This is a genomic window from Allobaileyella intestinalis (assembly GCF_009695865.1).
Classification (GTDB): domain Bacteria; phylum Bacillota; class Clostridia; order Peptostreptococcales; family Anaerovoracaceae; genus Allobaileyella; species Allobaileyella intestinalis.
This window is the reverse complement of sequence record NZ_VUNB01000007.1, coordinates 57,672-113,837: the sequence shown is the minus strand read 5'-3', so window position 1 is coordinate 113,837 and position 56,166 is coordinate 57,672. Positions and strand designations below refer to the sequence as shown.

The 56,166-nt window shown below is 48.3% G+C and carries 59 protein-coding genes, 1 tRNA gene and 1 riboswitch (2 of these 61 running past the window's edge); of the genes, 15 read left to right on the top strand and 45 right to left on the bottom strand.

Going from position 1 to position 56,166, the window contains the following annotated elements; genetic code table 11:
- From FYJ66_RS08940 to FYJ66_RS08815, 27 genes are all read right to left on the bottom strand, one after another.
- Nucleotides 1-2,462 carry the 5' portion of a VirB4-like conjugal transfer ATPase, CD1110 family gene (locus FYJ66_RS08940; RefSeq protein WP_154573152.1) on the bottom strand. It extends 43 nt beyond the left edge of the window, so 2,462 of the gene's 2,505 nt are visible here — the first part of the coding sequence; its start codon is at nucleotides 2,460-2,462; its stop codon lies beyond the left edge, outside the window.
- A gap of 22 nt (nucleotides 2,463-2,484) precedes the next feature.
- A complete protein-coding gene (locus FYJ66_RS08935) occupies nucleotides 2,485-2,919 on the bottom strand; it encodes a PrgI family protein (RefSeq protein ID WP_154573151.1) in 435 nt (144 codons plus the stop codon).
- The gene (locus tag FYJ66_RS08930) at nucleotides 2,920-3,876 is read right to left on the bottom strand and encodes a DUF5688 family protein (RefSeq protein ID WP_154573150.1); all 957 of its coding nucleotides are present in this window, start codon (nucleotides 3,874-3,876) and stop codon (nucleotides 2,920-2,922) included. It lies immediately after the preceding gene.
- Between the two features lie 63 nt (nucleotides 3,877-3,939).
- The gene (locus FYJ66_RS08925; RefSeq protein WP_321074046.1) at nucleotides 3,940-4,776 is read right to left on the bottom strand and encodes a VirB6/TrbL-like conjugal transfer protein, CD1112 family; all 837 of its coding nucleotides are present in this window, start codon (nucleotides 4,774-4,776) and stop codon (nucleotides 3,940-3,942) included.
- Nucleotides 4,777-4,832: 56 nt separating this feature from the next.
- Nucleotides 4,833-5,159, bottom strand: coding sequence for a glutamyl-tRNA amidotransferase (locus tag FYJ66_RS08920; protein WP_090164474.1), 327 nt, complete (start codon nucleotides 5,157-5,159; stop codon nucleotides 4,833-4,835).
- Nucleotides 5,140-6,960, bottom strand: coding sequence for a VirD4-like conjugal transfer protein, CD1115 family (locus FYJ66_RS08915; protein WP_154573149.1), 1,821 nt, complete (start codon nucleotides 6,958-6,960; stop codon nucleotides 5,140-5,142). The genes FYJ66_RS08920 and FYJ66_RS08915 overlap by 20 nt, the downstream gene beginning before the upstream one ends.
- The gene (locus FYJ66_RS08910) at nucleotides 6,944-7,138 is read right to left on the bottom strand and encodes a hypothetical protein (RefSeq protein ID WP_090164476.1); all 195 of its coding nucleotides are present in this window, start codon (nucleotides 7,136-7,138) and stop codon (nucleotides 6,944-6,946) included. The genes FYJ66_RS08915 and FYJ66_RS08910 overlap by 17 nt, the downstream gene beginning before the upstream one ends.
- 2 nt (nucleotides 7,139-7,140) lie before the next feature.
- Nucleotides 7,141-7,860: an ArdC-like ssDNA-binding domain-containing protein gene (locus FYJ66_RS08905; RefSeq protein WP_154573148.1), complete on the bottom strand. Its 720-nt coding sequence runs from the start codon at nucleotides 7,858-7,860 to the stop codon at nucleotides 7,141-7,143.
- Between the two features lie 3 nt (nucleotides 7,861-7,863).
- Nucleotides 7,864-8,616 (bottom strand): PcfB family protein, encoded by a 753-nt coding sequence (locus FYJ66_RS08900; protein WP_154573147.1) that lies wholly within the window; start codon nucleotides 8,614-8,616, stop codon nucleotides 7,864-7,866.
- Nucleotides 8,613-9,965 (bottom strand): relaxase/mobilization nuclease domain-containing protein, encoded by a 1,353-nt coding sequence (locus FYJ66_RS08895; protein ID WP_206157047.1) that lies wholly within the window; start codon nucleotides 9,963-9,965, stop codon nucleotides 8,613-8,615. The genes FYJ66_RS08900 and FYJ66_RS08895 overlap by 4 nt, the downstream gene beginning before the upstream one ends.
- On the bottom strand, nucleotides 9,956-10,291 hold the full coding sequence (locus tag FYJ66_RS08890) for a hypothetical protein (RefSeq protein WP_154573145.1): 336 nt from the start codon (nucleotides 10,289-10,291) through the stop codon (nucleotides 9,956-9,958). Before FYJ66_RS08890 ends, FYJ66_RS08895 begins: the two co-directional genes overlap by 10 nt.
- A gap of 238 nt (nucleotides 10,292-10,529) precedes the next feature.
- On the bottom strand, nucleotides 10,530-10,982 hold the full coding sequence (locus tag FYJ66_RS08885; protein WP_154573144.1) for a DUF3846 domain-containing protein: 453 nt from the start codon (nucleotides 10,980-10,982) through the stop codon (nucleotides 10,530-10,532).
- A gap of 115 nt (nucleotides 10,983-11,097) precedes the next feature.
- Complete coding sequence (locus FYJ66_RS08880; protein ID WP_154573143.1) at nucleotides 11,098-11,934, bottom strand: nucleotidyl transferase AbiEii/AbiGii toxin family protein; 837 nt, start codon at nucleotides 11,932-11,934, stop codon at nucleotides 11,098-11,100.
- The gene (locus FYJ66_RS08875; RefSeq protein ID WP_154573142.1) at nucleotides 11,931-12,518 is read right to left on the bottom strand and encodes a type IV toxin-antitoxin system AbiEi family antitoxin domain-containing protein; all 588 of its coding nucleotides are present in this window, start codon (nucleotides 12,516-12,518) and stop codon (nucleotides 11,931-11,933) included. Before FYJ66_RS08875 ends, FYJ66_RS08880 begins: the two co-directional genes overlap by 4 nt.
- 151 nt (nucleotides 12,519-12,669) lie before the next feature.
- Nucleotides 12,670-13,575 (bottom strand): ArdC-like ssDNA-binding domain-containing protein, encoded by a 906-nt coding sequence (locus tag FYJ66_RS08870; protein WP_154573141.1) that lies wholly within the window; start codon nucleotides 13,573-13,575, stop codon nucleotides 12,670-12,672.
- Nucleotides 13,568-14,506 (bottom strand): DUF3991 and TOPRIM domain-containing protein, encoded by a 939-nt coding sequence (locus FYJ66_RS08865; RefSeq protein ID WP_154573140.1) that lies wholly within the window; start codon nucleotides 14,504-14,506, stop codon nucleotides 13,568-13,570. Before FYJ66_RS08865 ends, FYJ66_RS08870 begins: the two co-directional genes overlap by 8 nt.
- A gap of 94 nt (nucleotides 14,507-14,600) precedes the next feature.
- Entirely contained in the window at nucleotides 14,601-15,101 is a 501-nt protein-coding gene (locus FYJ66_RS08860; RefSeq protein WP_235897400.1) for a JAB domain-containing protein, read from the bottom strand.
- Nucleotides 15,079-15,231, bottom strand: coding sequence for a hypothetical protein (locus FYJ66_RS08855; RefSeq protein WP_154573139.1), 153 nt, complete (start codon nucleotides 15,229-15,231; stop codon nucleotides 15,079-15,081). Before FYJ66_RS08855 ends, FYJ66_RS08860 begins: the two co-directional genes overlap by 23 nt.
- The gene (locus FYJ66_RS08850) at nucleotides 15,182-15,493 is read right to left on the bottom strand and encodes a hypothetical protein (protein ID WP_154573138.1); all 312 of its coding nucleotides are present in this window, start codon (nucleotides 15,491-15,493) and stop codon (nucleotides 15,182-15,184) included. Before FYJ66_RS08850 ends, FYJ66_RS08855 begins: the two co-directional genes overlap by 50 nt.
- A 117-nt stretch (nucleotides 15,494-15,610) precedes the next feature.
- A complete protein-coding gene (locus FYJ66_RS08845; protein WP_154573137.1) occupies nucleotides 15,611-15,964 on the bottom strand; it encodes a hypothetical protein in 354 nt (117 codons plus the stop codon).
- A 74-nt stretch (nucleotides 15,965-16,038) separates the two neighbouring features.
- A complete protein-coding gene (locus FYJ66_RS08840) occupies nucleotides 16,039-19,281 on the bottom strand; it encodes a VaFE repeat-containing surface-anchored protein (RefSeq protein ID WP_206157046.1) in 3,243 nt (1,080 codons plus the stop codon).
- Between the two features lie 250 nt (nucleotides 19,282-19,531).
- Entirely contained in the window at nucleotides 19,532-20,473 is a 942-nt protein-coding gene (locus tag FYJ66_RS08835; protein ID WP_338071209.1) for a ParB/RepB/Spo0J family partition protein, read from the bottom strand.
- Nucleotides 20,427-21,251, bottom strand: a complete 825-nt coding sequence (locus FYJ66_RS08830) for a ParA family protein (protein ID WP_154573135.1) — start codon at nucleotides 21,249-21,251, stop codon at nucleotides 20,427-20,429. Before FYJ66_RS08830 ends, FYJ66_RS08835 begins: the two co-directional genes overlap by 47 nt.
- A 10-nt stretch (nucleotides 21,252-21,261) precedes the next feature.
- Nucleotides 21,262-21,693: a hypothetical protein gene (locus FYJ66_RS08825; protein WP_154573134.1), complete on the bottom strand. Its 432-nt coding sequence runs from the start codon at nucleotides 21,691-21,693 to the stop codon at nucleotides 21,262-21,264.
- A 91-nt stretch (nucleotides 21,694-21,784) separates the two neighbouring features.
- Entirely contained in the window at nucleotides 21,785-21,928 is a 144-nt protein-coding gene (locus FYJ66_RS09210) for a hypothetical protein (protein WP_168851741.1), read from the bottom strand.
- 127 nt (nucleotides 21,929-22,055) lie between these two features.
- Entirely contained in the window at nucleotides 22,056-23,009 is a 954-nt protein-coding gene (locus tag FYJ66_RS08820; RefSeq protein WP_154573133.1) for a ParB/RepB/Spo0J family partition protein, read from the bottom strand.
- A gap of 361 nt (nucleotides 23,010-23,370) precedes the next feature.
- Nucleotides 23,371-23,458 (bottom strand) — tRNA-Ser (locus tag FYJ66_RS08815).
- Between the two features lie 206 nt (nucleotides 23,459-23,664).
- Here FYJ66_RS08815 and fabG point away from each other — a divergent pair.
- Nucleotides 23,665-24,405 (top strand): 3-oxoacyl-ACP reductase FabG, encoded by a 741-nt coding sequence (gene fabG, locus FYJ66_RS08810; protein ID WP_154573132.1) that lies wholly within the window; start codon nucleotides 23,665-23,667, stop codon nucleotides 24,403-24,405.
- 63 nt (nucleotides 24,406-24,468) lie between these two features.
- Nucleotides 24,469-25,233, top strand: coding sequence for an acyl-[acyl-carrier-protein] thioesterase (locus FYJ66_RS08805; RefSeq protein WP_154573131.1), 765 nt, complete (start codon nucleotides 24,469-24,471; stop codon nucleotides 25,231-25,233).
- 54 nt (nucleotides 25,234-25,287) lie between these two features.
- Here FYJ66_RS08805 and mmuM read toward each other — a convergent pair whose 3' ends face one another.
- From mmuM to FYJ66_RS08780, 5 genes are all read right to left on the bottom strand, one after another.
- Nucleotides 25,288-26,241 carry a homocysteine S-methyltransferase gene (mmuM, locus tag FYJ66_RS08800; RefSeq protein ID WP_154573130.1) on the bottom strand — a complete coding sequence of 318 codons (954 nt, stop codon included), beginning with the start codon at nucleotides 26,239-26,241 and terminating at the stop codon, nucleotides 25,288-25,290.
- A gap of 28 nt (nucleotides 26,242-26,269) precedes the next feature.
- Nucleotides 26,270-27,682, bottom strand: coding sequence for an alanine/glycine:cation symporter family protein (locus FYJ66_RS08795; protein ID WP_154573129.1), 1,413 nt, complete (start codon nucleotides 27,680-27,682; stop codon nucleotides 26,270-26,272).
- Nucleotides 27,683-27,780: 98 nt separating this feature from the next.
- Nucleotides 27,781-28,809, bottom strand: coding sequence for a branched-chain amino acid aminotransferase (locus FYJ66_RS08790; RefSeq protein ID WP_154573128.1), 1,029 nt, complete (start codon nucleotides 28,807-28,809; stop codon nucleotides 27,781-27,783).
- A 186-nt stretch (nucleotides 28,810-28,995) separates the two neighbouring features.
- Nucleotides 28,996-29,910, bottom strand: coding sequence for an arginase (gene rocF, locus FYJ66_RS08785; protein ID WP_154573127.1), 915 nt, complete (start codon nucleotides 29,908-29,910; stop codon nucleotides 28,996-28,998).
- Between the two features lie 246 nt (nucleotides 29,911-30,156).
- Nucleotides 30,157-31,401 carry a Sapep family Mn(2+)-dependent dipeptidase gene (locus FYJ66_RS08780; RefSeq protein WP_154573126.1) on the bottom strand — a complete coding sequence of 415 codons (1,245 nt, stop codon included), beginning with the start codon at nucleotides 31,399-31,401 and terminating at the stop codon, nucleotides 30,157-30,159.
- Nucleotides 31,402-31,908: 507 nt separating this feature from the next.
- On the opposite strand from FYJ66_RS08780, the gene FYJ66_RS08775 reads away from it, so the two are divergent.
- The 3 genes from FYJ66_RS08775 (at nucleotide 31,909) to FYJ66_RS08765 (ending at nucleotide 35,084) form a co-directional block, all read left to right on the top strand.
- Nucleotides 31,909-32,988, top strand: coding sequence for a DUF5692 family protein (locus tag FYJ66_RS08775; RefSeq protein ID WP_154573125.1), 1,080 nt, complete (start codon nucleotides 31,909-31,911; stop codon nucleotides 32,986-32,988).
- Between the two features lie 98 nt (nucleotides 32,989-33,086).
- Nucleotides 33,087-33,806: a FadR/GntR family transcriptional regulator gene (locus FYJ66_RS08770; protein WP_206157045.1), complete on the top strand. Its 720-nt coding sequence runs from the start codon at nucleotides 33,087-33,089 to the stop codon at nucleotides 33,804-33,806.
- A 909-nt stretch (nucleotides 33,807-34,715) separates the two neighbouring features.
- Nucleotides 34,716-35,084 (top strand): hypothetical protein, encoded by a 369-nt coding sequence (locus tag FYJ66_RS08765; RefSeq protein WP_154573123.1) that lies wholly within the window; start codon nucleotides 34,716-34,718, stop codon nucleotides 35,082-35,084.
- Nucleotides 35,085-35,147: 63 nt separating this feature from the next.
- Here the strand turns inward: FYJ66_RS08765 and FYJ66_RS08760 are convergent, their stop codons facing one another.
- From FYJ66_RS08760 to FYJ66_RS09340, 3 genes are read right to left on the bottom strand one after another with little or no spacing between them, the layout of a single operon-like run.
- Nucleotides 35,148-35,558, bottom strand: a complete 411-nt coding sequence (locus tag FYJ66_RS08760; protein ID WP_154573122.1) for a peptide deformylase — start codon at nucleotides 35,556-35,558, stop codon at nucleotides 35,148-35,150.
- Between the two features lie 14 nt (nucleotides 35,559-35,572).
- Nucleotides 35,573-35,944, bottom strand: coding sequence for a fluoride efflux transporter CrcB (gene crcB, locus FYJ66_RS08755; protein WP_154573121.1), 372 nt, complete (start codon nucleotides 35,942-35,944; stop codon nucleotides 35,573-35,575).
- Nucleotides 35,935-36,678 carry a CPBP family glutamic-type intramembrane protease gene (locus FYJ66_RS09340; protein ID WP_206157044.1) on the bottom strand — a complete coding sequence of 248 codons (744 nt, stop codon included), beginning with the start codon at nucleotides 36,676-36,678 and terminating at the stop codon, nucleotides 35,935-35,937. Before FYJ66_RS09340 ends, crcB begins: the two co-directional genes overlap by 10 nt.
- A gap of 263 nt (nucleotides 36,679-36,941) precedes the next feature.
- Nucleotides 36,942-37,106: riboswitch (Lysine riboswitch) on the top strand.
- A 140-nt stretch (nucleotides 37,107-37,246) separates the two neighbouring features.
- Here FYJ66_RS09340 and FYJ66_RS08745 point away from each other — a divergent pair.
- The 5 genes from FYJ66_RS08745 (at nucleotide 37,247) to FYJ66_RS08725 (ending at nucleotide 43,717) form a co-directional block, all read left to right on the top strand.
- Nucleotides 37,247-38,719, top strand: a complete 1,473-nt coding sequence (locus FYJ66_RS08745) for an APC family permease (RefSeq protein ID WP_154573120.1) — start codon at nucleotides 37,247-37,249, stop codon at nucleotides 38,717-38,719.
- Nucleotides 38,712-40,340: an amidohydrolase gene (locus tag FYJ66_RS08740; RefSeq protein ID WP_154573119.1), complete on the top strand. Its 1,629-nt coding sequence runs from the start codon at nucleotides 38,712-38,714 to the stop codon at nucleotides 40,338-40,340. The genes FYJ66_RS08745 and FYJ66_RS08740 overlap by 8 nt, the downstream gene beginning before the upstream one ends.
- 205 nt (nucleotides 40,341-40,545) lie before the next feature.
- A complete protein-coding gene (locus FYJ66_RS08735) occupies nucleotides 40,546-41,649 on the top strand; it encodes a GGDEF domain-containing protein (protein ID WP_154573118.1) in 1,104 nt (367 codons plus the stop codon).
- A 195-nt stretch (nucleotides 41,650-41,844) separates the two neighbouring features.
- The gene (locus FYJ66_RS08730; RefSeq protein WP_154573117.1) at nucleotides 41,845-42,921 is read left to right on the top strand and encodes a M24 family metallopeptidase; all 1,077 of its coding nucleotides are present in this window, start codon (nucleotides 41,845-41,847) and stop codon (nucleotides 42,919-42,921) included.
- Nucleotides 42,922-43,171: 250 nt separating this feature from the next.
- A complete protein-coding gene (locus FYJ66_RS08725; RefSeq protein ID WP_154573116.1) occupies nucleotides 43,172-43,717 on the top strand; it encodes a glutathione peroxidase in 546 nt (181 codons plus the stop codon).
- A gap of 170 nt (nucleotides 43,718-43,887) precedes the next feature.
- On the opposite strand, the gene FYJ66_RS08720 is transcribed toward FYJ66_RS08725, so the two are convergent.
- Nucleotides 43,888-44,664: an HD domain-containing protein gene (locus tag FYJ66_RS08720; protein ID WP_154573115.1), complete on the bottom strand. Its 777-nt coding sequence runs from the start codon at nucleotides 44,662-44,664 to the stop codon at nucleotides 43,888-43,890.
- A 165-nt stretch (nucleotides 44,665-44,829) separates the two neighbouring features.
- On the opposite strand from FYJ66_RS08720, the gene FYJ66_RS08715 reads away from it, so the two are divergent.
- Both FYJ66_RS08715 and FYJ66_RS08710 read left to right on the top strand, forming a co-directional pair.
- Nucleotides 44,830-45,252 carry a hypothetical protein gene (locus FYJ66_RS08715; protein WP_206157043.1) on the top strand — a complete coding sequence of 141 codons (423 nt, stop codon included), beginning with the start codon at nucleotides 44,830-44,832 and terminating at the stop codon, nucleotides 45,250-45,252.
- A 307-nt stretch (nucleotides 45,253-45,559) separates the two neighbouring features.
- Nucleotides 45,560-46,375, top strand: coding sequence for a hypothetical protein (locus tag FYJ66_RS08710; protein ID WP_154573113.1), 816 nt, complete (start codon nucleotides 45,560-45,562; stop codon nucleotides 46,373-46,375).
- A gap of 87 nt (nucleotides 46,376-46,462) precedes the next feature.
- On the opposite strand, the gene FYJ66_RS09440 is transcribed toward FYJ66_RS08710, so the two are convergent.
- Complete coding sequence (locus FYJ66_RS09440) at nucleotides 46,463-46,789, bottom strand: carboxymuconolactone decarboxylase family protein (protein WP_338071205.1); 327 nt, start codon at nucleotides 46,787-46,789, stop codon at nucleotides 46,463-46,465.
- 73 nt (nucleotides 46,790-46,862) lie between these two features.
- Between FYJ66_RS09440 and FYJ66_RS08700 the strand changes: the two genes are divergently transcribed.
- Nucleotides 46,863-47,345, top strand: coding sequence for a TetR/AcrR family transcriptional regulator (locus FYJ66_RS08700; protein WP_154573112.1), 483 nt, complete (start codon nucleotides 46,863-46,865; stop codon nucleotides 47,343-47,345).
- Nucleotides 47,346-47,362: 17 nt separating this feature from the next.
- On the opposite strand, the gene FYJ66_RS08695 is transcribed toward FYJ66_RS08700, so the two are convergent.
- The 8 genes from FYJ66_RS08695 to FYJ66_RS08660 all read right to left on the bottom strand — a co-directional run bounded on the left by FYJ66_RS08695 (nucleotide 47,363) and on the right by FYJ66_RS08660 (nucleotide 55,767).
- Nucleotides 47,363-48,295 (bottom strand): DUF1848 domain-containing protein, encoded by a 933-nt coding sequence (locus FYJ66_RS08695; protein WP_154573111.1) that lies wholly within the window; start codon nucleotides 48,293-48,295, stop codon nucleotides 47,363-47,365.
- Nucleotides 48,296-48,461: 166 nt separating this feature from the next.
- Complete coding sequence (locus FYJ66_RS08690; protein ID WP_154573110.1) at nucleotides 48,462-49,418, bottom strand: electron transfer flavoprotein subunit alpha/FixB family protein; 957 nt, start codon at nucleotides 49,416-49,418, stop codon at nucleotides 48,462-48,464.
- Complete coding sequence (locus tag FYJ66_RS08685; RefSeq protein WP_206157042.1) at nucleotides 49,418-50,197, bottom strand: electron transfer flavoprotein subunit beta/FixA family protein; 780 nt, start codon at nucleotides 50,195-50,197, stop codon at nucleotides 49,418-49,420. Before FYJ66_RS08685 ends, FYJ66_RS08690 begins: the two co-directional genes overlap by 1 nt.
- Before the next feature lie 100 nt (nucleotides 50,198-50,297).
- Nucleotides 50,298-51,458 (bottom strand): NAD(P)/FAD-dependent oxidoreductase, encoded by a 1,161-nt coding sequence (locus tag FYJ66_RS08680; RefSeq protein ID WP_154573108.1) that lies wholly within the window; start codon nucleotides 51,456-51,458, stop codon nucleotides 50,298-50,300.
- A 70-nt stretch (nucleotides 51,459-51,528) separates the two neighbouring features.
- Complete coding sequence (locus FYJ66_RS08675) at nucleotides 51,529-52,788, bottom strand: M20 family metallo-hydrolase (RefSeq protein WP_154573107.1); 1,260 nt, start codon at nucleotides 52,786-52,788, stop codon at nucleotides 51,529-51,531.
- A gap of 304 nt (nucleotides 52,789-53,092) precedes the next feature.
- Complete coding sequence (locus FYJ66_RS08670) at nucleotides 53,093-53,869, bottom strand: alpha/beta hydrolase (RefSeq protein WP_154573106.1); 777 nt, start codon at nucleotides 53,867-53,869, stop codon at nucleotides 53,093-53,095.
- Nucleotides 53,870-54,137: 268 nt separating this feature from the next.
- Nucleotides 54,138-54,629, bottom strand: coding sequence for a class I SAM-dependent DNA methyltransferase (locus FYJ66_RS08665; RefSeq protein WP_338071204.1), 492 nt, complete (start codon nucleotides 54,627-54,629; stop codon nucleotides 54,138-54,140).
- Nucleotides 54,630-54,894: 265 nt separating this feature from the next.
- Nucleotides 54,895-55,767, bottom strand: a complete 873-nt coding sequence (locus FYJ66_RS08660; RefSeq protein ID WP_154573104.1) for a LysR family transcriptional regulator — start codon at nucleotides 55,765-55,767, stop codon at nucleotides 54,895-54,897.
- 122 nt (nucleotides 55,768-55,889) lie between these two features.
- Here FYJ66_RS08660 and FYJ66_RS08655 point away from each other — a divergent pair, with 122 nt between their 5' ends.
- Both FYJ66_RS08655 and FYJ66_RS08650 read left to right on the top strand, forming a co-directional pair.
- Complete coding sequence (locus FYJ66_RS08655) at nucleotides 55,890-56,105, top strand: hypothetical protein (RefSeq protein WP_154573103.1); 216 nt, start codon at nucleotides 55,890-55,892, stop codon at nucleotides 56,103-56,105.
- A 17-nt stretch (nucleotides 56,106-56,122) separates the two neighbouring features.
- Nucleotides 56,123-56,166: the 5' portion of an alpha/beta hydrolase gene (locus FYJ66_RS08650; protein WP_154573102.1), read on the top strand. It continues 940 nt past the right edge of the window; only the first 44 of its 984 coding nucleotides appear in the window; it begins with the start codon at nucleotides 56,123-56,125; the stop codon falls past the right edge of the window.

The following is a 56,166-nucleotide window of genomic DNA, read 5'->3' as shown; positions in this document are numbered from 1 at the left end:
GCATCGAACTCTTCCTGGGATTTTGCCACTTCACGGATTTTCTCCAGAATGCGGAGTTCCTGATCGGTAAGCAGGTCAGATTCAAGAGATGATGCTGCAGAAGGTTTAGAAGGTGCACGTTTTCTCACTTCCTCCAGACCTTCTCCCGGCTTGGTGGTCATCAGCTTATACAGCTTCGTGTTCTTCGGGAATTTGTTCTCGAAAGGAACCAGAGAGGAGCCCACCTTGATCAGGCCGTGTCCTGCATCCACGTTCGTGATATATGAAAGCTGAAGATCGGAGATGTTCAGCAGTCGGGCCAGTTCGATCCGGTCTGTTGCCGCCTGGTTCAGCATGACGATGAACTCGGAGTTTGAAAGCATGGTTCTGGCGGTGTGGGACTGCAGCAGGTCCAGCACGTTTTGAGTGATCCCGGTGCAGTAGGCGCCGTATTTCCGGACACGCTTCCACAGCTTGTACAGGAACTGGGCAGAATACTCGTGCATGAAGAGAATATAGATCTCGTCGATGAATACGAAGGTCTGCTTTCCTTTCTGCCGGTTTTCCGTAATGCGGTTCAGAATGGAATCCAGAATCACCAACATGCCGATGGCACGGAGCTGTTCTCCCAGCTCCAGAATGTCGTAGCAGATCAGTCGGTTTGAGGTATCCACGTTGGTCTGTCTTGCGAAGGTATTGAGGGACCCTCTTGTAAAAAGTTCCAGCTCCAGCGCCAGAGACTGGGCCTCCGGTTCCTTCTGCTTCAGCAGCTCGTCCCGGAAGTCCGCAAGAGTCGGCGGCGTGCCCATATAGTTTCCCTGCTTGTAGTAGCGGTAGACATTTTCCGTGCAGCGGTCGATGATGGACTGCTGTCCTTTGGCAAACCTGTGCCCGGCGATGATCTGCTCGCAGAGAGACTGGAGGAACTGGGATTTCTCGATGATCGGGTCTGTTTCCCCGTAATTGCTGCTCATATCCATGGCGTTGATGTGGTTCGGGGAGGTGGCGGAGATCTCAATGACGGACCCGCCCAGGGCCTTGATGAGAGGCGCATACTCACGCTCCGGATCCACCACGATGATGTCCGCATCGGTGGACAAAATGAGATTGGTGATCTCGTTCTTTGCCGCAAAGGACTTTCCGGACCCGGAGACTCCCAGGATAAAAGAATTGCCGTTCAGCAGCTTTCTCCTGTCTGCAATCATCATGTTCTTGCTGATGACGTTCTGGCCATAGTAGATTCCGTTTTTGTCATAGACCTCCTGAACACGGAACGGCATGAAGACCGCAAGGGACTCTGTGGTCAGAGTACGGAAAGCGTCTATCTTCCGGACACCGAAGGGCAGGGCAGTCTGCAGTCCCGGAAGCTGCTGGAACTTCAGAACAGCCATCTGACAGAGATGCTTTCTGGCAATGGTCATGATCTCCTCAGAATCATTGTCCAGTTGCTTCTTGCTGTCTGCGGTGTGCACCACCGTGATCACCGCAAACATCATGCGCTGGTCTCTGGTGGTCAGGTCATCAAGAAATTCCTTGGATTCCTTTCTCTGCTGCTCCATGTCGTAGGGGACAACGGCAGAAAAGTTGTTGTTCATGTTCTGCTTTCTCTGCCAGTTGGTGATATTCGTCTCCACACCAAGCAGCCTTTGTTCCACTTCCTTCACCGCCTCGTCTGTCGGCACCGGGATCACGTCGATGCTCAGCATCATGCTGCGGTTGATGTCTGTGATCTCCGCCACCATGCTGTCCTTGATATATGAAGCGTAGTCCCGGAGCAGGATCACACGGCCGAAGCGGTCACCGACCTTGAAATAGTCGGAGTGGTTCTCGTAATCGTCCGGACAGATATAGTCCTTGAAGCTGTGGCCTTTTCTCATATGGTCCTTTATGTCGAACTGAAAGCTCGTTTCCTCGCCGGTTCGCATAAAGTCGTGAATGATACGGAGACGTTCCACAGCATCCATTTCCGTGCAGACGGATCCCAGGCGGCTGAAGTGGGCGATGAGATCTGCACCAACCCGGGCAAAATATACCCGGGCGTCCTCAATGCATTTTTTGTTCACGGATATCGTGACGTACTTGTCCTGAACGATGGCATTGGAGCCGGTGGCCTTTTCCATGAGCATCTCGTTGTACTCCTCCCGGTATTCATTGAGTCCGTCATCTTTCATGTCGATCAGGATCTGCTTCTCGAAGTCCGTCCGGTTCAGCCTTCGGTTGTTGATGGTGATTTTGGTGGTGCTTCCGCTGTCCAGTGCATTCAGAAGCTCCGAGTATTCCAGGAACATGGCTTCTTTGTCCTCCCGTGAAGCCACCGCATAGTTGATGTCCTCGAACTTGTAGGTCATGGAATACTTGTTTTTCCCGGAAAGAAAAATCCCGTCAGGCCACATGGTGCTGACGGGAATGATGTCCTGGACTTTCTTCGGGACCTGAAAGCGTTCTTTGTCCTGCTTCAGGATATTGGTCAGTGTTTTGATCATATACGTTTCTCCTTGTCATTATTCAGCGGCCGGATTTTGTCTTCCTTCCGCGTTTTCTGCTGTCCCGTCTTTCTCTTGCGGCTCTTCCGCCACGCCGTCTGAGAGGGAACTTCTTTTTCCGGCTTTCCTCCGCAGACTCACGGAACATGTTGTAATAAAGATTTGTGTTGCCAAAGCAGAGATGCTCCGGCAGCAGGATTTCCGACCGGATCCATGCGGCAATGAATTTCTCTGCGGTCATCCCGTTGTACTTCAAAAATCCGATGGCAGCGAATGGTGCGGATGCGACGATGCAGATCCAGCTTACTGTCTCCAGTCCCAGAACCGGCTTAAAAGTGAAATAGATCAGAACGGCGATGGCGCAGGCCAGAACGGAGAAGATAAACTGCCGCAGCGTGAGCCCGAAAAACATGGACTCTGTATATTCACGGATTTCCCGGTTGATGCGTACTTCCATTTAGCGCGCCTCCTTTCCCCGTTCGAGCTGGATGGTGGACAGTTTCCCCTGAAAGTTGTCGAAGTGGTAGATGTTGTCGGAAAGAATGTCCTTGGGTTCTACCTGACTCCGGTTGGTTTCCTTCACCATATTCTGAAGGTCTCTTACCGGGATCTGGCTGGAATCCGGTACCAGCAGGACTTCGTGCAGACTGCTTGGAAGAACGGTGTATCCTTCGCCCAGAATGTCTGCTGCCTGTTCCTTTACGCCGGGATAGAAGAATGCTGCAGCGCCGAACTGTCTGCTCCTGCTGCTGATGAGGTAGATCGGCTCAATGCTTCCGGCATTATCCTTAAGCGGTGCATCGGTACCGGACAGAAGATTTCTTCCGTCTTTATCGCCAAAGACAACGTCCTGAAGATCCTTCATCTCGGGAGGATCTATCTTTACGGCGCTGCGGATGGCTTCCTGGAAAAGCTCATTTTTGTCGTAGCCGTTTGCTTCGGCAATTCCGTTATTTACTACCGTGCGCCAGCATTCGCTCATGTTTCTGCTGAGCTGAAGATCGCATATCAGCGCCAGACCGTTTCCCACGTCCAGATGAGGCTTGTCCAGGAGATACTCCCGGTTCCTCTTTGTCTCCACCAGACGGAGAGAAAGCTTGTCCCGGATGTTGTCAAATGAAAGATCCGGCTCTGCCGGGTCCAGCCCTCGGTCTATGCTCTCCAGGTAGGCCCTGGTCACATCTCCCATGAGGCGCTCCAGAGATGCGCCATGACGGAAAAGGTCATATGCCTGATCCAGATACAAGGTTGGGGACGCCTTGCTTCCATTCTTCTGAAAGCAGAACCCGTGGTTCTTCTGATCGTTGATCTTCACCACTTTCACTTCCTTCAGACTGAGCCCGGCTCTGACATCTTCCGGTAGCTGCCGCAGGATCTCCTGCTTCGCCATTTCCATAAATTCTTTTTCTCTCATACGAATTCCTCCTTGATTTTGGCAAAACAAAACGACAGCCGGAATTGGCTGCCGTAAATCTGATTACAGTCCCATCATTTCCCTGACGATGGCATCGCTCATCTTGACTGATCCCACCAGCACCAGCATGTTGAACACCAGCTCTCCCACGTACTTCCATACCATAGCTGCCGGAGCCGCATCTGCATCAACCACCGGCGGGGTGGATGCAAACTTGGTGAAGATGATACAGGCCAGAACGATGATCGCTCCTTCCAGACACACCGCCGCATATCCCTTCAGGAAACTGATCCCCACATTCTGAGTGGGCTGCCCGGCAAAAGTCGAGAGCGGAATCGGTGCGATGGCCGTATACATATACAGCTTGAAGAACCTGCCATAGACGGTAAGGATGATGATGAATGACAGTACTGTTATGACCAGACTGCCGATCAGCGTCACCGCCCAAAGCGGAATGCTTTCGAAGAACCCACAGTCTTCAATGGCTTTCACCATCTCTTTCGGAAGTGTCGTCTTTCCGGCAGCTGCGATTCCGGAGGACCGCATAATGGTACTTACGACTCCCTGAATAATGGTGAATATCGCCATCATCAGCTCCAGCCCGTAGGTGACAACGCCTTTTGCAATGGCAAAACGGATAAAGAGTTTCAGCGCATGCTCCGGCCGTTTCACTTCATCCAGGCTTGCGCTGGTCCTCGCCATTCCCACCAGAAAAAACAAAACGAGCAGAGCAAGCCCTATGGCCTGTACTGCTCCGTTGATGTTCAGGATCACCTTCCAGATCCCGCCGCCCTTGAAGGTCTCAGGCGATGTGGTGAGAAGCTGCCAGACTTCCGCCAGCTTTTCGTTCCACGTGTTCAGTGCATTCTGGAGGTTCTGTACTACCCAGTTGTCACTCACCGGCCATCACCTCCTGGAGTATTGATTTTTCTTGAATTTTCCATTGCCGCCTCCCACTATATGATCATGTTCAGAATTTCTTTTGTAAACGTGATGATGATCCCGCCGGCCAGCGTCAGAAATCCGTTGGCACGGGCACTGGGGTCGTGAGACTTCATCGACAATCCCACCTGCATGATGCCAAGCCCCAGCAGGATCAGCCCGATGGCTCGGATCAGGCTGAAGATAAACGTGGACAGATTGTTCACCGTGGAAATCGGATCCCCTGCCGCAAAGCAGGTGGCTGCACCCACCGTGCAGGTTAGCACCATCGCCGCATATCCGGTGATGATGCTCCGTCTCCTTATCTCATTAGTTTTGAGTTCATTCTTTTTCCTGGTCATTAAACGATTCTCCTTCCTCGAATTCACGCTGCAGATCTTCTTCTGACAAAAGCTCATATCCCGTGGGCTCTGCCGGCTGATTGTCCTCATGGTCCAGAAACGCCGATGTCAGCTGGATGCTGAAGTCCGCCTTATCCGCTATGCCGTGCAGGAACGGTGCAGCTCCGCCGTCCTCTGTCAGTGCAATATTGGGATGCCTCAGAATGTCATATTTGAGATCCTTCACCGGCCGTTCACCCCGGACAAAAAGAAGGGAATACCGGTTATCCAGCATCCGCACTTCATCCGGCGTCATCAGTTCTCTTCCTGTGTTCTGGTAATTTGTTGAATAGTTGCCGCTCCTTCCGGTGGACCGTCCGTAGGTGTTGGTATCGATGGTCTCCTTGCCCAGAAGCTCACTGACGTACTTATGGGTCTGCTGCTCGTTGCCGCCCAGATAGACGAACTCGTCGCAGTTTCCCATGATGGATTCCCAGTCTTTCTCATACAGCGCCTTGAGCTGCGCCAGATTCTGCAAAATGATACTGACCGATACGTTCCGGGAACGCATGACAGACAGGATCTTCTGAAAGTCCGAAGGCATGGACAGGTTGGCAAACTCGTCCAGCACGAAATGCACGTGAACCGGAAGACTGCCGCCGTGTTTCTTGTCTGCGCAATGGAAAAGCTGCTGGAAGAGCTGGGTGTATAAAATGGATACCAGAAAATTGAAGCTGGTATCGTTGTCCGGAATGATGGCAAACAGGGCAGTCTTCCGTTCTCCCAGTGACGGCAGGTCTAGTTCGTCGGTGATGGTCAGTTTCGCAAGGCTCTCCAGGTTGAATTTTTCCAGCCTTGCAGCCAGGGTGATCTGGATGGACTTCAGCGTCTTGGCTGCTCCGGAATGGTAGTTGCGGTAATACTTCAGAGCAATGTGATCCGGGTCCGTCTTCTCCAGATCGAAGAATAGATTGTCCAGCGGGCTGGGGGAGTTGTCCTCTTCGTCCACATCTCCGGCCCGGAGCATCTCCATGACCATGGCAAAATTCTGCTCTTCCTCCGGTGCTTCGTATTTCAGATAAAAGATCAGTGCCAGAAGCAGCATCTGCGCTGCCGTATCCCAGAAGGGATCATTGGACTGGGCGCCTTTTGGCGTGGTGGACTTGAAGAGATTGGTCACCAGCCGCTGCACGTCGTTATCGTCTCTCAAATAGACAAAGGGATTGTAGCAGTGGGATCGGTCCATTTCCTGAAGATCCAGCGCCTTAACGGCGTATCCCTTTTCCTCCAGAAGATGCCCGGTCGCCCGGATGGTCTCGCCCTTTGGATCCAGGATCACAAGAGAACTTTCACCGCACTGCATGACATTGGGTTTGCAATAAAACCGGGTCTTGCCTGCACCGGATCCTCCGATGACCATGACGTTCAGGTTCCTTCTGTGCTTTCTGCCGTTCAGACCGATCCGCACATTCCGGGTAAGCAGTTTGTTGTTTTCCGGGATCCTGTCGGCATATCTTTTGTTCAGCGTTTTTGGATCTCCCCATTTCGCAGAGCCGTGCTCCTCGCCCCGGCGGTAATTCCGCCGGGTGGAGAGCCAGACGCCGATACTGACCGCGTAAATCACAAGGGAAAGCAGGATCGTTCGCGGTGTGTTTTCCGTCATCCGGATCTGAAAAGGCTGCCGGAAAGCATCGGACAGTTCGTCCACGTGCTCCAGCAGCCCATTCCTCATATATGGCGCAGCGATCAGCGCAGCCCAGATCACGGGAATCACCCCGATGGCTGAGCCGAGCAGGATATTCTTCTTATCGGTAGTGTTCATGACAGGCCTCCGATACCAGAAATCGCTTTTGCTTCGCCTCATAGAGTTTCACCATCAGTTCATCCACAGGATCAGTGGGGAGGCCTTCCCGGATCTGCTTCGTGCGCAGATCGTTCAATGCGTTAAGCAGAATGTTCCGGTCATAGGAATCCATCTCTAAGATCAGTTTTCTTTCCATGGCTACCTCTCATTCTCACGACCGTCTCTGGCTCGGGCCAGCATCTCTCTGTTCACTTCGTCAGCCACCGTTTTCACTGCGGTCAGTTCACGGCGTACATCTTTTTCCTTGCGGCCTTCGAAGAAACGGGCAATGCGTTCGAAATCCACATCCGGCGGATCCAGCCGGTAGTGCTTCGCCATGAGATATACACTGAGATCCGCCAGATTTACGGTCCTTCCCCGAAGCGCCTCGTCACGGACAAATGTCGTCATCGCCCGCTGACGCACGACTCCCAGCAGCTCTTCCGGTGACGGCATTCCGTTCATCTCGTGGTATTCCTTCCTGCTGATCGTCCTTCCCATCGCCGTAGTCTGAGTGACATCAAAGTTCTTGCTGACCTCCGATGCAAACCCCTGACTTCCGTCCGGTTTCTCATAGGTGACCGGCTTCAGCATCAGGATGGCTTTCTCGCCTTTATTGACAAAAATATTGTCCTGCTTCCAGTCATCAAAGGAGCGGATCCATGTTGCCTCCGGTCTCTGCCGCCCGATAAGAAGGGCATTGGAAACAGAACTTCGAAGGAACCTTGCCTGTACATCCGCATAGGTCTTCAGTTTCTCCGGATCCAGAAGCTTCTGCGTCTCCTCGGACAGCATTTCAAAGATGCGGTCTTTTTCTTCTCTCTTCCGGGTTTTGTATACTTCACGGTCGAAGGTATCACTGCTATTTACCTGATTCATTCCCTATCGCTCCTTTCCCGGCCGCTTCGGAAGCGGCACTTTCACAATATTTTCTTTGGCTGAAGGCATCTTCTCTTTTTCACGGGACAGCTTCTGCTCCCGGGACTGCCGCCTCCGGTAGTAGCTCAGTTTCTCCCGGACAGATGGCTTATTCATTCCAGTCGACCCATTTGAGCGGCTTGTTTGCCTCAAGCTTGGCTCGGACGGAGGGTCGTTTGCCATCCTCGCCAAATCGGGGTTTGCCTTCTGCTTTTGTTTCCCGGGGCCTGCTCCCATGGTTCTTTCGCTCCTTGCCTCCGGCTCCTTCTTCTCCCGTGCGTCTTTTTCCGGAAAATATTTTTCCTGCTCTTTGACGCTGCCGGTGACGGACGCTGTTGGCACCGTTCCCAGACGGAAGCGTTCAGTGATCCGCTGGATCTTGGATGCGTCCTCAGCTCTTGCGATTACATCCACCACAGCGTTCTCGTCTTTGTTATTCTTGTCCCGCAGCACGCAGTAGAGCACCCCGTAACGTTTGGCTTCCTGTGTGAATTTCTTCAGGTCCTTCTGCTGCACCGTGTAAACCTTCAGTTCCTTTCCGGTTCTCAGCATGTTGGTGAGCCGGGTCTTTCCCTTTGTCTTTTGTTCTTCCTTCAGCACGGCGTGAAGAAGAATGGCGATGTTCTTGGCTCCGTTTCCGGTGATCCTCGCCGCCACCTCCACGCCTTCCAGCGACAGCCTGACGACCTGTTCTGCTGCATCTCCTCCTGGATTCATAATTGTTTTCTCTCCTTTCCCCGTGTTCTGTCCTCGATCACGGTTTCAAGATTCCGCTCTACCTGACCGGACCGTTCCCGGATGTCCCGGCAGAGCTTCAGTTCCTTCCGAGCCTCCTTCAGTTCTGCGGTCAGTTCCCTGATCTGTTCCCGACACTGCGCCTCTTCCTCTTCCGGCATCTTCCGCCGGAGCTTCTGCCTCAGTTCATCCCGCCGGGTACTGACAGCAGAGTACTGCTTTGTCAGAGTCTTCATCCGTTTTTCCAGATCCTCCTCTGTGCTGATGCTGTATCTGGCAAGAAGCTTTGCTTCTTCGCTGTACAGATCGCACTTCAAAAGCTCCTCTTTCAGGACCGCATGAAGCCTCATGGGATTCTGACGGTACTTCGGCAGGTATCCCAGCTCGTAGCAGTACCGGAGATACAGTTTTTCCAGACCGCTTCTCCCTTTGATTTTGTCGATCCTGCGCTTCAGGTCATAGTGATTGGAGCTGCGGGACTCTTTCTGCAGCCGCTTCATCCTGACACCGATATCATTTGAGAATACTCTCTGCTGGATCATCTCTCTGGTATACTGTTCGCCGAGGCGGTCGGTCCGGATGGCTTTCGTCCATCCCGGCGGAGTCACCGTCCAGTACTTCCGCCTGGGATCGAACTGATAAAGATAACCCCGCTTTTTCAGCTCCGACTTGAATTCCTCCATGTTGACGCTGACCGAAACGGCTTCGTCCAGCGCCTGCCTTGCCACATTGTACCTGGTGGGCATGCCTGCTTTCTCCATTTTGTAGAGAGAGTAGGGGATCCGCTTTCCTTCCGGATGTTCGATGACGGACAGATTCCGCTCCCGGCAGATCCGGTCGGACGCCGCACGGATCCGCATGGTCTCTTCCGTGCAGAAGTGAAAACGTTTTCCGTCCACAAAGGATACCGAGTTGAAAACGATGTGGTTATGAACATTGTTTGTATTCAAGTGAGTGGCAACCACGATCTGAAAGCGGTCGCCCCAGAGTTCCTTCGCCAGCTGCACTCCGATCTCGTGGGCTTCCTCCGGCGCCACCTCGTAGCCCTCGAAGCTCTGCATGCAGTGTCCGCATACGATTCCTCCCGTCTTGTTGAAGCTCTGTTTGGTAATGTTGAACTGTTCTCTCGCATTCTCCACATCGCAGTTGATCCCGGTAGTGAAGTACTGCTTCTCCGTTTTGCTTTCGTCGGCAGCGTAGGCAATAACATCTGCAAGCGCCTGCCGGTCTGCATCGGAGAAGTCAAGGTTTCTGGTCTTCTCCGGATTGCCGATATATGACAAAGGGTTTCCGGGATTGCCCCGGATCCTTTTGATTTTCGTCACTGCCATTCTGTTTTCCTCCTTTCCGGCATCAGGTATTTCCGTTCCATCTCGAGCCTGAACGTGCGCCATGCTTTTGCCTCTGACTCAAGAAACTCTTGTGCTTCCTCGCCGGACGTTACTGTGGATAGTGTCTGCAATCGCTCCGCAAATTCCGATATCCGGTTCATGTCCTCAAAAAATTCCGGCCCCGGTCTTTCCGGCGGAACATAGTCCCGGAGAAGGAGACGGACCAGATCGGTTTCAGTCATGCACGCCCGCTTCGCTTTCTCCGCCAGATCCTCCGCCTGCTGATCGCTGAGCCAGAACTGTTTCTTTTTTCCTCTTCTGCCCAAAATCTCACCTCCATTTTCCGGGGTCTTGCAGTAGATTGCATCCTCGCTTCGCTTCGGGCAATCCTTGCATAAACACCTGCCATTGCTCACCTGCATCGCGCTTGCGCTGCGACTTGCTTCGCAAGGCTAGGGGTATTAGGGTCCTCCCTAAATCTATGGGTGCCGGCGTCCGGTGCCCATGCCTTTGTACTCACATGGGAGTACGAAGGCTTTGCTTGCTAAAGTTATGCACAGCATCCTACCTTTCCATAGACTGTTTTCTCTCGTGCTTCATTGGATGAAATTTCTTCGACCTGATTCCGTTTTCCGAGACATAAAACTGCTCCGGAAATTCAAATTTTTTCCGCATTTTTTCTTCCAGATCAGGCGGCATGGACAGGAATTTTTCGCTTTCGACAGGTGCGTAGCAAATAAAAAACGGACCTGCAATGATCTCCTGCAGCCGTCCGTTCTGATCAAATATTCCTCTGTTCAGTTCCATGCCGAGCATTTTTCCTTCCTCGTTGCAGACGATGGCGCAGTCTCCGACGCGTGGATCCGATGCATCCTCAAAGGGCATATATTCTTCAATATTTCCCTCCACGAGCCTTTGCATCGACTCCAGATCGTCCTCGATTTCTGTAATCTCTGCCAGCTCTCCGGGCTTAAGCAACAGCACCCGGAGCTTATCGTTTTCATTATGTTCGTTCATATGAGGGTCTCCTTTCACGATTAATATGCAGTAACTTTGGCAGCACAGCGTTCTGCTGCAATAAAAAAGACGGAGACATTCAAGTCTCCGTTGCAGACATCTGCGCATCAATGATCTACAGATAAATTGATATATATCCTCTCAAACTTTCGATCATTTGATCAAAAGAAAGTTCACCGACATAAGCATTTCGCTTGCAATACAGCTCCCAGCGTTTACGAAATCCGGCATTCGATTGAATATCGTTCAAATCGCTGAGTATACTATTTGCATCAAGTTCTGTATTCCGATACGCAAAAGTTGTATTCACTGCCTCCCGCAGTTTGTTTTTATCAAGGTTATCTGATTTCAAATTAAACAGAAGGTAAAGGTCGTAAAAATCCTTGCTGCGGCTATTATCCGTCTTTCTTGAAACAACCGTCTCGAGTTTCTCTGCAATAATAGTCTCAAGGTTATATGACATTACTTTTACAGTTTTGTCATCTTCAAATACAGAACAGTATGGATATTCGATCGCATCTGGCGTTATCGGATCTCCAGTCGCAACATCTATGCTGAAGGGTTGACGTATATTCTCAATTTGACCCTCCATCGAAATTTTATATCCGGGATATTGATCTTCAATTTTAATGTTATCAATCGATTTTATAATATATCGCAGTCCATCCGAACTATCGGAAGCGGCCAGTTCTGAAAAAATCTTTCTAATTTCACTTTCACTCAATGGATGATTTCTCAAAGACATATCCATATCCATCGTTGTTCGTGTTTGTATCCCCAGTACCGATGAAAGAAGAAATCCCCCTTTCAAAATCAAATCTGTCCTGTATTTGCTTGCTGCAATGCGTTCTAAAAAATGTTCGAAGAAATACAGCAGTAATAACGTGTTGATCGAGACACCTGATTCTTTTGACCTCTTCCTGATCAGAGCCATCATTTTATCTTTGTTCATATTACCTCCAGGATGTCATCCACTTTCTTTTCAATCTTCATCACGCCGGCATAAGCACGGAGTTTCTTATAGTCTCTGTCAGGATCGCTGGCATAGGCCTTCATGGCATGAGAGAATATCTCCACATCAGCATTTTTCCTTCCTGCAATCAGGTCGCAGATGGTCCGTTCTTTGTCATAAACCCTGACCGCATTCCCGAAGACAGTTGGTTTCTCAGTGATACCCATCGCATAAATTTCTTTTTTTACAAAATGAAATATGGTTCCGTCGGAAATTCGCGAGCTGTTGTATCCTTTGTAGACGGTGACCTCTTTCTGATAGGGCACACGATCTGTCATGCCATGAAGATACAGTGCGCTTTGAAACGAATAGATACATCTGCTGTTCGTAATTTGAAAGAAATAGTACTCATCATAATCACCGGAAGCATCACAATAAATTCCTCTTGCAACTCTCTGAATGCGCCCTTTTTTGACCATTTCCGAGAGATACCAGGAGGGGATTCCCTGATCCCTTACCATAGAGGATGTGACAATTCCGTTATTCGCCTTTGCTATTGAATTAATCTTATCGTAAGTCGTCATTATTTCTTCCTTTCATGCTTACATTATTGCATATTGTTAGCGTAAAAGCAAGAATCATATCCATTTGACAACGATTCATCTGGTTCCCGTCACTATATGGACTTGAATACCACCGTTAATAACCTGTGCCTTCACCATACGGGAAGAACTGTCATCGCTCATTCTCAATCTTCTTTTCACTCTTCTCGCGCTGTTTTTCCATTGCCTGATCGATGGATGTGATCATCTCATCTGCAGTCTTTCTGATCCGTTCCAGCGAATTTCTCAGCTCCTTTGTGTCCTTTCCGGAGGACCATCCGGCCACATATCCGAAGGTATAATCTGCAGTATCCAGACCGAAGTGACTGCATACGGTGTAGGCGATGCTCTCCGCCTCGACTTCCTTTGTACTGCGGTCCTGCGGCTTTTCCTCATCCGTATTCTCTTTAGAGTGTAGTCTCTGGTGACTGATCTCATGGATCATGGTCTTGATGGTCTGGACCTGACTCATGCCGGACCGTATGGCGATACGCTTTGCCGCATCGTCGTAATACCCGTTGGCGCCGCCCTCAATATTCTCGGAACAGATGGGAACCGGACAGATATCCTTCAGCGCATTGAACAGTTTGTGATAATTTTTCACGTCTCCGGTCAGCTCGTTTACGCCGATCATCGGGAACTCTCTGCCTTCCGTCTGCTCATAGGCGAACACGCTGACCACCCGAAAGCCGGTGATCTCAACGATCTCCTTATCCCCATCGTCTGCAGCATCTTTTTCCACCTTGTACTTGCAGGGAGCCAGAATGCGGATTCCTTTTTCTCCTTTGCGGACCTGCCGGTCGAATTCCTTCTGCCATGTCCGGTAGCCTGCAACCAGGGAGGCGGAAGGGTACTGCATGGCGATCAGCAGACAGTTATTCAGAGAGTAGTGGTGAAATTTGCTCATGCACTTCAGCATTTCCCGGTACTTGTCGCTTTCAAATACTTCCTTCACGCCTTCTTCAAGCCGGTCGGTGATCTCCCGGATCTGTTCCTGCCGGCTCTTCCGTTCAGGTCCACGTTTCTTCTTTTCATCCAAATCTCAGATCTCCTTTCTGCTGCAGGGTTTTCAGAAACATCAGCTCGTCGTTGTAGTCCTTTCCGTGTAAAGGTGGCTCGTCCCGGATGCGGTATCGTCCGTTCAGCCTGCCGATGATCGATGCGGCCGCACTTCTTCCGGCGGGATCATCATCCAGACGGAGAATGATTTCTTCCGTTTCCGGATGGTGATCCAGATAATTTTCAAGTGCTACCGGAAGCTTTACGGCATTCGCTCCTCCATATACGCCACCCAGAGAGAGCAGTGATTCACTGTTCCATCTTTCTCCGCTCATCCTGCGGATCGTTGCATAGGACAGAAGGTCGATGGCCCCTTCAAATACATGGACGCACTTTACCGTGCCTTCGATCCGGAAGGAAAAGTGCTTGTCGGAGCCAGCAGCCTCGCCCATGATCCGGTCTTTTCCGGTCCCCCGGAAGAAGGCGTATCTCGCTTTATTGTTTTCATCAAATCCCAGAAAAATTGCACTGTGGGAAGGCAGCGACTCATAAAGCAGACCTTCATCGATGCATTTTCCGAGAATTTCCCGGTCGATTCCGCGGCCGGTAAGATAGCGAAGAACCACCTGATTGTCCTGCGCCTTTTCCGGCAGGAGCAGCCGCTTTGCTTTGCCGTTCTTCGGGGCAAAAGAAAACGGAGGCTGTTCCGCCTCCGTTTTAAGTATCATTTTCATCGCTTCTGTGAATGGAATGTCTTTTACTTTGATCAGATAGTCCAGCGCCGATGCGCCGCCGAAGCCTCTGGACCACCACATCCATTTGCCGTTGGAGATCTTCAGGCTGTCATGCTCTCTGGTGCAGTATTCACCGCCTGAAATATGGACCAGATTTCCCGGATCGTTCTGCCTGAGATAGGTCAGAAGATCCATCTCCCGGGCCCGCTCGATTTCTTTTGCCGTATATCCGGCCATATTCATCACCTCCCGAAACTGAAAGTACAGAGAAAATGATCTTTCCCTGCATGTAGAGGCCCTGCAGATGCAGGGCTTTTCAGCAGTATTTATGCTATCGTTCCCACTCACTTGTATAGTCGTCTCTGGACCGCATTCCGTCCAGCAGTCCTTCTCTGAGAAAACTGGTCTGTTCTCCGGTCTCACCGGCGATGATGATATGATCCAGCATTTTGATGCCCATGAGTTCGCCGCATTTGACCAGTCTCTCGGTAACGGCAATATCCGCCTGGCTCGGCTCACAGTTTCCGGAAGGATGATTGTGAATACAGATAAAGGCTGCCGCATTGGACAAAATGATGGCCTTGAACGCCTCTCTCGGATTGATCATGGCTGCATCCAGCGTTCCTACGCTGCAGATATGAAGGTTGATGGGTTTGCCGTTCGTCTTCAGATTCAGGACCGCAAACACCTCACGGTCATAGTTTTTCAGCTCGCCTGCCACCACTTCCATTACAGCTTCCGGTGACGTGACTTCTTTGGTGGAATAGAGAGAGGGCTCTTTGACCAGCCGGACGTTCACGACTTTGATCTCATTTTCGCTCTTCTTCGGCAAGAATCATCACCTCCTCGATGCGGATGCTGATCACCGTTCCGTCTTCCAGATCATTCACCAGCTTCCTGAGTTCTTCCATTTCACTGATGAATCTGGTATCCGCTGTATTCGTTTTCATGGTCTCTTTCATGATTGCCATCCTCCTTTCCTGCAGGATCACTGCTGTTTGTCTTTGCGGGTTTCGGCTTCGCATCGTCCATTGCGTTGCAAAGGTAGGCGATGACCTTCCGGTCCCGGATCGCTTCCTGCAGCTCCAGGATCACGCCGATCTCTCCGCTCAGTCCGTGGTCATAGGCTACTTTCATATCGATGGATGTGATCTTCTTTTCCGTGTCAAATCCCTCATCTGTCAGTTTGTTCAGTGTCTTCAGCTTGTTTTTGTCTGCTGTCATCCTTGTCCTCCTCTCGCTTTCCATAAATGATCTCCATCATGCAGTATCCGCAGAAGGGGGCTTCCTTTCTGCGGTAGCGGCAGTTTTCCGGGCACTGCCTGTGCCGCTTCAGCCCGTTCATGCGTAACTCCCGGGGCTCATCAGCTCCATGCCGTATTCGGTGAACTGGTACCATCTGGTCCGGTCGAACCGGCTCTCGTTTCTCTCCGAAGCACGAAGAATCCGGCATTCCGTCAGTTCCTTCATGGCATCCCGGATCATATGCCGGCTCAGAAACGGGTAGACCGTCTGGATCATTTTCTGCGGCATCTTTCTCCAGTAATCATCGGCCGTGCCGTTCTCGTACTCCATGATCTCCCAGAGATACTGAGCGATCAGCGCCGGCCGGATCCCGCATATCATGGCGATGCTGCGGTTAAACCGGCATTCATTTTCGTTTCGGATCTCACCATTGATCCCGCTTTTAATCATTTCCTTTTCCTCCTGACCGAACAGAAAAGAGCGGCATCGCTGCCGCTCTTCCGCATCGTTCTCTATTCAATACTCTATTTCTTCAGATCATCCTGATCTTCCGAAAGCTTATGGAGTCGTCTTCTCTTGTATGCGATTCCTGCTGCTGCGGTTCCCGCTGCCAGCATCAGAGCGATATATCCCAGAAGCTTTGTCCTGTCTCCGGTCTTCGGCGGAGCAGGGGTCTCCGTCGGAGTCCCCGGTTTCTCCGGCTTCTTCGGAAAATGAACAGTCTGGTCCTTATCGGATAGATCCGCATGGCTGGTAACAGTGATCCCGTTATGGATCAGGTCCTCGAACACGACCACATCGTCTCCCTGCAGCTTTTCGGCGTCAAAGGTGAACTGCATCTCGACCGTTCCGTCTTTCTTCTCTGCGGTAAACGTCTTCTCGGAAGTCACGGCAGAAAGTCCGTCACGGACCGGCTTTCCTGTTCCTTTGTTCATCAGGACACCCTTTACCGTGTATTCCTTTCCCACAATAAGGTTGTGATAGCTGACGGTATCCACAATGGAGACCTTCTTGTCCCGGGAAACTTCATGATTTCCGGACTTGCTGTCCTTTGCCGTTGTTTTGATCTCCGGATGCCAGATTGTCTGATCCTGATCGGTGAGATCCCCGTGAGAGGCGACCCTGATTCCTTCATAGAAGAGATCCTCAAACACAACAGTGGTCCTGCCCTTCAGGGAAGATGCATCGAAGGTGAAGTTCATTTCCACCGTTCCGTCTGCCTTGTCTGCCGTGAATTTTTTCTCGGAAGTAACCGTCTTTCCATTTACGGTCACCGGTTTTCCGGTCTTTTTGTCCATCAGAACGCCTCTTACTGTGTATTCTTTTCCCGGAATCAGATTGCGGTAGTTTACCTTGTCCACGATGGTGGTTTCCTTGCGGGTTTCCCCGACTTCATCCTTTGTCTTCCGGTCCTCCGCATGGGTTTTTACCTCCGGGAAGTGGATGGTCTGGCCTTCGTCCTTGATTTCCGCATGAGATGCGATGTTCACATCGTTCTCATAGAGGTCCTCGAACACTACCGTTGAGGTTCCGGCAAGGCCCGTACCGCTGAAGACAAACTCCACATCCACGGTTCCGTCCTTCTTTTCCGGCACGAATTTCTTCTGGGAAATCACCGGCTTTCCGTTCAACAGAAGTTCTTTCCCGGTCTTCTGATCCATGAGCTTTCCCTTCAGAACATATTCCTTCCCGGGAACCAGATTGGTGTAGGAGACGGTGTCAATGAGTTTCACGTCCTTTTCTGCAGCAGAAAGATTCGTTCCGGTCTTTTCAGCTTTCACTTTGGTGCCGATAGTAATCAGATCATCCGTGATGGTCTCCAGGTCAACAAGTCCGTCTCTTGATTTCTCATCCACAGTGAAGCTGAATTTCTGCAGAACATATCCCTTGTTGTTCTCGCAGCGCATCTCTTCGATGGTGTAAGTGTCATAAGGCAGGGCTCCTTCTCCGGTGATCATGGCAGCTTTGCTCCCGAACTGTCCGGTTCCGAAGAACACGCCGCATCGGATCTGATCCGCTCTCTTTTTCAGAGACCCGGCAGAGATCTGTTTCTCGTTCAGAAGATCATCAAACGGGTTCTGTCTGCGGGCATTGTCTTTTCCTTCTTCCTCTTCCAGATCGCCTGCGGTTCTTCGGTCTTTTGTGGAGAAGAATCCGTTTTTGTCCGTGACCACCACATGGGTCTCACCGTTTGAAGCAGCGGTGATTTTGAACGGGACAAAGGCAAACCTGCGGGAATCGCCGTCACCGATCTTGGTTCCCTGTACATCGCTGCGGTAGACATAGTCGTCAAAGGTCAGCGCCATTTCGTTCTGTCCGTCATCATGGGAAACGGTTTTTCCGTTTTCCCTGATCTTGAACAGATGCTCGCTCTTATCCGTCCTCTGGTAGGTTTTGTTTGTCTTCGTCTCCCGGATGGTGTAGGTTCCGTATGGAAGATCATCCGGAAGAGTCTCTGCCGTGTAGGCTTTCTTCGCCTCGTTCCAGCGCACGGTGATCTTTCCCACATCCTCGCCGGACTTTACACGCTTGACTTTTCCCGAATCAATCAGGTCCTTCTTCGAGGAAAGCACCTTCCAGTCCACCTTGTTTTCCGCACTTCCGATATCGGTGCGGACTACAACATCATGACCGGATACGTTTTTAATGGTCATCTCGATTCCGTTCAGATCAGCGCCGCCGAGGGCCTCTGATTTTTTCAGTTCCTTGTCCCGCTTTACGATCTGAACGCCGCCCCGCTGAATTTCTTCCTTCACCGGATCCGAAGTGATGTCGATGATTTCTCCGTCTTTTCGGATGCTGATGGCTCTGGACCATTTCTCATTCAGAAGATATCCGGCAGGCGCTTTGGTCTCTTTCACCAGATAATCGCCGTAGGGCAGGGCGTCAGCAGCAGACTTCGCAAGGCCGTTCTTGTCCGTCCTGATCGTAACTGCCGCTTCTCCCTGATTGATCTTCTTTTCTCCGAGGAAAACAGAATGACCGCTTTTGTTAAATGCGGTGAATTCCGCACCTTCCAGCGTGGCATCTCCCTGTGCATACTGTTCATCCAGATCGTTATCGATCTTCTGCAGGCGGAATCCGCCCCGGATATCCTCCAGATATCCCGCCACCATGTCCTGCACGCCGCTCATGGTGCTGATGAACACCTTGAAATTTCCCGGGATGGCCTCATCTTTTTCCGAATCCGCATTCCAGAGTCCGTCTCCCAGTTTCTTCGCCTTTGTCCAGATATCGCCCAGACCGGAAGCCTTCGTTCCGCCCCAGGTCGCCATATCGGACGGCCTTCCTTCGTAAACATACGCCATAGCCAGATGAGCGATGGCCCAGTCTTTGGTGAAGTTTCCGGTGTAATATGCGCCCTTGATATTGCCGGTATTCTTTTCATATCCCGGATAGGACGGGGAGTAGAATACGATGTTCCTGAGCGCATTCCATTTTCCTTTGTCGTCTGCATCGGTGATTACTTTGTCTACCGTGACCTTTCCTGTAGGCGGCGATGCCTTGGCCGGCTGGACGCAGTAGGTATACCGGCTTCCCAGCCCGTCTCCCAGGTCGCATTTTCTGGAATTGCTGTAGCCTCCGTCACCGGAGCCGTAGGTGATCCTGCCTCCGTCAGTGACCGTATAGCTGCTTCCCACTTTGCCGGTGAATGCGCTGGCCGTCTCCGTCACTGCAGGAAGGGCGGATCCCAGTACCATCATGGATGCAAAGGCGATGGTGAGCAGCTGCTTGAATTTCTGCTTGAGCTCTGTTTTTCTGTTCAAAGCATTTCTCCTTTCCGTTTCATGGCAATCGCAGAAAAATTCACCAAATCGCAGATTCGGGAATTTCTTGCGGCTGACCTTCATCGGCGCTAAAGCGCCGTGATAGGGCAAGCAAAAACGCCTGTGCTTTCACACAGACGTCCTGACTTGCCTCTCTTCTTTTAAGTATTTTTCTTCTTCGGGTAGTAACTGGTAGTAATTAAAGGGAGGGTTACAGGGAGGGAAAACGGGGAATGCGTACTCCCACATTTTACCGCTCCTGATCCCTTGCTTTTCGCTGAAGGAAGCGGTTGTAGTGTTCCATGGCTGCCGCAACAAAATCCTCCCGTTTGGACAGCGGCAGGTCCCTTGGAAAAAGCTTTGCAATCCGGTCTCCCCGGAAGACGATCCGCTCCTTTTGGTTGGGCTTTTCCTCCAGCATGATTGCCTCGATGGATTCCGGAGTCAGTTTGCTTTCCGCAGCCATTTTTCTCATCCTGATCGCCTGAGAATGGGTAGGAGTGCACTGCTCCATGTCGATGCAGTTGAAGATATCTTCCTGAATATCTTTCTGGATATATGAAAGTTCTACTGCCGGACGGAGGGCAATCTTTCCTTCATCCACCAGTTCCAGAATTTCCGGAATCAGCTCGGTGAGGCGGATATACCGGTGAATTTGGCTCTTACTATCTCCAACTTGATTAGATAATTCTATATTTGATCTTTCTAACTTCGTCCCCAGTGGGGACGAAGTTAAATCAGTTCGTTTTCCCTGCCTATTCATCGCCTCCAGCCTCATCTTGTATGCGAATGCTTTCTCACTTGGAAGAATCGTTGTTCTCTGAAAGTTGGATTCCACCATGAAGACCGTAGCTTCATCCCGGTCCATTTCTACGACGTCGCATCGGAGAGTGGGGAGTCCGGCCAGCTCGCAGGCTCTTTTTCTCCTGTGTCCGGATAGAAGCTCATACCGCCCGTCTTCTTTTTTCCGTACCGTAGCGGGAGTAATGATCCCGTTAACGCGGACACTCTCCACCAGATTCATCATGTCCTCGTCATCCCGGACCTTGTAGGGATGATCCGGGAAGGGATCGATCTCTGTCAGCGGAATCTCGTAGATCCGCTTGAGCTTTGCATCATCCCGTTCTTCCTGAGAGGAAAACAGTTCATCGAGTGAGGGAAACCGTATCTCTTCTCTTTTCTCTTTCGCCACCGCGGATCACCTCCTTCGTCAATGCTTCATAAGCTTTCGCCACCTTTCCGTTTTCATCGTAGGTGAATATACTCTGTCCGGACTTGGCTGCCTCGGCCGCTTTCACCGCCACCGGGATCTGGGTATCGAAGATCCGTATCGCCATTCCGTAGTGGGTCCGGATGCTGCTGATCACATCTCTTGCCAGGTTGGTCCGGTTATCCACCAGCGTCATGACGATCCCGCCGATCTTCAGGTCCGGATTGGTGTGTGTCTTGACCCGGTCGATACTCTTCATCAGCTGCGTCATTCCTTTGGCCGGAAGATACTGTGCCTGCACAGGAATGATTACTTTGTCCGCTGCGGTCAGCGCATTGATGGTGATCATGCCGAGAGACGGCATACAGTCGATCAGAATATATTCGTAGTTTTTCTTTACCGGCTGAAGAAGGTTATCCAGCACCTTTTCTCTGCTCATGGCGTTCACCAAACTGACTTCCATAGAAGAGAGATCCAGATTGGACGGGATCAGATCCACGCTTTCCTCGTGATGAAGGATCGTATCTTCCACAATGGGTTTGCAGTCTTTGGTGACCAAGTACATCAGCCTGCCCAGAGATTTTTCCAGATCGTCACCATTCCAACCAAGTGATTGAGTGAGATCCCCCTGAGGATCTGAGTCGATGAGCAGCACCTTCTTTCCGGCTCTGGCAAGACCCACGCCCAGATTCAGCGCCGTGGTGGTTTTTCCCACGCCTCCTTTCTGATTGCAGATCGCAATGGTTTCGCATTTTGCCATTCCTGACCTCCTAACTCAGCAGCTTCTGATCCTTGCTGGGAAACATGTCACGAAGCCAGCCTTCCACGCAGTACCAGTCAACATATCCGTCATCAAAGAATGAATCGGCAAATACTTCGCAGGTATCAGGAACTTCACTGATGCAGTAATCCAGTGCCTCCATTTCCGCTGCAGCGGATTCCATTCCATTCTGGCGGAAGATCCTGCCGAGAAGGGCGATCATAGTACCCGGTTCATCCGAACAGGCCTCTGTTTCCAGCTTGCGCACGATCTCCAGGACCACTTCCTCATCCATCTCTTCTGTCATACCGGCAAAATGCTCTGCAGCTCTCCTGGCAAGTGCATCCACTAACGGGCAGCCTGCGCAGCTTTCTGTTTCACGGGCTCCGGTTTCTCCCAGCCCCATTGCAATAATTTCCATTGTTTCCTTTGTTGTAGCCATCTCTTATCCTTTCTCCGAAAGCCGGATAGAAAAATAACCCCGCACCGGATTGTGCAGGGTCATGTATTCAGCTTCCGGCTGAAAGGATAGCTTAATCGTCAAGGAATTTCACCAGGAGATCGTCGATGGCATCGGTGTAGCGGTTCTCCTGTATCAGCTTGTTTTTCATTTCGATCAGGCAAAGGACGATGATCCGGCGCTCGTCGTAGCTCAGCTTATATTTGTTTCCGAACATCTTTCTGACCTCCTTTTTTCTTTTATCATAAGGAAGAAATACACCGACAGCAATTATGCGAATGACGGCAGCAAGTGGAAAATTATTTTTTCCTGCAGCCGATCCATGTAAATATGCTTCTCATATCTTAACGAGCGTGCTTCGCCCGTTCCCGCCTTGCCCGGTACTTGCCATAGTGATCCAGTGCTTTGATAATGTATTCTTCGCGCTGTGAAGCCGGAAGGTCCTTCGGAAGATATGTCCTGATCGTATCTGCTTTCAGAATGACCCGGTCTTTCTGATTCGGCTTTTTCTCACCCAGCAGTTGATAGACCAGCTCTCTGGTGAGGCTGCTGCTTTCGGCCAGCTTTCTTAATTCCTTCGCCTGAGTGTGACTGGGCGTTCGTTTCTGATAATGGACGGCTGCAACAACAACTTCCTGCCATTCTCGTGGAAGATAGGAAAGTTCCACGGCAGGACGCAGGGCGATCTTTTTCTCATCCACCATCCGCAGGAGAGACGGAATGAGATGGGTCAGGCGGATGTACCGGCGAACTTGTTCGGAACTTTCACCGATTTGATTGGCTAAAATATTCCGAGAAGTTTGTTGCTCCAACTTCTGCTCCAGTGGTGCAGAAGTTAAATCGGTTCGTTTTCCCTGTCGTTTCATGGCATCAAGCCGCATCTTATATGAAAAGGCTTTCTCACTGGGAAGGATTTCTGTTCTCTGCAGGTTGCTGTCCACCATGAAGATGACGGCTTCATCCTGATTCAGTTCTACGATTTTGCAGGGTAGGGTGCTGAGTCCTGCAATTTCGCAGGCCCGTTTTCTCCGGTGGCCCGACAGCAGTTCATATCTGCCGTTTTCCTTCTTCCGGACGGCAGCCGGCGTGAGCACGCCGTTCATCCGGATGCTGTCCACCAGGGCTTTCATGTCCTCGTCTTCTTTCACATGGAATGGGTGCTTTGGGAAGGTGTCGATCTCGGAGATCGGAATCGCATAGATTTTCCTCTGCGCGGAACCGCTCTTGTCTTCATTGGAATAAAATGTATTCTCATTAGTTGAATGGGGCTTGTTTTTTTGAAATGTTTCGTCCGGCATCCGGCATCATCTCCTTTCTCTTTTCATATGTACTATCTGAGGCAGATGCCGGAGCCGGCCTCTGCCTCAGATCGATATCTACATATTAAGTAAAGGAGATGTCCGCATCAATTATGCGAAATCGCACAATCGCTCCCAACAGGTGTGACCACTCCGCAGCTTCAAGTTCCACGGACTCTCAAAAATATGCGAATTCGCACATTTTCTCCCATCAAAATCCTCAAAAAACATGCCGTTATATACCGTTGTATGCGGTTATATGCGGTGCAAAACCGGATGCTCTGAAACCCGCAAACCGTTGCAATCGCCGGATCCTTTGGAATTGCATAAAAAAAGAGCAGCTTCTAAAAGCTGCTCAATCTGGCGGAGGACATGGGACTCGAACCCACGGGGCTGTTACACCTTACTTGATTTCCAATCAAGCTCCTTAGCCGCTCGGTCAATCCTCCACATACCGATATTCTTTTCGCAATCCTGCAATAACTGTTAGCTCCGCAGAACGCCTATTTAATATACCACACGCCTGGCACCACCGCAAGCTTTTTTTCATAAATATCCGTCAACAGCGGTCCCTCTGATGGACACCGCCCTCTCCAGATGATAATATATCATCTATGCATCGACAATATAGTAAAGAAAGGATGCGATTCAACCATTGATTAAAAGTTCAAATAAAAATAAAAAAGTACTTATTACAGGCGGATCCCGGGGTATCGGTGCCGAAGCAGTCAGAGAGTTTACAGGCGAAGGTTCCAGCGTAGCTTTCATGTACCGTAATTCCACCCAGAAGGCTCTGGAGCTCAGCAAGGCAACCGGAGCACTGAACATCAAATGCAATGTCGCCAGCTCCCCATCAGTGAAGGCAGCCATGGACGTGGCGAATGAGTTTTTTGAAAACGAAATAGATGTTCTTATCTGCAATGCGGGGATATCCGATTTTGGACTCTTCACAGACTTCGACGAGGACCGCTGGGGCAACATGATCGAGACTAACCTGAATGGTGTTTACAGATGCGTCAGGGCAGTACTTCCCGGCATGATCAGCAGAAAAAAAGGAAGTATCATAATAGTTTCTTCAATGTGGGGCCAGGTTGGTGCATCCTGCGAGGTAGCATATTCTACAGCCAAAGCCGGTCTCATTGGAATGACAAAAGCCCTGGCCAAAGAAGAAGGTCCATCGGGAATAAGAGTTAACTGCATTTGCCCCGGACTCATTGACACAGAAATGAATGCAGAAGTGTCAAAGGAAGCCCAGGAGGACATTATCTACGACACCCCCCTTTCCCGTATTGGAACGCCGGCAGACGTTGTAAAAGTAATGAAATTTCTCGCTTCTGACCAGTCCGGATTCGTTACAGGCCAGATCATGGGAGTAAACGGCGGCCTGATCATGTAGGCATCTGTACGGAATATATGGATTGAACGGATTGAACGAAATGCATGAAAGGAAGAATATAATATGAAAAACGGGAAATTTCCAAGGGAATATCAAATAAGGTCTTTTGAGACCAACACCACCGGCAACCTGAAGCCAACTGTGATTCTCCAGTATCTTCAGGAAACCGCGGAGTTTCAGCTAAAGGTCCAGGACATGGATTACGTGGACATGTACATGAAACTCCACAAGGCCTATGTAGTGAGCCGCATGAGCATTCAGATTCACCAGCAGCTTCACAAATACGACCATATCACCATCCGCACCTGGACCAGCGAAGACCGGGGCGCTAATTTTCCAAGATCCTTTGATGTCTACTGCGGCGACCAGCTGGCCATCACAGCCTTCAGCAACTGGGCACTCATCGACACCGACAAAAAGACTCTGGTAAAGAGATCGGAATACGACATTTCCAACTACGCCTGGGGCGAAAAGCAGGAGCTTGATATCCCAACCCGCTTCAAGATCCCCAGAGACACCGAGATGTCCCTGGCAGGAATCCACCATGTGTCCTTTAACGACACCGATATCAACGGCCACATGAACAATGCCATGTATGCAGATGTGCTTTATAACTACATACCTGAACCTCGCAGCTGGGACATTACGTCCATGAACTTCCATTACAGGCACGAAGCTCCACTGAACTCAGATATGGAGATCCACATGAGTGCCCTTTTGCCGCCGGAAGACATGGATCCTAAGGCAGATAAAATAATTTACTTCCAGACCTTCACAGGTGAAGGAAGATCTAACATAGAGGCCTGCTTCGGCCTTGCCAGAAAATAGACGACAAATAATCGCCGGCAGTTCAGATTGTGAGCTGTCGGCGGTTTTCATTTATTATTTGTTCTCTTCTGTCACGAAATAATCCCTGGCCTTCCTGGCTGACTGGATTTCCGGAGCAAGGGTAGTGCAGCAGCCTCCCACGGCAGCAGCTCCGGCCCTGTAGTAGCTAAGAGCATAGCTGTAGAATCCCATCCATGCCTCCGGGGTTTTCCAGGTCTTGGTCACAGGATCGTACACACTACCGTTATTCGGATAAGCGGCAACAGGCTTGTCCCCTTTTTCCACCATCTTCTTTATAAGGGACTCCACATACTGGGGCTGTGTGCAGTTCACTCCGATCATCTGAAGATGAGGCCTGTTTCTCAGGACTTCTGCACAGTCGCTTATCTCCTGACCCTCGCAGGTCCGATGCCCATCCTGGCAGCTGAAGCTGATCCAATACTCCAGACCTTTTTCCTCGCAAATCTCCGACTGCACCAGTGCCTCATCAAGGGAAGGCACTGTCTCGCACAAAATCACGTCGGCTCCGCCCTCATGAACCAGCTTTATCTGGATCTCATGAAAATCCTTCAATTCATCACGGCTTATATCGTAATTCCCTCGGTATTCGCTGCCGTCTGCCAAATATGCCCCAAAAGGCCCAATGCTTCCCAGGCACAGCGGATACACTCGTCCCGGATGTTCTTCCTCATTCCACCATTCTTCTCTGGCTTCGAGAAAAAGTCTTACTGCTCCGCGGATTGTATTTTCGGCAGCCTTCCGGCTGAGTCCCCGTTTCATGAATCCATCCACCGTAGCCTGATAGGTACAGGTTATCCCGCAGTCGGCTCCGGCACGGAAATAGTATTTGTGGACTTTCTTTATCAGCTCCGGCTCCTGAAGCAGCACCTTTGCCGTCCACAGGCTGTCGTTCAGGTCGCAGCCCATCGCTTCCAGGGCGCTGGACATTGAGCCGTCAATGATGAACTTTCCGGTTTCGTTAATCAGTTCCTGTATTTTTCCAGTCATCTTTCCCTCCTTAACTACATTCGCAAAATTACTCTTCCACCGGATACACCACCGGCGCCACTTCCTCACCGGCCTCCTTTGCAGGCAGGAACCTGTACCAGAAGTCCCTGAAGAGCCTCATGATCTCCTTCTGTTTCAGGGCTATGAACATCACGGTGATTATTACATAGCAGCCTGTGAGAATATCGGTCATGGCCCACAGCTGAGAAGCCTGGATATTGTAGAGAACAACACACGGAATCATGTAATATACCATATATATTTTCGTGGCCACCTTGTTGATACCCGTGTCACCGAAGACGTAGTTCACGGATTTTTCACAGCTGTAATACATTCCTATTATGGTGGTCCATGCAAAAACGGTTATGGCAAGAGCAAGGAATCCGCCGCCGACTCTGCCGTAGCTGACGGTGAAAGCCACGGTAGTAAGAGAAGCGGAATCCACCCCCGGATAATCGACATAAACATTTGTAAGTATCAGGGAAAGTGCCGTTACAGAGCAGACCACTATTGTATCCAGGAAAACCTCTCCCCAGCCCCAGGAGGACTGACGCACAGGATGGTCGGTCTTCGCGCTGGCATGGGCTATCATTCCGTAGCCCGTCCCAGCATCGTTTGAATACAGGCCCCGGGCAACTCCATATCTGATGGCGTCACGTACTGTTGCTCCCGCAAAGCCGCCAACCCCCGCCATCGGGGTGAAGGCGCTTTTTACGATGAGCCAGAATGCCTCCGGCACCTGTGTGATGTGGGTGAGCAGAATGCCTATGCCACCCAGGATATACAATACGGCCATGAAGGGAACGACTTTTTCCATTATTCCTGAGATTCTCTTCAGTCCGCCGAATATCGTTACGAAGCAGGTGACCCCCAGAACCGAAACGGCAATCCGGGGATCCAGGTCAAAGGCCTGCTTTAGAGCGCCGGTAACAGACTCTGTCTGCACACTGCAGGTCCATGGCCCCAGCACGAAGCAGAAGATGGCAAGGACGAAAGCTCCTTTTTTCCAGCCCAAGGCGTTTCTCATGACGAAAGACCTGTCGCACAGAAACTCATCCATGGACTTCTTGTACCGGACCCGGTAGCGCTGGCCCAGAATGATCTCGCAGGCTTTTATGGACATCCCGAAAAGGCCGGAGATCCACATCCAGAATACCGCTCCCGGGCCTCCTGCCACAATGGCTGTAGCCACGCCTCCGATGTTGCCTACTCCTATGGTGTTTGCCATTGCTGTACAGGCTGCAGCGAAACCTGAGACTGTGCCGGCGCCTTCGCCTTTTTTGAACATCTTTCCATATGTCTGCCGGAAATGATAGGGAATCCTTCGTAAGTTGTACATAAACCGGAACCTTATGGAAAGGAATATTCCAAGGCCCAGAATCAGCACTGTCATCCAGGTGCCCCACATGAAATTTGAAAAAGCCGTTAAAAATTCTGTCATTCTATCCTCTTCAGTCTACAGTTAAAAAAACGGCAGGGGCCGCAAGGCTCCCACCGTGCAACTATATTTCCTTTCCAGGTGAAAGGGAAATATGGTATTTATTTATCTACGTCTACAACCCAGCCTTCAGGTCCTTCAATCTTGCCCATCTGGATGTCAACCAGTGTCTGTCTCAGTTTCATGAGCACAGGTCCACCTTCTTCCATTCCGGTAGGAACCTCAAATACTTTTCCATGATCATCAACTTTGCCAACAGGAGAAATAACAGCAGCTGTTCCACAAACTCCCACTTCGGCAAAATCAGGCAGCTCGTCCTTGTAAACCTCTCGCTGCTCCACTTCCATTCCCAGCATGTGCTCGGCAATGTAAAGCAGGGATCTTCTTGTTATTGATGGCAGAATGGAGTTTGACTTTGGTGTGACCAGCTTTCCGTCCTTTGTTACAAGAAGAATGTTTGCTCCGCCTGTTTCCTCCAGCTTTGTTCTTGTTGCTGAATCCAGGAAGAAGTTCTCAGCAAAGCCCTGATCGTGGGCTTCCATCAGCGGATACATGGACATTGCATAGTTCAGGCCGGCCTTGATGTGACCTGTTCCTCTAGGTGCAGCTCTGTCATAATCTGCAAATCTTACAACGATAGGCTTAACTCCGCCCTTAAAGTAGTTTCCAACAGGCATAGCGATGACTCTGAACATGAATTCTGAAGCCGGAGCAACAGCAATCTCAGGATTTGTTCCGATCATATAAGGTCTCAGATACAGAGAACAACCTGTTCCGTAAGGTCCGATCCAGTCTCTGTTCTGCTTTGCCACGTCCTTGCATGCCTGGATGAAGCGGTCCTTAGGGAATGGTGCCATCATCATTCTCTCAGCAGAATCATACATTCTCTCGGCGTTCATGTCAGGGCGGAAAATAACAGTTCTTCCATCAACTGTTTCATAGGCCTTCAGTCCCTCGAAGACCTGCTGGCAGTACTGGAGAACCTGGGCGCATTCATTGAGGGTGACGTTCGGGTCAGTACTCATCTCTCCCTCGTCCCATTTTCCATCCCTAAACCAGGAAACAAATCTGTAATCTGTAGGTTGATAGGCAAAGGGCATGTTCTCCCAGTCAAAATCTTTCTTAGCCATCTCTATATCTCCTTTTGTGTTTAGCAACAAGTTTATCTGATTTTTTTATGCATCAATCATAATCCACCCTGCTAGAACAGTCAATAGGAATATTTATCATTTTTCACCATATTCAGGATAAAATATTGTACATTTTACACAATATCACATTTAAACAGATGCAGCATTGCCTCCTGAGCCCCCGAACTAATAAACTTCCTTTCCCAATGCCAGCTGAATCAGCTCTGATGCCATAACAGCAGTCTTGTTTTTATCATCAAGAATAGGATTTACTTCCACAAGGTCCATGCTGATCAGCTTCCCTGACTGGGCTACCATCTCTGCTGCAAGGAAAGCCTCTCTGGCAGTGATTCCATTGGCTACAGGTGTTCCTGTTCCAGGAGCATATTCCGGCGTAATAGCATCAACATCGAAGCTGAGATGAATTCCCACTGTATTTCTTCCGGCAATCTCGATGGCCTCTTCCATTACATCGTGCATCCCCCGCCTGTCTACATCGGTAATAGGAAGAACGTTCATTCTCGCCTTTTTCATCCTGGCTGCTTCCGGGATGTCAAAATCGTGACCGGCAACCTGAACGCAATGTTCTGTAGGAACGAAATGTGGCTTCTGTCCAAAATCCACCATCTCGTCTGGCCCCCAGCCGCACACTGCCGAATAAGGCATACCGTGCATATTCCCGCTGAGGGTGGAATTGTTGTCATTCCAGTCTCCGTGAGCATCAATCCAGATAATTCCAATTTCTCCCTGATCTTCATAGTACTTTGAAACAGCAGATACACTTCCTGCTGCAAGGCTGTGATCTCCACCGAGGACCAGTGGAATCCTTCCGTCTCTCAGTGTCTTCGTCACCTGGTGGTAGAGCTGATTATTTACTGCGCACACCTGATCGTAATTAAGCATATTAGGGCGGCTCTCACCTTCAACAGGAGTGAGAATGTCTCCCTTGTCTCTCACGGTATATCCCAGTTTTCTCAGATCTGGAATGAGATTTGCATAGCGGATTGCCAGGGGTCCCATGGCTACGCCCTTGCGGGATGCTCCTAAATCGATCTGGACTCCAATAACATCAATATTTTTATTCTTATTGAGAATGCTCATTATTAATAACCTCCGAAAACAGATAAAAGCCACTGCATTTGAATACGGCCCGGGTTGCGGATCCGGACCGTTTTTTCAACTGTCTGTCAGCTGGGTATCATCTAATTCTGTGTACCCGCTAATCAGCGAACATTATACCATTTTGTATCACTATATATCTCTATATATAACTGTTTTCGCGGCTCCCTGAGAAAAACTTAAGAATTCCTCCCCTGCTTTCCCTGGTGTCCTGGGCGGACGGAGCTTTTATTTTTCCAGAAGATTGCACAGCGCCTTATAATAAATCTCTCTCAGCTCTTCCATGTGCTTGATTCCAATATATTCATTGGCGATGTGCTCAACGTTTTCCTGCCCCGGATAAAGTGGTCCGAAGGCCACAACATTGTCCATTCCTCTTGCATAGGTGCCTCCGCCGATGATGATAGGATCAGACATGTCGCCAGTAACCTCTCTGTATGCCTTCAGGAGAGCCATCATCTCTGAACCATCCTTAGGAAGGTAAACGTTTCTGAGGTTGTTTATGATATTGATAGTTGCACCAAAAGGCTTCAGTGTTTCGCTGAGTCTCCCGGTCACTTCATCACTTGAAACAGTTACCGGAATTCTGATATCCAGAGACAGCTTCACCTGGTCCCCGTCAATTCTCAAAACTCCCGGATTAACGGAGATCTTGCCGCTTTCTTCGTCTTCGAAGGCGATTCCGCAGTTCTCTCCGTGGTGAGTGTTTCCGAAGTGGTCAAGGTAAAAATCCACAAACTTGCTGGTTTTACCGGCTGCCCGGACTTTTTCGGCTGCCAGTGTAATAGCGTTTGTCCCCTTCCACGGTGTGCTGCCGTGAGCAGGAACACCGTCTGCTTCAAAGGTTTCACCATCAACTACAAGTCTGCAGTGACCCGGCACAACATTGGGAGCACTGCCGCCCTCTGCCTCCTGGAGTCCGCTGCCTGCCAGGGCCGTAGAAACTTCAAGCTGAACTATCCCTTTTTCCCCGTAAAGGGCAGGGAACTCTGCATCTGGCGTAAAACCGCAGCATGGCAGTTCTTCATTGGCCTTATATGCCTCAATGTCCTTCCAGTCACCCTTCTCTTCACACTGTCCGAATATGAGCCTGACTCTCTTGTTCAGCGGCTTTCCTCTGTCCAGAAGGTCCTTCATGGCATACATTGCTGCAACCGTTGGTCCCTTATCGTCAACAGTTCCTCTGCCGTAAATCCTTCCGTCCTTTTCCGTTGCTTCAAAAGCCGGTGTGTTCCAGCCATCTCCTGCCGGCACCACGTCCAGGTGCCCGAGGACAGCTACAATTTCATCTCCCTGGCCTATCTCCGCAAACGCGTATTTATAATCTGCGTTTTTTGTCCGGAAGCCAAGGTCCTCCGCCTTGGAAAGCACACAGTCCAGGGCCTTCGCCGGTCCGCTTCCGTAGGGAAATCCCCCTTCTCCCATCTCACATACACTGTCTATGGATACTAATTCTTTCAACGTGTTGATCATCTCTCTAATCCCCTTATTTCACTTATCCTTCGATTTCGCCCCTATGGCATGACCCTCGGCAGCCCTGTCTCAGGATGTCCCTTGAAAAAAAATATATTCCCTCTGCGTCATTGTGCGAATTCCACAAAGTACGCTCAAGTCTTTGTATGGATTATACAACATAATTCCCAGTGTTTTAGTATTTATTTAAAGACAGGCTCTTTACATGTTCTTCCTGAGCCTTCCCTTCCGGTTTCAAATGTATTTGATTGCATTTTACTATTAAATATTTGATTTTATTATATTTGCCTATGGACAAAGGTTGAAAGCAGTGTTAAATTATTGTCATAACGTGGTATTACCACAGCAGAGTCGTAACCGCGGCAACGGGGGTTCTAGTATTTTTCCTTGTTTTACTGGCTTTTACTAACTGGAACCGAATGTTGTATGCCTGTAATCAGCAATTAAATTTGCTCTGGAAATACCACAGCGCAAACGGTTTTTACCATAAAGATTGGGAGGTCGGTTATGTTATTTCAATTATATGGTGATAAAGCTCTATGGCAGATTTTAGGCTGGATACTGGTCTTTGCCGGACTGATCATTATGAATGAGATTGGAAGGCGCACAGTAAAAGGCGGAATTTTGGTTTTTGTAGTTCTTCCTATTGCTCTCACAGCTTACTTCATCGCTATAAAAATCGGTGCCATGAACGGAGCTGGCTGGGCCCTCAGCAATCCAACTCATGTATACATGAACGGATGGTTCCACTACGCAAAACTCTATGCAGCAGATATTGGATGCGTTGGCTTCCTTATGCTTAAGTACAAGTGGGGTCTGGGCAAGAAAGACTGGTTTAAACCATGGCCTTTCATCATCGTTGCAATCAACATTCTGATTGCTGTAGCTTCTGACTTCGAGTCCGCTTACAACGGCTTCCTCGCCGGTGGAATGGCAGGTGGCTGGTGGAAATCCACTGAGGACGTTTGGCTCTACGGCGGCTGGTGGAATGTTGTTAACGGAATTGCAGGTCTTTTGAACATCCTCTGTATGACAGGATGGTGGGGAATCTACACTTCCAAGAAAAAAGACGACATGCTCTGGCCTGATATGACCATCTGGTTCATCCTGGCCTATGATGTATGGAACTTCACATACACATACTGCAACCTGCCAACACACACCTGGTACTGCGGAGTTGCTCTCCTTCTGGCTCCTACTTTTGCAAACGCCTTCTGGAACAAAGGCGGCTGGATTCAGAACCGGGCTAACACCCTGGCTGTATGGTGCATGTTCGCCCAGGTATTCCCTCTTTTCCAGATTACCGAGCCCTTCTCAGTTCTTCCTTCACTGTACAAGGGAGCTGTCGCTCATGGAGTTACAGCCTTTGATATGACTACTATCGACACAGTTTCCCAGCTGACAAAGGCCGGCGTAACAGCTGATCCTACAGCTCAGGGCGTGGTAGCACTGATGGCACTGGCAATAAACGTGATTACACTGGCAGTCATCATCAAGAGAGCAAAGGCTCAGCACAAGAACCCATACAAGAACGAAATATTCGCAGGTACCCGCGATTTCGAAGAGGCTATGGAAAGAGTGGCATAGTTTGGTATAAAATGTACCTGTGCATCGTTGATCACTTAAGCACCCGACAGACGCACCGTCTGCCGGGTCTTTTTTCATTAATCACAGGAGAGGCTGCCATGAAATTCGAGAAAATATCTCTTCCTTCTCAGCGGGAACTTTTCATCAGAAAAATGCAGGAAATGATCATCTCAGGTGAGCTTGCGGTAAACGAGCGCATTCCCCCTGAGAGAGAACTGGCCCAGGAGCTGGGAATCAGCCGCACCGTCGTAAACGCCGGAATCGCCGTACTGGTCAACCAGGGATTTCTCCAGGTACGCCCACGCCAAGGCACCTTTGTTGCCGACTACAAGAAAGAGGCCAGCGCCGAAACTCTAAACGCCATAATGAGGCTAAAGGGTGACGTCCTTTCGGACAGCGACATCCGCAGCATTCTGGAAATCCGCTGGGCCCTTGAGCGCCTGACCATGAAAAACGCCATTGAATCTCTCACTCCAGATGCCATAGAAGATATAGACAAAACAGTGGAGAGCATTAAAGATTCTGACAGCTTCCGCCAGGCCGCAGAAAACGCCCTTTCGTTCCAGATAAAACTGGCAGAGCTTGGCGGCAACGCCATGCTAAGCCTTATCATCGTCACATTCAGAGCCCCTTGCCTCGCCATGTGGATCCGCTTCTGCAAAATATACGGGATCAACACCCTCTACGAACACACACTGCAATCCTGGAAGCTGGTAAAAGCCCGGGACTACGACGGCATCCGGGACTGGATTGAAACCTTCTCCAACGACGCCATAGACGGCAAATACACCCTTTACGAAAAGGACCTTCGAAAATAACCACCTCTGGACTATTGTACCCATGGACTATTGGACGGGACCCTTGGGCAACTGAACTCACGGACGCCACTTACATTTCCCGGTGGCGTCTGTTTTTTTGATTGCAGAAGAGCTGGACGCCACTTGCACCTCCAGGCGGCGTCCAGTTTATTGATTTCAGAGACCCTGGACGCCACTTGCACCTCCAGGCGGCGTCCAGTTTATTGATTTCAGAGACCCTGGACGCCACATTCACGTCCACCCGGCGTCCGGTTAATTAGGATTTGCGATTTCGGACGCCACTCACGCTTCCCAGTGGCGTCCATTCCACAACTTTCTACCATTCTGGACGCCGCATTCTCGTCCACCCGGCGTCCGGTTAATTAGGATTTGCGATTTCGGACGCCTCTCACGCATCCCCATGGCGTCCATTCCACAACTTTTTACCCTTCTGGACGCCGCATTCGCGTCCACCTGGCGTCCGGTTAATTAGGATTTGCGATTTCGGACGCCTCTCACGCTTCCCAGTGGCGTCCATTCCACAACTTACTACCCTTCTGGACGCCACCTCCAATCTCACCTGGCGTCCGGTTGATTAGGATTTGTGATTTCGGACGCCTTTCACGCTTCTAAATGGCGTCCGATTTCCAACACCAAGCCATTCTGGACGCCACCTCCAATCTCACCTGGCGTCCGGTTGATTAGGATTTGCGATTTCGGACGCCTCTCACGCTTCCCAGTGGCGTCCATTTCCAAACTCCCAGCGATTCAGGGCGCCACCATCACAGGCGCCACCTCAGCATCCCCATGGCGTCCATTTCCCAAGTGGCGTCCCGCCGCCCAAATACCGCCTCAACCACAATGCATTTTTAATTGATTTATATTTTTTTAAGTATATAATCTAGTGAAAAGAAAAGAGGTATTTGAGACATGTTTGATTTTAATAAGGCCTATCCATTTATAGACGGCCAGACTATCAGCGACACCCGCTCTGACCGCCGAAGTGCAAAGAAAATCGGGGACACAAAATTCGGCCATGAAGCAATATTTTTTTACAAAGACGGAACGCTCTACTACATTCCTTACAGTGCTGTGACATCTGCGAAAGCTCTGATAATGCCGGAACACCACTCTTGCTGCTCCGGTGGGAGCACAATTGATGTTCCAACGGTTATGGTTCACTGCATTCCGGCCACTGAAAAAGGACAGCCTGATATTCAAAGGAATGTCAAACTGTCCTATACAAATACCGAATCAAGCCAGGAGGCCGAGAGGATAATTAATTCCAGATTAGGGTGATTTTCAATAAAGTCTTTCAGTGGGCCAGCCGGCTTATTGGCGGCCCTGATCTGCTGAGTTTTTTCAGATCAGGATTCCGTGAAGGTGGTCTATTTCGTGCTGGATTATCTGGGCGGTCCATCCCGTAAAAGTCTGGCGGTGCACTGCCATGGTCATGTCCTGATATTCTACCGTAATCTCCTCATATCTTCTGGCGGGACGGATGCCCGGGAGAAAGAGGCAGCCCTCTTCTGTGTCGAAAGGTCTTTTTTTATCAAGAATGACCGGATTGAGCATGGCCATATTGATGATTCCCATGTTCACGACAATGATGTTTTTCCGGACGCCTATCATATTTGCGGCCATCCCCACGCATTCTTCCCTGTGAGCCGCCAGTGTTTCCAGCAGGTCCCTTGCCACCGGCAGATCTTCTGCAGTCGCCGGCTCTGAAGGCTGATTCAGAAATAATGGATCGTGGTTGATTTCTCTAATCATTATAAGGCTCCTTTTTATACCATTCCTCCGATTTTCAAACCGGCAATTACTCCCAGAAGGCTTAGTGACACTGATGCCAGTGCGTATGCGGTACCTGCAAGTATATTTCCAGACTCGAAGAATCCCAGGGTTTCAACAGAGAACGTGGAAAAAGTGGTCAATCCCCCGCAGAGTCCGACTTTGAGAAAGAGAAGTTTTTCCTCGCTCATTCCATAATTCTTTGCATATGCAATTATCAATCCGATGATTATTGCTCCAGCAATATTTACGATCAGAGTATTGACTGGAATATTTCCTGATCTTTGAAATTCCATTCGGGAAACCAAATATCTCAGAACCGATCCTGTAAAGCCCCCTAGTCCTACAGCTATGCAATTTACAAGCATTTCCCACTCCCTTCCAGCGTTCCAAAGCTGGTTTTTCTTCTTATTAGTTTAACGATGATCAACACAGAAACAGCCAGCTCTGCAGCACCTGCCCCAATCAGAAGCAGGGGCAGGAAATCCAGTTCTCCGTAGTTCTGCCCCAGAATTATCAAGTCCCACATGGAATGGAACACGATTGGAAAAACGATTTTTCCTGTATAAAGATACATTGATGCCAGGAAAAGGCCCATGACAAAAGTCGAACCCATCTGGCTCACAACCTCAGTTGCGTCAAGGCCTCCGAGGATATTTAGTCCGTGGAGAGCACTAAAAAACACCGAGGACACCAGAACTGCCTGCACTGGTTTTATTCTCCTGACCAGTCCTCCCAGGAGGATGCCCCTGAACATTCCCTCTTCCGCAATGCCGATAAGGCTCGTATCCAGCAGCAGAATCAAGAATCCTGTTTCAGGCCGGAATCCTTTAATGATAACATAAATTCCAGTGGCCACAATTGGAACAAATACCACCATCGGCAGGAAGTATCCCGGTTTGGAATCTGACTTCAGAACCAGCTCCCTTCTGTTCTTCTTCCAGAATACTACAGAAAGAACCCCAAGGGTGGTCATAAAAGGTAAAAATTTTTCACTGAAATCCGGCGAATCATAGGGCGTTCCCAGAAACCTTTTGCATACGAAAAGTCCCATACCCATGATGGCCATATACAAAGCAAGCACACAATAATTCTTTTTCACAATGATCTCCTTACTCAACGCCTTACATATAGACAATTCAACTGTTTTCGTCTCTAATTATATCTGCAAAGTTCAGATATTCTCATTAGCATTGAGTTAAGATTCTTTGGAATGAATTAAGATTATTCACAGGCACTATACACATTTCCATCGCCGCCATTGCCTTGTGAATATTCACTAATGTATCCGCTAAAATACATTATTTATTGTGAGATTTTACAACAAAATCCTTGCATGTCTCTTCCTCCATGTGTATAATGCCATCAACAGATAGAGGCGCGGCCGACAAAAGTAATCCTCACCAGGGGCACAGGAGCCCGGGGACGAAAGGGGAAGCCGCCGAAGGGCTGTACATCCTGAGTGTGCAGTTCCTGGGTCGACGGAGAATATCCGGCGGACTGTCGTGAAAACGGAGAGCTATCATGTACAGAATAAGCTAATATTGGTGTATCTTATTTTTGTTAGTGCATTCTGGAGCCATGATGGTCACCATCATGGCTCTTTTTTCATGAAGCCTCTGTTGTACGTTTTACTTTTTCTTTTACAACGTTCGACAGGAGGAAACATTATGAACGACGAAAGGAATCTGACAGGAATTAATCCAATTCCCATCGGCCATCCGGCCCGCACTGCAAGGCACTCTGAGCCTGCTGCTTCAAAGGTTGCAGAACTGACCTCTAATAACACCGAATTCAGAAGAGAAATCGGTGTATTCGGAGGAGTCAGCGTTATCGGAGGAATCATGATTGGTTCCGGAATTTTCTACCTGGGTGCATATGTGCTCCAGAGAACCGGAATGAACAGCGGTCTGGCCCTTATCTGCTGGATACTAGCAGGAGTGATTTCCCTTTTCGGCGGCCTTTGCTACGCTGAGCTGGGATGTGCAATGCCAAGAGCCGGCGGCTCAGTAATATACCTGAACGAAGCTTATCATCCGGTTGTAGGTTTTATGTCCGGTTTCACCAATTTCCTTATTGGAGGCCCGGGATCCATCGCAGCAGTAGCTATTGCCATGATGACTGTTTTTCAGTCTCTTCTGGGAATCAGCAACACAGGCGTCAAGGTCGGCGCTATTGTGCTCATCATCGGAACAACCATCTATAATATTTACGGCGTAAAGCTGGCATCAACCATCCAGAACATTTCCATGGTTGCAAAGCTGGTTCCAATAGTTCTCATTCTTGGCGCCTCCCTTTTCACAGGCACACAGACCCCTGATCTTTCCACAGGATCTGCTGTTACATACGCATCTCAGCACAACGACAACGTCTTCGGAATGATGGCTCTTGCCATAGTTGCAGCTCTCTGGGCATATGAAGGCTGGACAAACCTGAATACCGTCACCGAAGAAATGAGAAATCCTAAGAGAAATCTTCCTCTTTCACTGATTATCGGAATCGGCGGAGTAACGGTTCTGTACGCACTTTTCAACTACGGAATCATGCGGGTTCTTCCTCATGAAACTATGGTAAAAATGATAAACAGCGGTGACGTTTATCTTGGAACTGCCGTTGCCAGACAGGTTCTGGGAAGCACCGGAGCCATGGTAATCGCAATAGGAATGGTCCTGGCTATGTTCGGATCACTTAATGGAATGACACTTGCTTTTCCTAGAATGTACTACGCAATGGCAAAGGAAGGCCACTTCTTCCAGAGCTTCGGCCGCCTTCACCCTGTGCACCGCACACCTGTTACTGCCATAATCGTACAGTGTGTCATCTCCTGCGCCCTGGTTCTCATGAGGAACCTTGACCAGCTCACAAACCTGGTAGTTCTCTCCAGCATGCTCTTTAACGTACTGGTTATAATTGCCGTTCCAATTCTCAGGAGAAAGTATCCGCACATCGAAAGACCATACAAAGTCTGGTTCTACCCTGTTTCAGTAATCATAGTGTCCGCAATTTTCATCGGCCTCCTCATTCAGGGAGCAGTTGACGATCCTGTCAATGGTTTTGCCGGACTTCTGGTTCCAGCAGCAGGCGCAGTAGTATACTGGATTTTCGACAGGAAGAACGAAAGAGAGGAGCAGATCAATGGCTAGAACTCTTTTATATAATGGAAAAATATATGTGGCCCGCGGAGATTTCCGGCAGGCCGTTATGATAGAAGATGGAGTCATTACCGCAGTAGGCGGAAACGAGGAACTGAGGTCCATGGCTGATTACGTCACTCAGTGCCGTGATCTTGAAGGACGGACTGTCATACCAGGGCTTAACGACACCCACATGCACCTGATGCAGTTTGCCCAGGCCCGAAACCAGGCCCAGATCATGGGTGCCACCTCTATAGATGAAATTGTTGATATTTGCCGGAGGTTTGCAGAAGAGCACCCGGACAGAGTGGAAAATGGCCTTCTGGCAGGTGGATGGAACCAGGATTGTTTTACAGACAGCCAGCGGCTGCCTGACCGGCACGATCTGGACAGGATCAGCTCAACTAAACCTGTGATGCTGATCAGGGCCTGCTACCACATTTCTGCAGTTAACACTGTCCTTCTGAACATGCTCAATGTTACAGAGGATCCCCGCTTTACGCCTACTGACTACGGTGTGGACGAGAACGGTGAGCCAAACGGAATTTTGTACGAAAACGGCAGCAATACCGCCCAGAACATTATGGCCGGCCTGACTGCTGAAGGCATGAGACAAGATGTGTTTGATGCCATGGACTACTGCGTTTCAAGAGGTCTTACCTCCATTCAGAGCAATGACGCTGGAAGCAATGTAATGAGCAGACAGGAGATCTTTGATTTCTTCCACAAGATTTATGACAGCGGTCTTGGAAAAATCCGCTACCGCCACCAGGTCTGCTTTGATTCTCCAGAAGAGTTCCAGGATTCTCTGGAAAATGGAGAATATGCTCACCGGGATCAGCTTTATCCAAAGGGTTCCCTTCTGACCCTTGGACCACTGAAGCTTTTTAAGGACGGAAGTCTGGGTGCAAGAACTGCCCTCATGACAGATGGATACGTTGGTGACCGTCATAACCACGGCCTTGAAGGCATTTCCTGCCAGGAGATGGACAGATTCTGCCAGCTGGCAGGAGAACACGGGGTTCAGGTAGCCACCCATGCCATCGGTGACGAAGCAGTGCGCCGTGCGATCAGAAGTTTTTCCGCCGGATTCCGGGATGGTCATAACAGCCTGCGCCATGCAGTTGTTCACTGTCAGATAACAGATCAATCCATACTGGACCAGCTTGCAGCTGATGATATTCTGGTGTATGCACAGCCTATTTTCCTGAACTACGATATGCATATTGCAGATAAGCTGGTTGGATCAGAGCTGGCAGCTACATCTTATGCCTGGAACACCTTGCAGCAACAGGGCGTCCATGTTTCCTACGGAACTGACTGCCCTATTGAAGACTGCAACCCGTTCCCTAATATTTACATGGCGGTTACCAGAAAAGACCTGGAAGGACGGCCTGAGGGCGGCTACTATCCTCAGGAATGCGTAGATGTGGAAACGGCAATCGACGCCTACACTCTGGAAAGTGCCTATGCAGAGTTTATGGAAAATGAAAAAGGACGGATACAGCCAGGATATCTGGCTGACCTGGTTGTTCTGGACAGAGATATTTTCACCGTTAATCCAGATGAGATAAAGGACATCCTGCCTGTAATGACAATGGTAGATGGAAATGTGGTGTACAAAGCCTGACTGTGAGGCAATGAGATGGTAATTGAGGAAACCCGCAGCCCCTGCCATTTAAAAAAATGTTTTTATTATAAAACAACAAGCTCAGCAGCCATTTTCTGTACAGTTATGGACATTAGGTAATATAATATTCACAAGTAACACCGTATTGTAATAAAGCAAATTATTTATCTGATGTTAACCAATATTTGTAATTACCGACGTACATATGACTTATTTCAGAAAATGGCTGCATAAAAATATTTTTCCCGATGTCCACGAATCTGTAAGACGCTCAATAGCACTGGACAATATACATAATCTCCGCGAGATTTCCATCGGCGTAATACTGGTGGAGTCTGTTATTTTGTCTCTTTTTATACTCCAGAACCGTCATAGCTTAAACCTGTATCTTGAAAGCATCCTCAGCGTGGCCTTTTGCATTCTTGTCAGCGTATATGTAGCTGTACATCTGACCAGGCTGAAGGAAAACCCTGAGAAGGCTGCTGGTCCCCTGGTTTGGGAGAACCACCTTCTCATTCTGTATTTCATTGTCCTGTCCCTTTGGGGAATGGTGGCATCAAGAAGGCATTACATTGAAGGGAGCCAGATGATTACCTTTTTCATTGTGGAGCTGGTTATCACCTGCTTCGTTGCAATGCCTCCAAAGGTCAGTTTTCCCCTTCTGCTCAGCGTGCATATTCTTTTTTATATATTGATATACAAGGTGGATCGGGCCGCTAATTTGAATTCATTCAATTATTTCGCAATGGTTTTCCTGATGTGGCTGGGAACGGTAGTGAGATACAGGACTCAGGTAAAAAATGTTACTCAGCGTCTCGAAGTTGAGCGTCTGAACCGGAAGCTTGATGAACTTTCGAAATCTGATCCCCTCACTGGCCTGGGTAACCGGCTTGCAGTGAGAAATGATTTTCCGGAAATTACAGGGAATGACGTAGCAGTAATGATGTCAGACATCGACTATTTCAAACGGTTCAACGACCAGATGGGACACGAAACTGGAGATTTAATATTGAAGGAAGTGTCCAGGCAGTTAAAGGAGATTTTTCCATCAAAATCCTGTTACCGCTACGGCGGAGACGAGTTTCTCGTAATAATGACTAATGTTACAGCTGAAGATTTTAACAAGAGAGTGGACAAATGGCTCCTTGATGTGCAGAAAATGCAACTGAAAGGCATCGATTTGCCCCTCCGGTGCAGTGCCGGTTTCATCACAGGCCATCCGGAAACCAGCCAGGAACTGAGAGACCTGATCCACGCTGCAGACCAGAGGCTGTATGAGGAAAAAAGAATACATCACTGTCATGAATAGAGCCGGCTGCCCTTAAATCATCTGCAGCAACAGGTTGTCCCGGGCTCACAGCAAGTTGTAACCCTAAATTAACTACAACAGGCTGTCTTTGACCCTTAGTCGACCGTGGTATGGAATTATGTATAAATATTTCTTGTTTATCATCATGAACAAGATTATAATTCCTATAGCGTTGAATAGTTAGGAGGTTTAGCAATGAGCAACGTAAGAATCCAGCGTGTTATTGAAAAAATGAAGAAAAAGGGACTCACCCAGCTTCTGGTTTCCGATCCATTCAGCATTAAGTTTCTCACAGGCGTAAACGTAAATCCTGGTGAGAGATTATATGCCCTCATTCTCAGAACAAACGGAAAACACACCTTCCTTCTTAACTACCTGTTTTTCGTAAAAGACACAGGCTTCGAAGAAGTGTGGTTCGGAGACACTGTTGACCAGATTAAGATTATCATTGATAACATCGACACTAAGGAAACACTGGGCATCGACAAAACATGGCCTGCAAGATTCCTCATCCCTCTTCAGGAGGCATGCCCTGAGCTGAAAGTCGTATGGGGTTCTGACTGTGTTGACTATGTAAGAGCAGAAAAGGATCCTGAAGAAGTTGCTCTTATGAAAAAAGCTTCCCAGATCAATGATTCTGTAATGCTCAAGGTTAAGGACTTCATCAAAGAAGGAATGACCGAGAAGGAAGTTGCCGAATTCATTGACAATGAGTATTTGAAAGCTGGCGCTGAAGGTGTATCCTTCGACACAATTGTATGTTTCGGAGAAAACGCTGCTGACCAGCACCACATGCCAAGTGAAACCCGTAAACTTGCTGCAGGGGAATGCATCCTCATCGATATGGGCTGCAGATACAAAGGCTACTGCTCAGACATGACCAGAACCTACTACTGCAAGTCCGCTGATCCGGAACAGACTTTTGCCCACGATATTGTCCGCGAAGCTGTAGAAAGAGCAGAAGCTCTCTGCAAGCCTGGCACACCGATCTGTGAAATCGATAAAGCCGCAAGAGATCTTATGGACGAGCACGGTTATCTGAAATACTGGACAAACAGAACCGGTCACTTTATCGGTCAGGAAGATCACGAATACGGCGATGTATCTCCTCTTAATACAAACCCTGCCGTTCCGGGAATGATTTTCTCCATCGAGCCTGGAGTATATATTCCTGGAAAATACGGAGTTCGAGTTGAGGATCTTATTCTGATTACAGAAGACGGTCACGAAATTCTCAACCACGTAGACAAGAAATGGGAAATCGTAGGCTAATGGCAGGTTAACCACAGGCTGATCGTAATCTGACCGCAGGTTACCCGTAAACTGAACAACGATTCTGAAAAAGCAGCTGTATTTTAATGGGGCAGCTGCTTTTTTACGTGCTCCCCTGCTGTGACTTCCCTTCTCTTTCTCCAAACCCAATGAATAATGTATTTATATTGTGTTTAGTTGCGCGCCATTTAATTTTGCATTGACTTATCAGCTTCACGGTCTTATACTCACATCAGAAAGGAGTATTGCCATGAAAACAGTATATGATTTTACGGTTAAGGACAGAGAGGGCCAGGATGTAAGTCTGGCAGATTATAAAGGAAAGGTGCTTCTCATTGTAAATACAGCTACGGGCTGCGGCTTCACTCCTCATTATGAGCCACTTGAAGCCATGTACAAGGAATTCCGGGATCAGGGGTTCGAGATTCTGGACTTCCCAAGCAACCAGTTTGCAAACCAGGCACCTGAAGACGATGAAGGAATCCACCAGTTCTGCACACTTAAGTTCGGAACAGAGTTTCCTCAATTCAAGAAAATCGATGTTAACGGAGAGACAGCTGACCCGCTGTTTGCCTATCTGGCAACAGAAAAGCCTTTCCAGGGTTTCGGCAAAGGTTTGAAGAACGCTGCTCTCAATAAGTTCGCAGACATGAACAACAAGAAATTCGGTGACAAAGCATATATCAAATGGAATTTCACAAAATTCCTTGTTGACCGTGAAGGTCACGTTATTTCAAGATTCGAGCCTACAATGGATATGGAGAAAGTCAGAGAAGCTGTCCAGGCAGCGCTGTAACTACTACGGCAGCCAGTACGATAACTACTACAGTAACCACTACGGTAACCACGCCAGGGTGGCTCTGAAAATGTCGGCAGGAATCTTTAACACTGTTAATATTACCATCAGTAAATACGGAGGCTGCAGCGTTGTGAAAATGCTGCAGCCCCTTCTATATTTACCACAATTTACATCAACGACATTTCGTTGATAATCAGGTGGAACTGGAGACCAAGGCTGTTGGCCGCCTTCTTGCACAAAAGCATTCTGTTCATGAATATTTCAAAATACTCTCCTATCTCTCCATGCCTTGTATCGATATGGAGTTTCAGCTTTATGCCTGAATGTTCCTTATTAATCTTGATTTCAGATTTATTTACCGAGTAGTTGACCCGGTCGTGGATGTCAAACTCAGACTCGCTGCGATTGAGAACACGGCTGCGCCTGACATCTGACTTGTCTGCAAGAATCAGCGCCGCACTTATTCTGCTCACAGGCACCCCGTTGCCCTCGTCGTGATTTCCAATAGCACATATGATCTGAGCGATGTCCTCTGCTGGTACCTTCATTTCATTCAAAATCTGAAAAGCCATGAGCGCACCGGACTGGCTGTGATCCACCCTGTTCACAATATTGCCGATGTCGTGGAGCCATGCAGCAGTGAGTGCCAGATCTATGGTGTGATCATCCTCTCCCAGAGTTTCAAGTATGTATCTGGTGCGCTCTGCTACAACTGCAACGTGTGCAAAACCGTGCTCCGTAAATCCCAGGGCACTGGTGGCCTGGTTCTGGCACTGGATGTATGTTCTGACAGACTGGTTTTTCGAGATACTGTCAAAAAGGGGAAACCTCTGAAGCCTCTCATCTCCAACAGCTGAATTCTCTGGGCTCAGTGGATTTTCACCTTGCGTCTGCTCCCCTTCACACCCATCAATATTTTTCTTTTCTTTATCTTTTTTAGACATATTTCACTTCCCGCTAAATTATTTGTTCAAGAGGTTTATGGTATTTACGACATTTACAACAGTCTACCGCACCCTTCTGTATTTTTCCATGGTATAGGAAAAACTTTGTGTATCATGGAGCCTCAGTGTGTCGTTTTCCATGATATAGGAAAGAATTCGCATACCATGGAGCCTTGCCGCTTATTTTTCCATGGTATAGAAAATTATGCTTATACCATGGAGCCTTGTCGCTTCTTTTTCCATGATATGCAGAAAAGTCCTCATATCATGGAGCCTATGTTTTTATTTTTCCATGATATAGAAAATTATGCTTATATCATGGAGCCTTGTCGCTTCTTTTTCCATGATATGCAGAAAAATCCTCATATCATGGAGCCTGTGTTTTTATTTTTCCATGATATAGAAAATTATGCTTATATCATGGTTTTTCTTCCGTTTCGTTTCCATGATATAGAAATTATTTCGTATACCATGGTATTTCTTCCGTTCCCCTTCCATGATACAGAGATAACCGCCCATATTATGGAATACACAAGTGGATTATTACCATTTGTTAAGGCCCAAATAGACCTTAAGAAATATGGATAGGAAATTTAACATTATTCTATCAAGCTTCCATTAAATCTTTATTCACAGTAAGCGTAAAGAAATGTAAAGATTGAATTGCCAGCTGATAAATATTGATGCTTTCATGCATTTCGGTGAAGTTTTTGCGATAAGCTCATGGTTATTTCGTGATTAGAATTTTATTATGAAAAGTTACAATTCCCTCTCCACATTATACAAAATATCTCCTGCCTTACTCTCAGCACCCTATCTGCAATTGCATGTACTTTGAAGAAATGATATTAATGATTCACCGTTGTTTTTTCTTCATGACAAAAGAGAGGACATCATGCATAACACAATTATTAACTACACCATGGAAAGAATTGTGCGGTTGAATTCCATAATTGATAAGCTTTCAAAAAGAATAGAGAGCGCGCCGCCCGGGAAGCTCCGGGTTGTTCAGAGACCGAATCGCACTGAATACTATCACCGGCTTTTTCCTTCAGAAAAAACCGGTAAATACATAAATAAAAATAATTCAGTCCTCATTGCTGCTCTGGCACAGAAGGAATACGACACTCGCGCTTTGAAACGTGCTGAGCATGAGCTCAAACTCTGGGAAAAAATTGCCCGGCTTTATCCAGATGAGACATTTGAACTCACTGCAGCATCAATTCCCGAGGAAATAACGAAACTGATTACACCTGATTTCCTTTCCGATAAAGCTTTCATTAATAAGTGGCTGAATCAGCCAGCAAAATTTCTTGCGTTTAATGAAGAGAACAAGCGATTTATTGTAGGGGATAATCTCCGGACCCGTTCCAAATCTGAGTACATCCTGGCAACAGATTTTATTGAATATAAAATACCATTCTTGTACGAAAGAGGTCTTTTTCTGCCAGTAACAGAAAAATGGATCTATCCGGATTTTACTATTCTCAACCCTGAAACAAGAGAAGAAATATACTGGGAGCATTTTGGTATGCTCGATGAACCTGAATATGCCAACAAGGCAATATTAAAGCTGAATGAGTACGAATTAAACGGCATCCACCTGGGGCACCAGTTAATAGCCACTTTTGAAACCAGCAGTCATCCTTTAGATATCTCTCTTGTTGAAAGTATCATGTCTGATATAATCAGCGGAAAATGGCCACGGTAATTTCCCCATTTTGCGGGTTGTAAAGCGCTGCTTGCACTGTAAAATATCCTTGTTGGCGTATCTGCAAAAACGCCTTGCTTTCCGGCTTCAGCTGCAGGATGTAGCATCTCTCCTGAAAGGAAGAGAGAACATAAATAAGATGACTGAAAATCTGGTAAAAGACGGTAGTGAAGGACGCAGGGCCCGGCGGATTAAGATAACTTTCCCCCATAAAGTATTTTGCGAATTCAGTATTCTGTCCTCCAACTGCGTAACGCCATGAGCCTTTGCGTTCATAATATGGAACTTAAGCGAGTTGTCCGTCAGGCCCTGGGCCATAAGCACCACTACTGTTATGAGGCTTCTTGTTTTAAGATTAATGTCCTCGTGTTGATTTATCAATTTATGGCTATTTAATTTCTGTGTTGAAAACACTCAATTTCCAGATTTTTTAAAGTGGTAATAATTCCACATCTAGATGAAATTGGACATTATCGGGAGAATAATGATGGAACGAAAGACTGATTTACGTGTTATAAAAACAAGAAAAGCAATAAAGGACACATTTAAAGAAATGATTATGGAGAAAGATGCTTCAGAAATTACTGTCAAAGAACTGACGGACCGGGTTATGATTCACCGAAAGACATTCTATCTCCACTACACAAGTATAGAAGCGCTGTATGAGGACATACTGTCCGAATTGTCAAAGGATTACTATCAGGCAATCGATCAACTTCCCTATGATGCACCATTTACGGAAATTAATCGTGTATTCTTTGAATTTATGGCCGTTCAGGAGCCCTATATGGGAAAATCGTCTGTGACACATCCCACCAGAAATTTTCTGACAAATTCTTCATGTCAATGCTGCAGCACAACAGGGCACGATACAACCCGTACGCAAATTTTACACTTGCATTCATGTGGTCGATTTTTCGTTCAGTTGAGTATCCCCCAGGGTGTTCCCAGATTTCCCAGCCTTTCGTAATAAAATCCTGTGCAGTTCTAAAAAAACCGCATCTGCTTGTCCAGCCAGCTCTTCTGACGTGCCTGGTGGATCACATCTCCTGGCAGACTTCCTCCGATTAGAAACGGTGAAGACGGATTATGTCTTTTCATGTTCATTTTCACAAGAGCAGCATTGGAATTTGCGTAGCAATATCTGCATAGATGGCCGCAGGTATCATAGGCACCTATGTCTGCTCCAAGGAGGCAGGCACAAGCGTTATTTCTCTGATTCCCGCTTTGCTTCGGCACACTGAGCCTGGCGTGAAGAGCTTTTTCATAAGTCTCTACCGTCATGCACCCGGAACAGTCTGCACCGTAAGGCTCAAGTTCACTGCCTTCTGCGCACGGCCTTATAATTATTCCATATTTCTTTGCGATGTGTATAAACGCTTTTCCTATCTTCATCCTGTCATTGAAGCCAACCGCCCTGGCTTCTGGAAAATTCCTTTCCACTTTTCTGTAAATGTCGATAAAACTGATGACGCAGGTCTCTGTATACCCTGACAGGGTTGCCGCCATCTGCTCAAAAGCAGCTATATGCCAGTCAGCAGAATGCCTGTCATCTACGAGGATTGGATCGTATCTCCAGCCCACGCTATCTGCGCCCACAATCTCTGAAAGTTTTTTAAAATCTTCCATAACCTTGCGCTTATCCGGCACCCCGGGTTCAATATCTTTACCGTACGGAGTGATGGTGACGAACCAGTACTGACCATACGATTTCAAAACATCCATATGCGGCAGCATGGGTGCAGGATTTTTTGTGCAAAAAGCCATGAGATCCACCACCTCGGGAGAAAGGCTGTATCTTGTGACCTGAGTAGGATCATAGGGATTGCGGACCATTACGAAACCTTCTTTTATTCTATTTATAAGCCATTCATGATAGAACGCCGGTATATCCGTGCGCATTCCTGTCTGGATGATCATGATTAACTCTCCTTTTCCTTGTTCTACTGCTCCGTCCCTGCTCTCCTTCCAGGCACCCGGGTTCTTGAGCTCTATTAATTGTACAACAAAACAGGCAGTCCGCATCCCAGGTTAAATCGGGAAATGCAGAACCGCCTGCACTATCACTATATGTTTTTTTCAATTGCTATTTCAGCAGTGCGTCCAGAACACTGCTCATGTCCGAAACCACGGCATAATCGGCGAAGCTGAAAATCGCAGCATGTGGATCTTTATTTACTGCAATCACCATCGGGTCACCCTTGATTCCCTCTGTGAACTGAATAGCTCCGGAGATGCCAAAGGTAAAGCACACTTTTGGCCGGATTACAGTTCCTGACTGTCCCACCTGATTTTCGAAAGGAATCCATCCGTTATCAGCCATCGGGCGGGATCCAGCAACAGATGCGTCGATCTTAGCCGCAAAGGCCTTGATTTTCTCAAAATTATCGTCTTCCATGGCTCCACGGCCGGCGCAGACTACCACCTCTGCATCATGAATGCTGTCAGCAGTATCTATCTTTTCAAACCCTTGAACCTGAATGGCCGAAGCACCTGCATCTGGATGAATCACCGTAACTGGTGCACTGCCGCCGGCCTCAGCCGGTTCACAGTCTTCTGTTTTCATCGTAATTATTTCTTGATTGCAAATTACATCGCAGCGCACCATGATCTGAGATCCGAAGGATGGTTTAATCTGATGAACCACCACTCCATCACCGGATTTTTCCGTGCGAAGAGAAGTACAATCTGCAGTCATACCGATGTTTTCCTTCATTGCTACTCTGGCGAAAAGGGACCGGGAAAGGTGAGTGGCAGGCACAAGAATCGTTGAAAAATTCTTTTCACGAATTACAGAAGCTAGTGCTTCTGCCAGAATATCGGTTTGTACCGGTGAAGCGCCAGGCACCTCTGCCAGGATAATCTCATCTACTCCTTCAGCCTGCAGCTTATCGCCATAATCCCCCGCACCATCACCAATTGCCAGTGTGGTCAGATTTTCCCCGGACACATCCGTGATGCTCTTGCCGAAAGCGACCAGCGGCAGATAGGTTTCACTGACGCCCTGATTCGTAATTTCTGCAAAAACGCATACTCCTGCCATTACCGATTCCTCCCTTCTTCCAGAAGCTCATACAGCTTCGCTGCAATCTCATCATCTGAGCCGCTGATTTTCTCAGCGGAATTGCCGCCGGAAGCGGCTTCGAGGCCGGTGACGATTGAGAGTGCACCCTTTTCACCGATGGTCTCGGCTGACAGGTCCAGATCATCCTCTCCGACTACAGGGATTTCTGCCCGGTTCGCCTTTCTCTGGGTCCTGAGGGTTGGGAGCGTTGGCTCATTGCAGCCGAAAGGTACTGTTAGCAGCACAGGCATCTTAACCGAAAGAAGCAGATTCCCTCCGTCAACTCTTTTTTTGACGTTCAGTAAACCGTTCCCAGCTTTCACTTCAACAGTCTCACTGACATCAGGCATATGAAGCAGTTCTGCCAGCATAGGGCCTACCTGGCCAGTACCTCCGTCTGATGATTCGCTACCAGTGAAAACAACATCATATTCTCCTTGCTTCTGGATAGCCTCTGCCAGAACGCGAGCTGTTCCCAGAGTATCACCTCCTGCGAACTTGCGTCCGCTAATCAGACAGGCCTGATCAGCGCCCATAGCCAGGCATTTTTTAAGGGAAGCCGTGGCATCCTCCGGGCCCATGGAATAAACATCAATGGTTCCCCCTTCTTCCTGTTTCAAACGAAGGGCAGTCTCCATGGCATTCAGGTCACAAGGATTGATGTCTGATTCGGCATTGTCTCTGATCAGGCGGTGGTTCTGGTCCACCTCTACATTCTCCGAAATAGGCACATGTTTGACACAAACTGCTATTTTCATTATTTCCTCCAACCGCCTGCAACTGGCGGATTCCATAAAGTTTCAGTTTTTGCTCTGATTTGCCGGGAGATCCGGCATTTCCATATTGCTATTGCTCAGACTACTTCAGAAGGCGCATTGCAGCCCACTCCTCCAGAATGGCAGTGCTTTCACCTCTCATTATGTATTTTGCCAGATCACGGGTTGCTGCCGGTGCTTCAATTACTCCGTTGCCGCCGAAACCGGTGCAAAGGACGTAATTCTCTATAGTCGTATCACCCAGAATCGGCAGGAAATCTCTTGGTTCCGCTCTGTATGACAGCCATGATGAAGCAAGTCCGCTGTCTGCCAGCCCCGGCACGTTGGCTTCCATCTGATCCAGCAGGAAGTCAATGAAGTAGTCGTCAGTTCCGCCGGTCTGCGGCAGTTTGTCCGGATCCCACTGTCCTGCATGCATCGGATCGTCAAGATTCATGGACAGGTGGGATTTGCAGATGAACACGTTGTTTCCCGCCCGCAGAGCATAGAATGCAGGGAATTTCAGGACAGGGAAGACGAAGTCCAGTTTCTTTCCTGGAGGTACCAGGAAAAATGCTTCTGCCTTAGTGTGCCAGATTGGCACATCCAGCCCAGCCAGGTTGCCAGTGTGGCGGCTCCACGGTCCGGTACAGTCTACGATGACATCAAAATCGTAATGGTTTCCATCTTTTGTATCCACTGAGGTCGCTTTCCCGTTTACGACATTGATTTTTGTCACTTCCTGGCCGCGGTGAATGATTCCGCCGTTTGCTTCCATTTTCTCGGCAAAGGTGTTGGAAATCATGGTTCCGTCAAAATATCCGTCATCTTTTGTGTATCCTGCGCCCAGAATTGAATCGGCATCGATCAGGGGAAGGATTTCCCTTATACGATCCTTATCGGTAATGTATTCCCCGGTATATCCTGCAGACCTGGCCAGAGCAATTCCGGCTTTGATTGTCTTCTCCACTTCCTCATTTGTGGCACATACCAGCGTACCAGTCTGATCAAAACCGGCAGATCCTGGTTTTTCCGCTTCCATCTTGCGATAGGTCTCGAAGCCGTAAAGGCGGACATCCCAGTAGCGGTTCTTCAGTGAATCGTCGAACAGACAAACTGTGCCTGCAGATTTTGCTGTGGTTCCGCAGCCGATTCTGTCTTTCTCAAAGACATGGATTTCTGCTTCATCTCCATACAAGCTCAGGTTATAACCCAGTGCAGTTCCTGCAATCCCGCCGCCGATGATTCCGATTTTCTTAGCCATTTTTCAATTCCTTTCTTTCAAATTCAGTAGTGTGGATTGTCTCTGTATTCCCTTTATTTGATGGGTGCATTTATTCCACCCTCTCTTCATTTCCAAGAGTCCAGAGGGCATCTGCCAGCACCGCTGTTCCTGCCCCGATGTCTCTGATATCTGTCCATTCCGCCCGGTTGTGGCTTATTCCATCACGGCTCGGTACGAAAATCATTCCAACTCTGGTAATATCTCCAAGCATCAGGCTATCGTGGTATGGTCCGCTGACAATGTCCATTGCCGGAATCTTCATCTGGTCCGCCGCTGCTCTGATGATTTCCCTGAGGTGCGGGTCGCACATTACCGGCTTGTCGTGATTCATCATGCTCTCACTAACAGATACGCCACGCTCCAATGCAATTTCCTTAATTCCGGTCCGGAGTCCATCAAGCATCTTATCTTTGTCTTCCATCCTGATTGAACGTATATCCAGCGGAAAAACAGCTTTGCCTGGTATCACATTGGCTGCTCCCGGTTCTATTCTCATATCCCCGACTGTTGCTGTGATATACGGACTGTCAGACTCCCTGGCAAGCCGCTCCGCCAACAGAGAAATCTCCGCTGCAGCCATATATGCATCCCGCCGGTCCTTCATACTGGTTCCTCCGGCGTGGGACTGCACTCCTGTAACCTCATACTCCAGGTTCGTTGGAGCACAGATTCCTGTAACTATTCCCACGGGAATTCCAGCCGCTTCCAGCTTTCCATTTTGTTCAATATGTAGCTCCAGGCTGGCATAGACCGGTTCTTTTCTCGGGAATTCCTTCTCAAAGTTTTCCACATGAAGTCCCGCTTGTTCCATTGCCCGAAAAAGACTGATTCCATCTGGTCCCACATGGCTCTGGAGATCTGATTTGCGAAGACGTCCCACAATTGAGCGGCTGCCTATGCAGCAGGCTCCGTAGCGGCTCATTTCCTCCCCGGAATATACGTTTACCGAAAGATCCCTGAGAGGCCTTTTCCCACTTTCACGGATTACCCGCAGTGCTTCCATTCCGGAAAAAACTCCTGCCAGTCCGTCGAACTTTCCGCCATTAGGCACTGTGTCGATGTGAGATCCTGTCCACACCGGAGCCAGGTTACGGTCTCTTCCCGGAAGTACACCGTAGATGTTCCCGGCACAGTCCTGGGACACTTCTAATCCGATTTTTTCCATTTCCTTCCGGACATAGGCCCTTGCCTCCATGTCCTCTTTGGAATACACAGGTCTTGTCGTTCCTTCTCCCGGCGTCTGATTGAATGTATCGATTTCGTCAATCCATCCCTTAAGGCGCTGAATGTCTATCTTCTCTTTCATCATACCTTTCGCTCTCTTGCGTCAACAATGGCTGCTCTCCGGTGAGAGTTTATTGTGTTAAAAACCGGTTGACCTTAATATAATATGTATGCTACCACAATAAAAATTGCTGGTCAATAGTATTGGCCAACAATTTTTATTGTGTGAAATAATTTATTTTCAATTTATTTGTGTTTGTAAACAAATATGATATTTGCACTTGTTGTAATGCACAATCTCATTTGGAAGCTATGACTAACCTACATAGTGTTAGATGTACAAAAAAAGCGATACCAGTTACCTGGTATCACTCTAAAGGCCTGAAATATCATTTGAAAAAATCTATTGCCAAGTCAGCTACTTTATCGGGGCAAGCCGGGTCATCACTGAGGGAATGACCCTGTCCTTCGAAGACTGTGATCGGCAGGCCATATTTCTCTGCGAAGTCTCTTGCAAACTTAACAGGAACCACCTGGTCTTTTTCCCCGTGTACCATGGCAACCCTGGTATTCCCGCGATCTGATTCTCCGAAATTTCTGTAAAGGTCATTCTCAGGAAGCATCATATCTTCGAACATCCCTTTCGGCACCTTTACCTGCCTTGTCCCAGTAAGTCCCAACATGAGATATCCTTTTTTATTAAGTTCCTCCAATGCTTCGGAATCAGGCTCCGATCCAGGTGCCCCCAGGAAAAGCCACGGCATGATCACCGCACCACTTCTCATCAGAAGATGAGTGCCGGCATGCTTTCTCCTCTCAAGGTACAGCCCGGTCAGATATGCACCGTAACTGGAAGCAAAGTAGAATATCTCCTTCTCCGGCCAGTTCATCTGTATATATTTCTCCACGGTAGCAAGACTGTCCATGCAGTTCTCTATTCTGAAAGGATCTTCCTTTGCTTCTTCCTCTCCGTGTCCCGGCTGATCATAGAGCACCACTCCGATTCCCGCCTCCGGCATTCTCCGAATCAGGAGCTGTCCGGTAGGACATTCCTTGCTGCTGGTAAATCCATGGACCATGATCACTACAGAATCCGCCTCCTCCGGCACCTCCAGGATAACCGGAATCATATGACCATTTTCTTTTAATATTTTCAATCTGTTCATCGGAACAACCTCCGCCTTAAGTCAATTTCTTTTTTCCAGGAAAAACACAAGCTCTCTTCTGGAAAAAAATCATAGCACATCATCAGGGGCTGTGCTATCTACGCTGAGTAGGGTCTCTCCGGTCTTTGTCTCAAATGGACTTTTACATCCCAAACGCTGGGCCAATTAAGGACTTTTCCAACCCAATTATTGCCTATTTTGGTGACTTTTCCAACTGAGCATTTAGAAAGTACGCACTCAGGAAGTACTAAAATTTCTGTCTGCACGCCTATTTTCTCGAAAGAACGCAGATCCACGGCTTTGAACTGTGATGGTAAGTCTTGACATCTGAAAATCCTGCAGTCTTGAGGGCCGCCTCAATCTCCGGCGCAGTATAAATCTTCATACCTTCAATGATCTTTTCATATTTAAGGGATGAGGCGTCCGTCCCTTCAGATTCGTTACAAATCATAAAATACCCTCCTGGTCTCAGTATGTCTGCTACCTGTTTAAAGCACCGGTCCAGGCCGGGCCAGAAATAGATTGTTTCAAAAGCCGTAGCAAGATTAAAAGTTTCATGCGGCAGGTCAAGAGAAGAAACATCTCCCTGGAAAACCGTACAGCGTCCTTCATTAATTTTATCCCGGTTATACGACTTCGCTTTATCCACGGACAGTATAGAATAATCAACACCTGTCACATGACTTTCCGGAAAAGTTTCAAGAAGCAGAGAAACACTTCGTCCTCCTCCGCAGCAATTATTTCCTGAAACTCTTTTCACTATCTTCCACGTCAATGTATTAGCTTTTTTAATTAGGTTAGTTATATCTAACTCATTCTAACCCTTTTACACTATAGTTTCAAGCAACATTTCTTTCATATGTTGCCGCGAAAAAGCAACCATATGTTAGTTTATAAAAAGAACATCGGTCGATTTATAGACCGATGTTGTATGAGTATTAATATTAAAATGCGGGGAAGTCAAGCAAACCCTATACTGTAGAAGGTCATACTTTATTATGATTATGCTGTGACCTTCTTGAAAATTACTTGAAAGCCTTTTTTATCTGCTCCAGAAACTTTTCTGCAATAGGAGTAAAGGCCTGATATTTATTCCATATGAGATATAGTTCTGACTTCAGTTCAGGTGAAAGTGGTCTGAATACCATGTCAGTTCCTTCGGTATTTATCAGATCCTTAAATGTAAGAAGTATTCCAAGGTTTTCTCTTGCAAATACAGAGCCGTTATAAGACAGCCTGAAGGAGCCTTCAAGTTTTAGCTTAGGAAACCTTTCTTTAGCCCATGTTTTGATTTCATTGTTCCAGCTTTGCTCAGAGACAAACAGAGGCTGTCCTATCAGGTCAGAGACATGGATGTATTTTTTCTTTGCAAGGGGATGAGATGAAGATATGATTGCTCCCCATACATCGGCTTCTGGAAACTTAACATATTCATATTTATTGCTGTCAGGTGTTTCACATAGTACAGCAAAGTCTAAAATGCCTTTATCAAGCTTTTCAGTAACCTGTTCAGTATCTCCGCTGGTTATATGATAAGTGAAGTTTGGGTATTTTTCCTTTAATTTATAAATCTCTCTGGCAAGGTATCTGATCTGATAGCTTTCTGCCAGTCCAAAATATATATCCCCACCTGTTATATCATCCAGGGAGCTAAATTCCTGTTCAATCTTATCTGACATAGCCACAAGATCCTGTGCGCGGTCACGCAGGAGCACCCCTTCATCAGTCAGTGAAATACTGAAGCTGTGCCTGATAAACAGTTTCTTCCCAAGTTCTTCCTCTAACGCTTTTAATGTCTTTGAAAGAGTGGGTTGCGATACATGGAGCTGCTCAGCAGCCTTTGACATGTTTTCTTCCCTGGCAACTGCAAGGAAATATCTGAGATTTTTTATTTCCATGGAATTCTCCATAAAGCTGACTATTTAAGTGTTATTCAAAAAACGAATATCATGATATTCATTTTATTCATTAGCGAAAATCAGGTCAAGGTTTTAATATAAAAACTGGAAGGAGAAATAAGATGGATACGGTAAAGATTCTTGAAAACCTTTCAGATATGGGCTGTGACGATAAACAAATATACTTCATGAAGAAAATGTATGAAGAAGGTGATACCGATACGCTTTTACGAGATCTTAGGAAATGCCGTTGTCACCTTATGGATGAGCTTCATGAGAGCCAGGAAAAAGTAGATAACATGGATTTTTTGATAAGACAGATACAGAAAGAAAAATGATTCAGGAGGATGACAAAATGATCAGAAAAGAAGAATTAAACCTTGTTACTGAGTGGGATAA

What these genes read in the sequence shown, in the direction of transcription:
- FYJ66_RS08710 (WP_154573113.1), top strand. Translation starts at nt 45,560, where the DNA reads ATGCATAACACAATTATTAACTACACCATGGAAAGAATTGTGCGGTTG.
- FYJ66_RS08765 (WP_154573123.1), top strand. Translation starts at nt 34,716, where the DNA reads ATGTTTGATTTTAATAAGGCCTATCCATTTATAGACGGCCAGACTATC.
- FYJ66_RS08880 (WP_154573143.1), bottom strand. Translation starts at nt 11,934, where the DNA reads ATGAACAAAGATAAAATGATGGCTCTGATCAGGAAGAGGTCAAAAGAA.
- FYJ66_RS08700 (WP_154573112.1), top strand. Translation starts at nt 46,863, where the DNA reads ATGGAACGAAAGACTGATTTACGTGTTATAAAAACAAGAAAAGCAATA.
- FYJ66_RS08655 (WP_154573103.1), top strand. Translation starts at nt 55,890, where the DNA reads ATGGATACGGTAAAGATTCTTGAAAACCTTTCAGATATGGGCTGTGAC.
- mmuM (WP_154573130.1), bottom strand. Translation starts at nt 26,241, where the DNA reads ATGACTGGAAAAATACAGGAACTGATTAACGAAACCGGAAAGTTCATC.
- FYJ66_RS08885 (WP_154573144.1), bottom strand. Translation starts at nt 10,982, where the DNA reads ATGAACGAACATAATGAAAACGATAAGCTCCGGGTGCTGTTGCTTAAG.
- FYJ66_RS08820 (WP_154573133.1), bottom strand. Translation starts at nt 23,009, where the DNA reads ATGCCGGACGAAACATTTCAAAAAAACAAGCCCCATTCAACTAATGAG.
- FYJ66_RS08730 (WP_154573117.1), top strand. Translation starts at nt 41,845, where the DNA reads ATGAGCAACGTAAGAATCCAGCGTGTTATTGAAAAAATGAAGAAAAAG.
- FYJ66_RS08915 (WP_154573149.1), bottom strand. Translation starts at nt 6,960, where the DNA reads ATGAACACTACCGATAAGAAGAATATCCTGCTCGGCTCAGCCATCGGG.
- FYJ66_RS08900 (WP_154573147.1), bottom strand. Translation starts at nt 8,616, where the DNA reads ATGAATCCAGGAGGAGATGCAGCAGAACAGGTCGTCAGGCTGTCGCTG.
- FYJ66_RS08830 (WP_154573135.1), bottom strand. Translation starts at nt 21,251, where the DNA reads ATGGCAAAATGCGAAACCATTGCGATCTGCAATCAGAAAGGAGGCGTG.
- FYJ66_RS08935 (WP_154573151.1), bottom strand. Translation starts at nt 2,919, where the DNA reads ATGGAAGTACGCATCAACCGGGAAATCCGTGAATATACAGAGTCCATG.
- FYJ66_RS08775 (WP_154573125.1), top strand. Translation starts at nt 31,909, where the DNA reads ATGTTATTTCAATTATATGGTGATAAAGCTCTATGGCAGATTTTAGGC.
- FYJ66_RS08920 (WP_090164474.1), bottom strand. Translation starts at nt 5,159, where the DNA reads ATGACCAGGAAAAAGAATGAACTCAAAACTAATGAGATAAGGAGACGG.
- FYJ66_RS08795 (WP_154573129.1), bottom strand. Translation starts at nt 27,682, where the DNA reads ATGACAGAATTTTTAACGGCTTTTTCAAATTTCATGTGGGGCACCTGG.
- FYJ66_RS08690 (WP_154573110.1), bottom strand. Translation starts at nt 49,418, where the DNA reads ATGGCAGGAGTATGCGTTTTTGCAGAAATTACGAATCAGGGCGTCAGT.
- FYJ66_RS08770 (WP_206157045.1), top strand. Translation starts at nt 33,087, where the DNA reads ATGAAATTCGAGAAAATATCTCTTCCTTCTCAGCGGGAACTTTTCATC.
- FYJ66_RS08740 (WP_154573119.1), top strand. Translation starts at nt 38,712, where the DNA reads ATGGCTAGAACTCTTTTATATAATGGAAAAATATATGTGGCCCGCGGA.
- FYJ66_RS08670 (WP_154573106.1), bottom strand. Translation starts at nt 53,869, where the DNA reads ATGAACAGATTGAAAATATTAAAAGAAAATGGTCATATGATTCCGGTT.
- FYJ66_RS08855 (WP_154573139.1), bottom strand. Translation starts at nt 15,231, where the DNA reads ATGAAAGAGACCATGAAAACGAATACAGCGGATACCAGATTCATCAGT.
- FYJ66_RS08720 (WP_154573115.1), bottom strand. Translation starts at nt 44,664, where the DNA reads ATGTCTAAAAAAGATAAAGAAAAGAAAAATATTGATGGGTGTGAAGGG.
- FYJ66_RS08675 (WP_154573107.1), bottom strand. Translation starts at nt 52,788, where the DNA reads ATGATGAAAGAGAAGATAGACATTCAGCGCCTTAAGGGATGGATTGAC.
- FYJ66_RS08745 (WP_154573120.1), top strand. Translation starts at nt 37,247, where the DNA reads ATGAACGACGAAAGGAATCTGACAGGAATTAATCCAATTCCCATCGGC.
- FYJ66_RS08735 (WP_154573118.1), top strand. Translation starts at nt 40,546, where the DNA reads ATGACTTATTTCAGAAAATGGCTGCATAAAAATATTTTTCCCGATGTC.
- FYJ66_RS08780 (WP_154573126.1), bottom strand. Translation starts at nt 31,401, where the DNA reads ATGATCAACACGTTGAAAGAATTAGTATCCATAGACAGTGTATGTGAG.
- FYJ66_RS08930 (WP_154573150.1), bottom strand. Translation starts at nt 3,876, where the DNA reads ATGAGAGAAAAAGAATTTATGGAAATGGCGAAGCAGGAGATCCTGCGG.
- FYJ66_RS08695 (WP_154573111.1), bottom strand. Translation starts at nt 48,295, where the DNA reads ATGATCATCCAGACAGGAATGCGCACGGATATACCGGCGTTCTATCAT.
- FYJ66_RS08790 (WP_154573128.1), bottom strand. Translation starts at nt 28,809, where the DNA reads ATGGCTAAGAAAGATTTTGACTGGGAGAACATGCCCTTTGCCTATCAA.
- rocF (WP_154573127.1), bottom strand. Translation starts at nt 29,910, where the DNA reads ATGAGCATTCTCAATAAGAATAAAAATATTGATGTTATTGGAGTCCAG.
- FYJ66_RS08910 (WP_090164476.1), bottom strand. Translation starts at nt 7,138, where the DNA reads ATGGAAAGAAAACTGATCTTAGAGATGGATTCCTATGACCGGAACATT.
- FYJ66_RS08845 (WP_154573137.1), bottom strand. Translation starts at nt 15,964, where the DNA reads ATGATTAAAAGCGGGATCAATGGTGAGATCCGAAACGAAAATGAATGC.
- FYJ66_RS08715 (WP_206157043.1), top strand. Translation starts at nt 44,830, where the DNA reads ATGGAGCCTTGCCGCTTATTTTTCCATGGTATAGAAAATTATGCTTAT.
- FYJ66_RS08825 (WP_154573134.1), bottom strand. Translation starts at nt 21,693, where the DNA reads ATGGCTACAACAAAGGAAACAATGGAAATTATTGCAATGGGGCTGGGA.
- FYJ66_RS08865 (WP_154573140.1), bottom strand. Translation starts at nt 14,506, where the DNA reads ATGGCCGGATATACGGCAAAAGAAATCGAGCGGGCCCGGGAGATGGAT.
- FYJ66_RS08680 (WP_154573108.1), bottom strand. Translation starts at nt 51,458, where the DNA reads ATGGCTAAGAAAATCGGAATCATCGGCGGCGGGATTGCAGGAACTGCA.
- FYJ66_RS08850 (WP_154573138.1), bottom strand. Translation starts at nt 15,493, where the DNA reads ATGACAGCAGACAAAAACAAGCTGAAGACACTGAACAAACTGACAGAT.
- FYJ66_RS08760 (WP_154573122.1), bottom strand. Translation starts at nt 35,558, where the DNA reads ATGATTAGAGAAATCAACCACGATCCATTATTTCTGAATCAGCCTTCA.
- FYJ66_RS08875 (WP_154573142.1), bottom strand. Translation starts at nt 12,518, where the DNA reads ATGACGACTTACGATAAGATTAATTCAATAGCAAAGGCGAATAACGGA.
- FYJ66_RS08725 (WP_154573116.1), top strand. Translation starts at nt 43,172, where the DNA reads ATGAAAACAGTATATGATTTTACGGTTAAGGACAGAGAGGGCCAGGAT.
- FYJ66_RS08905 (WP_154573148.1), bottom strand. Translation starts at nt 7,860, where the DNA reads ATGAATCAGGTAAATAGCAGTGATACCTTCGACCGTGAAGTATACAAA.
- FYJ66_RS08805 (WP_154573131.1), top strand. Translation starts at nt 24,469, where the DNA reads ATGAAAAACGGGAAATTTCCAAGGGAATATCAAATAAGGTCTTTTGAG.
- FYJ66_RS09210 (WP_168851741.1), bottom strand. Translation starts at nt 21,928, where the DNA reads ATGTTCGGAAACAAATATAAGCTGAGCTACGACGAGCGCCGGATCATC.
- crcB (WP_154573121.1), bottom strand. Translation starts at nt 35,944, where the DNA reads ATGCTTGTAAATTGCATAGCTGTAGGACTAGGGGGCTTTACAGGATCG.
- FYJ66_RS08685 (WP_206157042.1), bottom strand. Translation starts at nt 50,197, where the DNA reads ATGAAAATAGCAGTTTGTGTCAAACATGTGCCTATTTCGGAGAATGTA.
- FYJ66_RS08660 (WP_154573104.1), bottom strand. Translation starts at nt 55,767, where the DNA reads ATGGAAATAAAAAATCTCAGATATTTCCTTGCAGTTGCCAGGGAAGAA.
- FYJ66_RS08895 (WP_206157047.1), bottom strand. Translation starts at nt 9,965, where the DNA reads ATGGCAGTGACGAAAATCAAAAGGATCCGGGGCAATCCCGGAAACCCT.